Raw genomic sequence first — 54,727 nt, 5'->3', positions numbered from 1 at the left:
TCGAGCGGATCGCCGATGCGAAGGACGTCACCCTCATTCTCGTTCTGTCTGACATCAACATGCCGGGCATGAGTGGTCTTGAGCTACTGCCGATGGCGCGCAGTATACGGCCGGATGTGCCGGTGATCATGATCACCGCCTATGGCGATCCACAGACGAGACAAGAAGCCCTAGATGGCGGCGCCGAAGCATTGCTGACCAAGCCGATCGACTTCGCGGCACTTAGAGAAGAAATCGACATGCGCATTGGGCGGCTCACATGAGCATCAGCATTCTCGTTGTGGACGATGAGCCCGACCTGGAGATCCTTCTCGTCCAGAAGTTTCGGCGAAGCATTCGCGACGGCGCATTGCGTTTTCTGTTTGCCCGCGATGGCGTGGAGGCGTTGACGATACTTGCTGACCACGAAGAGGTGGACGTCGTGCTGAGCGACATCAATATGCCGCGCATGGACGGCCTGTCGCTGCTGGCAAGGCTACGGGAGAGAGGCGAGACCCTCTCGACGATCATCGTCTCCGCCTACAGTGACATGGCAAACATCCGGACTGCGATGAACCGCGGCGCCTATGATTTCGTGACAAAGCCAATCGATTTCTGCGATCTCGAAGCAACAATCGACAAGACAATTCGCCACGTCGAGAACATGCGAGAGGTGCAGCGCCGGCAGGCGTTGGCGGAGCAAGCTCGTGCGTCGCTGTCGCGTTACTTCTCACCCAATCTCGCCGATCGTCTTGCAAGTAGTGCCAATGCCCTTGACCTCGGTGGAGCGCGAAGAGAGGTAGTCTCGCTCTTTACCGACTTGACAGGCTTCACCTCGCTCGTGGAGGCGATCGAACCAAACGTGCTCGGACCCCTCCTTAACGACTACATCGTAGGAATGACTGACATCGTGTTTGCCCACGAGGGGACCGTAGCAAAGATAATCGGCGATGCACTCCACGTTCTTTTTGGAGCTCCGGCGGATCAACCAGACCATGCGGACCGCGCCATCGCCTGTTCGCTGGAACTCGACGGCTTCGCGTGCTCCTTCCGCGAACACTGGAGCAAGAAGGGAATACCGCTCGGCCATACCCGAATCGGCGCGCATGCCGGAAGCGCCGTCGTCGGTAATTTCGGGGGAGGAAGGTTTTTCGACTACAGCGCCTACGGCGACACGATCAATGTTGCCGCGCGCTTGCAAGCGGCCAACAAGACGTTAGGGACCCGTATCTGCGTGAGCGCCACCATCGCCGCCAACGCCCAAGGCTTCTGCGGCCGCCCTGTAGGTGATCTCCTCCTTCGGGGCCGGACCGAGCCTGTCCGCGCTTTCGAGCCGCTTGATGCCGTAAGATGTGGCAGCGCAGAAACGCACGCGTACTTGGTGGCTTTCGAGCAGTTGGAGGCCGGCGATAGTCATGCGGTTGCTTCATTTGCTGCCCTGGTTGGCCGTGACGCGGAAGACCGGCTCGCCAGTTTTCACCTGAAGCGCCTGCTAAATGGCGAAACGAGCGCGATGATCACACTGTGAACTATCGGTCGGAGATTCTGCCGGTCGGTTCATCGTCGCATCCGTTGATCTACGGACCGGACGGATCACGGGCGAAGAAGAGTTGGGCCTTCGGCACCATTCTCTATCCCGACGCCAATATCGAGATCGGCCGGACGACGCCGGGTACGGATATCTACACGCTTTATCCGCATCCCGACGCCAAGATCGTCATCACCAAGGGCAGCACCACACAGGACAAGTTCTTCCTGCACCGCGATCATCTGGCCTCGGTGCGGCAGGTGACCAACGAAAGCGGCACCCAAGTCGAGCAGACCCGTTATGCCGCCTATGGCGAAGCCACCAACAGCAGCTTCCAGACCAAGAAGAGCTATATCGGCGAACGCTTCGATCCGGAATGCAGAGCGCCAGTTCTCGATTGACTATGTGAACAGATTGAGGGGGCAATAGGAAAATGAACGCCACGTCCGAGCAGCATGCAATCTCCTTGGCAAAGGCCTTCGCGACCGAAAAAGGGCTTCGCTTCGAGGAACCCATCTCCGCTCGTCATCTTGCTGTCGACCAGTATCTTGTGACGTTCGCTGTTGAGGGAGCATCTGATCCAAATACCGTGATCGACCCACCAGAATTTATTGTTCAGGTCGATCTTGGGCGAAATGAAGTTACGCTGCTGCCAGCTATGTAATTGCGGCGGTGAGCGCAATTCGCCAAGGGGCGGCCGCCATCCGGCTTCCTCGGCGCCGAACGTGCGCCGCGCAATTCCATAAATAGGCGTTATGCCGTGAATTTCGGTTTATCAGGCGCCTAGTTTATCTGAGTTAACGCACCGCAGGTTCAGATCCCTTCAACTGCATGATTGTGGAATGGCTGATCCGCGCGATGACACTGAGACGAGGGTAACCGCTTAGCTCGGCTTTAGTGCGCGAGGTCGCCTCAGATCAACCCATTAAACTCGCCGAACAGGATTGCGCCATAGTCCGTCGCGCCGTGCAGGACATGGATGATGATCACCTTCGCGTTCTCCACGCGGTAGAAGATCAGATAGTTGCCATGAACGCGTCGACGGATACCATGGTGCTCGTAGCGGGGAACGAGGGCGAAACCGTTGGGGTTGTCGGCGAGGTCTTTGCACTTGCTGCGGAGCTCCCGGACGAATGAAAGGGCACGGCGTGGGTTGTCCCACGCGATGTAATCGGCGATCTGCTCAAGATCGTTCTCCGCCTCGTCGGAAAATTCAAGGATCATGCCGATTTTTCGGCCTGATCAACCATCACACTGTACTTTGCCTCCAGCCGGTCGAAGACATCGCTCGCCGGCTTAGTCCGGCCCGCCTCGGCATCGGCAATGCCGCGCATTATGGAAGCATCCAGTGCGGCAAGCCGGGTCTCCCTGTCCTGAACCAGTCGAACACCTTCGCGGAGAACTTCGCTTTTCGAGCCATAGCGACCTGTGTCGACAAGTTGCTGGATATAGGTTTCGAGCTGCTTTCCCAGATCGGCACTAATCATTCTGCTCTCCATCGGTTTTGACGGAGACAAGATATGCCGTTTATCAACTATTATCAAGCGTGATCGGTTCTCTCTCTCACTCTCTCTAGCTGTTCCGCGCCGGCCATTGCTACCCAGCAATCTGGCTGAAGACATCTTCACGATCATCTTGGCCACTCCCGCACGCAACTCCCTTCGATACCTGCTGGGCACCAGGGTGCTGGCAGAAAAAGGTCCAAGGGGCTCCAAAATTATATGGCACCCCGGCCAGAACCGACAGCATGACGCGCTTAGCGCCGTTTGGACCATCGAGATCCGCTTCCATCGTCCGAGTCGTTGTTGACGCCGCGTCTCGGGGCGTCGACAACTGCATGAGATACACAGGAGATAAGCATTGCCGACGAGACTGATACTGCAACCAGTGCCGATGTGCCGACCGTTGTCGAAACGCCCATTGTGCCGAAGAAACAGCGCAAACCCCGCGCCAAGAAAGCGGCGGCACTCGAGACCGCGTCAGCTGACGCTACGGCAGAGCCAGCGGCTGCTCTGGCCGGCGCCGGTGGCGTGAAGAGGAGAGGGCGCAAGACAAAGGTGATCGAAGGTGCGGTGAGCGCCAGGCGCGCACCTATGCGCCGTGCTCCGAGGCCGTGCAGACAGCCTCGGCCGCGCCGACGACAGCGATCGATGAAATGGCGGATCTCCTGCAGTTGGAAGAGGAGAATCAACGGCTGCGCAAGCTTCTGGCCGAGAAACTTCGCGCTGAAAATGCCGATCTGCGCAAACGGCTGAAGCTCGATTGATAAAGCCGGTCAACCGTCGGCCGCGGATGTCACATCTTTTCCCATTGCGGAAAGCCTTTGTCGCGACGGGATACCATTCATCTTTGACTGGCTACGATCGAGAAATAATCCCGCCGCGGTTCAAAAGCGTCCCGCATTACCTGAAACCGTTCGTCGGACGGGACGCGCCAAAAGCCCTGGCGCTTGCAATTGCGCCATCTCACTAAAGTCGATCAGCGAGCATGTCGCGCAGATCAACCAGAGCATGCAAGTAATCGCGACCTCAGCGCGCGAACAATCCACAGGGCTCGCCGAAATTAACACCGCTGTCAATCTGATGGATCAGGCAACTCAACAGAACGCAGCGATGGTCGAGCAGTCCACTGCCGCCGCCGCATCGTTGTCCTCCGAGGCCGGCCGATTGAGAGAACTGGTGAATCAGTTTCAGCTTGAAAGTGACGCGCGCAGGGCAGGTGGGCATCCGCGGGATGATCGAGACAACAGACCAGTGGATTTGGCTGCGCGCCGAGCGATGCACAGATGAACACAGCAACCACCCGCTCTTGAAGTCTGCACACGAGGTCAATCAATGGCCATGGCTGCATGACATGGCGCGTCTGGCGAACAGCTTCTACCCGGAATCCGGCTCTCGTCCGTCACCCAGGGCAGACGCAGGGTATTCCAGTTCGGGCACATCGATTGGCTTCACCGAGCCTTTGATCGTCCGCGCCAGCGGACGGACCAAGGTTCGGCAGCGGCGGGCTGCAAAGAGAACTACGTCTTCGCTAACGCGCTTAAACGGAATCTTTCTGACGGGTGCCGTCGCCACAAACATTGTGTTGCTATGCTGCTTGACGGCTTAGTTCGCTAGGACTTTAGCAATCTCTGGCGGCAAGGCCATCGCCATGTTTTGATCTCCATTCATATGACTATTTACTAATTTAGATTCTGGTATACCGTCGGTGTGCGATCGGCACCTATGCCACACGTCGCTTTGCGACGGCCCTGGAGGGCGCGCGCATGCGGCCGGCCGCAAGTCGCGAATGGGCCCTCGCAAACGCGGCCCTTGGGAGGAGATTATGAAACAGCTGAAACGGAAAAATGCTGCCTTGTTCTTCGCTGCGTTGATGTTGAGTGGGGCATCGGCGGCTGCATCCCATGCCGCCGACAAGCCGACACTCGCATTCGTCGTCAATGGAGCGTCTGACTTCTGGAAAGCCGCCGAGGCCGGCGTGAAGAAGGCGCAGGCCGAAATGCCAGACTACAACATGGAACTGAAATATCCTGAGCAGGCGGCTGTGGCCATTCAGCAGCGTCTCATGGAAGATCTCGTCAGCGCCGGCGTCAAGGGGATCATGGTCTCCGCCGTCGATCCTAAGACCCAGACGGAGGGCCTTAACAAGATCGGCTCGCAGACGGCTCTGTTCACCACCGATAGCGACGCGCCGAAGACCAACCGGGTTGCTTATATCGGTTCTTCGAACGTCGACGCCGGCAAGCAGGCCGCTGAGATCGCCAAGAAGGCGATGCCCGACGGCGGCAAGTGCATGGGCTTCGTCGGTCTGCTGGGGGCCGATAATGCCCGGGAACGCATCGAAGGCATGAAAGAAGGGCTAAAAGGTACCAAAATCGAGCTTGTCGACGTTCGCGGTGACGACATCGATCAGACGCGCGCCAAGAAGAACGTCGAGGATGCGTTGGTGGCCAGCCCCGACCTGACATGCATGGTCGGCTTCTACTCCTACAACACGCCGCGCATCTATGAGGCGCTGCGCGACGCAGGCAAACTCGGCCAGATCACCGTCGTCGGCTTTGATGACGATCCGATCACGCTCGGTGGGGTCAAAGAAGGCACGATCGCGGCAACCGTCGTACAGCAGCCGTTCGAATGGGCCTATCAGGGCATGAAATTGATGGCCGCCTACCTCAAAGGCGACAAATCAGGCATTCCCACCGATGGGTTGATCATCATCCCGACGGTGATCATCGGCAAGGATGACGTTGACAAGTATGCCGCCAGCCTGAAGGCCATGGCCGGAAAATGACCTCCTTTGCGGCGGCGGCACGTACCGCCGCCGCAAAAGGCGTCTCATACCGACAGATCAACAGCCAAGGACAGCCGATGAATCATAGTTCCAACATGCCGTCGCCGGGTGTGCCCGGAAAGCCAATCCTTTCGCTTTCCGGCGTTGGCAAGACCTATCCAGGCGTCATTGCGCTCGACGGCCTGTCAATGGACATCATGCCAGGCGAGGTTATCGGACTTGTCGGCGAGAACGGGGCCGGGAAATCGACGCTGATGAAGATTCTCGGCGGTGTGATCGCACCCGATCGCGGCACGATCCTGCTCGACGCCGCAGAGCTTCGTTTCCTCACCGTGGAATCGAGCATCTCCGCCGGCATCGCCTTCGTGCATCAGGAACTCAATCTCTTTGAGAATCTCGACGTCGCTGCCAATATCTTCTTGGGGCGCGAACCGCTGAAAGCAGGACCTCTCAAGCTCGTCGATCGCGATCGACTAAGGGACATGGTGAAGCCGCTCTTGAGGCGCGTGGGCGCGCATTTTTCCGCCGACACACCGGTGGCATCGCTTTCGCTGGCCGAGCAGCAAATGGTCGAGATCGCCAAGGCGCTGTCTATTAATGCGAGACTCGTCATCTTTGACGAACCCACTTCCAGCCTGCCGATGGCTGAAACGGAGCGGCTGCTAAGCATCATCAAATCGCTGAAGGCAGATGGCATCAGCGTTATTTTCATCTCGCATCGGCTCCACGAGGTTGAGCGCGTTGCCGACCGGGTCATCGTACTGCGTGATGGCGCGCTTGTGGGAACTCTCGCCAAGAAAGACATCGGCCACGACCAGATGGTCAAGCTGATGATTGGCCGGGTGCTTGCCGCCCGTACCGCAAAGCCGCAACGTTCACCTGGCTCAGTCGCGCTGAAGGTAAGTGCCGTGCGCACTGCGGCTTATCCCGGCCGACCCGTTGATTTGGAAATCAGGTATGGAGAAATCCTCGGACTTGCGGGCCTCGTCGGGTCCGGCCGCACCGAGCTTGCCAGGGTGATCTTCGGCATTGATCGCAGTTACGGCGGAGTAATCCTGCAGGACGGGCAGCAAATTGCAATCCGTTCTGCGCGGGAAGCCGTTGCTCGCGGAATTTTCCTGGTGCCAGAGGATCGAAAGCGCAACGGCATTCTTCTTGATTTCCCCATCGCCCAGAATATAACCCTTGCCGATCTCACCATGCTCGCCAGCCGCTTCATGCTTTCCGCCGAGCGGGAGACGGCGGCCGCCGAAAAGCAGCGCGTACGCCTCGGCATCAAGGCGCCGTCTGTTTCAAGCCGAACGGGCACTCTGTCCGGCGGCAATCAGCAGAAGGTCGTGCTTGCCAAATGGTTGTCGATGAGCCCGAAGGTGATGATCTTCGACGAGCCGACACGCGGCATCGATATCGGCGCTAAAAACGAGATCTATGGCCTGATGCGCGCTCTTGCAGATGCCGGTGTCGCGATCCTGATGATCTCCAGCGACATGGAAGAGGTGATTGGCGTTTCGGACCGCATTGCGGTCATGCATAGGGGCCAGATCGCGGGCATTCTCGATGAGGACGAATTCAGCCAGGAAAGCGTCCTTTTGCTCGCTGTCGGCAAAGGCCGAAAAGCAGGCCCCGCCGGCGATATGTTAGATATCGGGGGAATGGATCTCAAATGATCAAAAAAGATCTTGGACTGCTGCTTTTGATTGTCGTCGTGGGCATTGTCGTCGCGATCATCAATCCGCGCTTTCTGCTGCCGATCAACCTGGCGAATACCGCCAACCTGATTGGCCTGTTCGGCATCCTGTCGATTGGCCAAGCCTACGTCATTATTACAGGTGGGATCGAACTTTCCGTTGGTTCGCTCGTAGCGCTTCTTGGTGTGCTGTTTATCGATTTCGTCGCCGTCCAAGAAATGCCATGGATGCTGGCGCTGCCAGTCATTCTAGTGCTAGGCGCGGTTATAGGTGCCATTCACGGTTGGCTGATCACTCGGCTGAACCTGCAACCCTTCGTCGTCACCCTCTGCGGGCTCCTTATCTATCGAGGCGCGGCGCGCTTCTATACGGCCGACGGCACGGCCGGTTTTGCGTTCGGCCAAAATTTCCAGTACCTCGAGTTCTTGACCGCCGGGCGGTTGTATGGCGTTCCCAACACCTTCATAGCGCTCGTCATCATTTCCGTGGTCATGTGGGTGGTGCTGCATCGCTCTGTCTTCGGGCGATATCTTTATGCGATTGGCAAGAACGAGGAGGCAGCCCGCTATTCCGGTATCCGGACCGACCGGATGGTGATGTCGGCCTATGTCATCTGCGGACTGCTTACTGCCCTCGCGGCAATTTATTTCGCCATGTACACGCGCTCGATCTCGCCGGCCAGCCACGGCCAGTTCTATGAACTTTACGCGATTGCAGCTGCCGTACTCGGCGGGTTCTCGCTCCGCGGCGGGGAGGGATCGATCATCGGCGTCGTGCTCGGGACCGTCCTGCTTCAAGAGTTGCAGAACCTCGTGAACCTGCTTGGCATCCCCTCCTCGTTGAACTTCGCCGTCATGGGTGGCGTGATCCTCATCGGCGTGCTGATCGACCAACAATGGAACGCAATCCGCGCACAGCGCCGATTGCACTCAGCTGCCCGAAAGACCGAAGCCCGAGTTGCGGACGATGGCAACTTGCCGGTTGTCGTCCATCAGGACCGGCTCGTGGATGAGAACAGCTCATCAGGCCGCCGCTAGCGCGAAGAGGCTGCGTCGTTAGTGTATCAAACGGTTCTAACGACGCGCCGGATCGCAGCGTGAAGAGGACCATTCCTAGGAAAAACGACACTTTTCGACCGCACTGATTACCCGATGCCGTTTGATGGAGGCAAAGAGTGCGTGCAGTTTCTTGAGGGTGCCAGTCCGGACAACGCCTGAGACGGCGTGCACCAAAGACTAACCCGCCAGGACGTACATAGCCAACTGCGCTGATCAGAAAGGCTCCCTTGCTTCCAGCTGGAAATATTTCCCAGGAGAGACACCGAAGGCTGACCTGAACACCGCAATGAAGGCGCTGGGGCCTGAGTAGCCGAGCGAGAAGGCGATATCGCCGACGCTTCGGCCGGCCGCGAGCCACTCCACCGCTTTGAGGAGTTTCGCCTGCTGACGCCAGGCGCGGAACCTCATGCCTGTCTCAGATTGGAAATGGCGTTGGAACTGCGCGGGGACATGGCCGCACGTGACGCAAGTCCATCGAGTGGCCAATCTCGACGAGACGATCCTGACGTTCGACCGCCTCCGAATCGCATAGGTGCGTCGACGAGTACGATGTGGTAAACCAGAACTTCTCATCTCATCACATCTGGTTCCGGGTCCCACATCCCCCATGCATATCCCTCCAAGGCTCGGGCTAAAGCTCGGACCGCGCGGCGGTTATGCCTGTCTTGTTCGAGGACCGCCTGGTACGAATCTTGCGCGCGGGCGTCACCAATGATGCCGGTGCATCGGCGAGTGCCTCGCGGGCCGCTGAGGTCAAGGTGGTGGCAACGAAATCCGCCTCCCGAAGCGCGGGCTCTTGCCTTTCCTTCTCGCTTTCCACCCAAAAAACTGCGCCGACGCGAATGGCCGGGTATATGCGCTTGAACCGACGAATAAGTACGCTGGCGTGCCTTGCCGAGTCTTCGTTGAGGAAGCAAACCACGATGGCGTTCGATTGTTTCGGAACGAGGCTCATGGCGCCGCGACTCGAAATGTGTGTTTCGGCGTGCAAATTTGACCCCCTTGGCGGGGTAATCGGCGTCCAATTTTGACCCCCCTCAGATTTCATCTGACCATCCGGCTTTTGGCGGCGGATGGAGTGGGAGTTGAAGCGAGTGGATACTATTGCGCGTGTTCGACGGGCCTTCCATGTGCAGGGCTGGTCGGTGAAGAAGATCGTCCGGGAACTGCATGTTTCGCGCAACACGGTCCGCAAGATTTTGCGTTCCGACGAGACCGATTTTACCTATGAACGAGAGCGACAACCGCTGCCGAGGATCGGAGCGTGGAAGGCCGAGATCGAGCGGTTCCTGACGACCAACGAGGGCAAGCCATCGCGCGAACGGTTGACGCTGATCCGGATTTACGAGGAGGTTCGGGCACTCGGCTACGACGGCAGTTATGACGCGATCCGGCGATACGCCAAGACCTGGGCGAAGAACCGGGGAGCCATGACGGCGGAAGCCTACGTGCCGCTCTATTACGCGCCGGGTGAGGCCTACCAGTTCGACTGGAGCCACGAGATCATTCTGATCAACGGCGTGACGACGACCGTCAAGGTTGCTCACGTCCGGCTCTGCCACAGCCGGATGATGTTCGTCAGGGCCTATATGCGCGAAAGCCAGGAGATGGTGTTCGATGCGCACGACAAGGCCTTCGCCTTCTTCCGTGGCACCTGCACGCGCGGCATCTACGACAACATGAAGACGGCGGTCGAGGCCGTATTCGTCGGCAAGGAGCGGCAATACAATCGCCGTTTCCTGCAGATGTGCAGCCATTATCTCGTTCATCCCGTGGCCTGCACGCCCGCATCAGGCTGGGAGAAGGGGCAGGTCGAGAACCAGGTTGGCCTCGTGCGCGAACGCTTCTTCACTCCACGCCTTCGCGTCAAAAGCCTGGAAGAGCTGAACGTATGGCTGCTCGACAAGTGCATCGCCTACGCCAAGGCGCACCGCCATCCCGAGCAGACCGAGCGGATGATCTGGCAAATGTTCGAGGAGGAGCGCGGCAGCCTCGTCCATTACGTCGGGCCGTTCGACGGATTCCACTGCGTCCCGACCTCGGTGTCGAAGACCTGCACGGTCCGCTTCGACAACAACAAATACTCCGTCCTCTCAACTGCGGTCGGCCGGCCGGTCGAGGTTCACGCCTATGCCGAGAAGATCGTCATCAGGCAGGACGGTGTGAACGTCGGTGAGCATCCTCGTTGCTTTGGCCGTGGCGAGACGATCTACGATCCCTGGCATTATGTCCCTGTTCTGGCACGCAAACCCGGTGCTTTGCGCAATGGTGCGCCGTTCCGTGAATGGGTCCTACCCACAGCGATGGAGAAAGTGCGCCGGCGGCTGAAGAGTGTCCATGATGGTGATCGGCAAATGGTCACCATTCTCGGATGCGTTCCCGCCGACGGTCTGGCGGCCGTCGATGCTGCCTGCCAGGAGGCTTTGGATCACGGCGTCTGCTCGGCCTCGGTGATCATCAACATTCTGGCCCGGAGCCGTGATCCGGCCCCGGCCGCAACCCTGCAAACCCCGGATGCGCTGCGGCTTACCCATGAACCGGTCGCCGACTGCGCACGGTATGACAGCCTCAGGAGGGCAAGCTGATGGAACGCACACAGGTTCTCGAACTGATGAGCACGCTGAAGCTCTATGGAATGCGCGGCGCTTACGACGAGGTCATGGGCAACGGCATCAAGCGGCAGCACGAACCGCCGCGCATCGTCGGCGATCTCTTGCAGTCGGAGATCGCCGAGAAGCAGGCCCGCTCCATTCGCTACCAGCTCAGCATTGCCAAGCTGCCGCTCGCCAAGGACATCGACGACTTCGACTTCGCCGATACGCCCGTCAATGAACCCCTGGTGCGGGAGCTGTCGACCGGCACCTTCGTCGCCGATCAGCGCAATGTTGTCCTCGTCGGCGGCACGGGAACCGGGAAGAGCCATCTGGCCATCGCGATTGCCCGCGCACTGATCCGCAACGGAACACGCGGGCGCTTCTTCAATGTCGTCGATCTGGTCAATCGCTTGGAAACGGAAACGCGCAGCGGCAAGCAGGGGCGGACGGCCGACTACCTCAACCGTCTCGACTTCATCATCCTTGACGAACTCGGCTACCTGCCGTTCGCCCAGGCCGGCGGCCAACTCCTGTTCCATCTGATCAGCAGGCTCTACGAGCGGACTTCGATCATCGTCACCACGAACCTGGCCTTTGGAGAATGGCCGACGGTGTTCGGTGACGCCAAGATGACGACCGCGCTTCTGGACCGTCTCACCCACCACTGCGAGATCGTCGAAACCGGAAACGAATCCTGGCGCTTCAAGAACCGCTCTCAAAGCTAAAGCCGAAGACGATCATCACGCGCACTTGGCCTACCCTCTGCAACCCCGGCCAGCGCCGGGCAGGCCAAGCGCTGATCTACAGCATATGGGGGGTCAAAATTGGACGCCGATAAGGGGTGAACTTTGGACGCCGATTGACACCATGACAGCAAGAGTGCTGAAGTTGTCAACGATCTTCTGGGGAGCAGCCTTGGGGGGGTACTCGATAGGTTGATCTCAGAAACTAGCCTAAATCGGGTAGTGCTGTCGGGAGGAGACACTTCGAGCCATGCTGCTCTGAGGCTGAAGATCGACGCCCTGACCAGTGTTGCAAAGCTGGCCCCAGGCGGTCCTTTGTGCCGCGCTCACTCCCAAGAGCGATCTAGGAATGGGATCGAGATCGCAATGAAGGGCGGGCAGGTGGGAGCTGTCGATTACTTCGTCACCGCTAGGGATGGACAGTGAAGCTTCGCACACTCTGCCTTGTAAAGGCTGAAGTGTGTCAGGAAAGTATGGCGTTAGGGAGGAAACAACATGCCACACGAGGATCGAACGAGAATTGCGCTTGTGACTGGGGCTGCGATGGGGATCGGCTTTTCGATCGCGCATCATCTCGCTTCAGACGGCTTCGCGGTTATCGTTGCTGATATAAACAAGGAGGCAGCAGAGAAGGCTGCGGACGAACTCAAGGCCGTAGGTTTGAGAGCGGCGTACGTGCCTATGGATGTCGGACGCCCCGACTCTATCGCTGAGGCGTTTAGTACGGTTGAAAAAGAACACGGCCGCTGCGACGTGCTTGTCAACAATGCCGGCATCGCGAAGACGTTTCCCTTTATCGACTTTCCCTACGACAACTGGGTTGCAACGATCAACATTAATGTCACGGGATCAATGTTGTGCAGCCAACACGCCGCGCGGCTCATGCGCCAGTCTGGTTGGGGCAGAATCATCAATATCGCGTCTGTCGCAGGCGAGCGTGCCGTGGGCCATGGCCGGACCGCCTACGGTGTGTCAAAGGCAGCCGTCATCGGGCTCACCAGGCAAATGGCTGCGGAGCTGGCGGCCTACGGCATCACCAGCAATGCCGTGGCTCCTGGTCCAGTAGACACGCCACTAACGGAAGCCCTGCATAGTGCGGAGTTCAGAGCGACATACACGGCAGCAATTCCGGCGCGACGTTATGGCAAGCCAGGTGAGATTGCAGCGACCGTATCTTTTCTGGCGTCCGAGGGCGCGAGTTATGTGAACGGTGCAGTCATTCCGGTAGATGGCGGCTTTCTCGCAGCCGGGGCGCTCCCGGCTTAAGCCCGGATCGCTGCGGTAAGTCAGCGGCTCTTTAATGGGCGTTGATAGGGCGTGGCCGCTTGGGGAACAAGCTCAGGTGCTGGCACATCCACTCGACGCAAGATTTTAGTTGAAATTCAAGGTTCGACAAAACGTCGTCAATACCTGGGAGGTATGGCGCGCAACAGGGGTGTGCCTCATGGAAAAAATTCAATTCAGGCAAGGTTCATCGTCAATTCCGTTCTTCAAGACGATGCAAAAGGTCCCGGCGGGTATGATGTTAATCCCACTCGTACTTGGCGTTCTCATCAACTCGTTTGCGCCGGATGCGCTGAGGATTGGCGGCTTTACTCAAGCATTGTTCAAAGACGGTGCTCTAGCTCTGATCGGGCTGCTGATCTTTGCGACCGGTGCGCAAATCACTGGAAGCCACAGCGGCAAGGCAGCGGCCGCTACCACTGTTGTGGTGCTACTTTGTAAGACCCTCATCCCTGCGACAATTGCCGTTATTCTGGGCCTTATATTTGGGCTCGAAGGTTTCTGGGGGATATCGATCCTGGCGCTCCTCGCGATTATGGGCAACAGCAACGGAGCCTTGTGGTTGGCTTTCGCCGGCGAGTACGGAGACGAACGCGACACAGGTGCCTATGTCGCCAGCGCCTTCGATGACGGCCCTTTCCTTGCCATGATCTTTCTGGGCGCTTCCGGCCTCGGGCAGATCCCTTTCGTTGCGCTGGTCGCAGCGATTGTCCCATTCGCCCTGGGTCTGTTTGTCGGTGCCGTTGATCGTGAGTGGACCCGTGTTCTCGATAGCGTGCCGAGCATTACCATCCCCTTCATGTCCTTCGCAGTAGGCACTGGCATTAGTCTGGGTACTGTGCTGACTGGTGGACTGCAGGGACTGTTCCTTGGTGTCGGCGTCGTCGTTTTCACCGGCGGACTTACTTACCTTGGCTATCGGTTCTTGTTGCGGCGCGGTCCGAAAAGCGGCATTGGTTTCGCTGCAGGTACAACTGCCGGCAACGCTGTGGCGGTCCCCATGGCGGTCGCCGTCGCCGACCCCCGCTTCCTACCCTTCGTCGAATCGGCCACAGCGCAGACTGCGACAGCGGTTTTGGTCACCGCCATCTTGGCACCGATCGTGGCATCTTGGGCTCTAAAGCGCTCCGGCGGGCTCACTGTGGCCGATCCAGTAGCCAGCGTGGCGTAGGCCTCCGTTAGCCCTCTAAACTGCATTCGAAACCGTCTTGCGCACTGGTTCAACGGCGGCTGAGGCGCGTCGACTTGACATGACACAGAGCACGGTGAGCCGCCGTGTGCAGTATCTCGAGCAGAAGCTTGGCCAGCCAAGCCCACTTAGATCCTGGGTGCCGCCGTCGAGGCATCGTCAGAAACGGCTTCGCGGGCACACGCATCGAGGACGTCGCCGACAGGGGCGGCGTCACCAAGGGCACTGTCTCTGCTTTGAACCAGGGAGAATCCTGTTCGAAGCCATGATCAACTCGGTCCCTGATCCCCGCCCTGAGTTACGGAGGCAGCTGCTCTCCATGAAGGTCGCGGAATAACGTGAATTAGCGAACAGTGCGACACGGCTCTCTACCGCAGCTTTTCAAGAAACTTTCCTCAAGCCCCACAGTCGCATCAGCTCCAGGGGTAGGGAGATGCCGGAGGGGATGACAAACGAATCGCGCGTCTCAGCCGGTTGCCGCCTGCCGACCGGAAGTCCGTGGCCAAGGTCTTGGATGGAGTAAAGCGACACCGTTTCTCCTTTAGGCGCCTTCCATGTCTGCAGTCTTCCCCACACCCTTGGTTCGTTCTTACCGCCGTCTCTTGAAATGCGCAGCACCGCCAGCCATTGATCTATGCAAGCCTGTGCGTTCAACGGATTTACCGTCCGGTCTTTGTCACCATGCCAGATCGTGATCGCCGGCCACCCTGTGGCATCACCAGAAATCTCCGCCACTGGTCGTCTCCAGCCGCCGGCTGGCTCACGAGCTCCCGACTTCATAGCACGTACCGCCGACATCGCATCGCGAGATGACCCGAACGGCAGATGGGAAGTCACGATCTGCTCGTGGCGATCGGGTGCAAGGCAGAATTGCCCCTTGTAACCGCTGCCGCTGACAGCTTGCGATCGAATGTCGCCAGCTGGCCACCACGCGCCTTGGCTAGCGCAAGCAGGTAGGTGTCAGTTACCTGTCCCGGTGTTAGGATTTTCGTGGGAGCGATATCGCCTGACCCGACAAGGCTGACATCGTCCGGCCAAAAACTGTGACCGGGGAGTGACCGCAATTTGCGGACGATCTCCATCACGAGTGCCGGTGAACCGGGAGAGTTGGGATATTTGGGATTGCCGACAATCCGGAGGACACCATTTTCGGTAATGGGGCAGGTAGCCCACGCGGTCTGACCGATCGCAGCGAACCATTCGTGCGCATCATCATGAGCTACATGGCCCGGATCGATTAAGGCAATCAGCACATTGACGTCGAGCAGGAAAGTCACGGCCGTTCGTCACGCAAGGCGTTGACGATTTCGAGCGTCACTGGCGGCGCTTCCGGCCGAGCTGACAGGAGAGGAATGCCGTTGCGCTCACCGCTGCTGGGCGGTCGGCGCAGAGAACGTCTCGCCAGCTCAGAAATGACCTCGCCGACGCTCCGGTGCTGCTGGGTTGCCATCGCTTTTGCGGCGATCAGGACATCGTCGTCGATTGCCAAGGTCGTTCTCATATCCGCCTCATTGCGCATCAATCATCACGCATCATATAGAGCAAGTGGTCGACCTTCTCAAGGTGGATACTGAAAAGCACGCATGATTTCAGCCGTTTTCACCGGTGAATAGACTGGTGCAATGGTTTCGGATCCGGTCAGGACGGATCTGCTTGTTCGTCAGTAGGCTTCTGCACGATTACTCGCTAAAAATAGCTATTTTAGACCGACGCTCGGCTTTCATTAAAGGAGCTCAGCTTCTCCAACAGCCCTTCCGAAATCTCGAACTTGCGTGCCGTTCCACGGCCCATCGAGTTTTTCACAATCGTCTCGTTCAGCATTCCTCGCTTCACCAAAAGATCGACCGTCTCCTTGACGCCTGTGCGTGTCAAAGCCGTAACTTCCATTATGCTGGAAAGGGTTAGCTTCTGGTGAGCCTGGTTCATGCTGTAAATGATGGTCATCATGCCGACTTGCTTCAGCCGGGCCTGTGGGGTCTCATCTTCAAGCGGGTGGTCCAGGATCTCATGCAGAATGAGGCCTGAAAAGGCGAGGCTATGCCATTGCGTCTTCATTGCTCTTGCCATGTCATTTAACTATGTTATATAAGTCAGTAAGTTCACACGCTTGCCGGGCAAAATGTCCAGTGTGCGCTCGTCCATTGTGATGTCCGAGGGTCTGTCCCATGAAAAACCTTCTGCTGAATGGTCTGCTTGCGATTTGCTGCATGTTACCACCCTATCTCATTTCGGACAGCAACGCGCGAGCGGATGATTGGGGATGCCAAGTTCTTCTCTGCCTTTCGAATCCCGGCGGGGCGACCGAATATGTCGAGTGCCGGCCACCGGTCCAGAAACTATGGCGGGAGATGGCAGAGGGCCATTCGTTCCCGACGTGCAGCGGCGCCGGCTTTCAAAGTTCGCGACCCGGCTACGAACCCTACTATTGCAACGCAGGATACATGCTGGAAGGCAGCTATGGCGCGCGTGGAGAACAAGTGACCTGCATCTCGACATCGTTGCAGCGGGTCAGCGAGGCTTTCTGCCACAGCGGGCGGGACGGCCATTATGCCGAAGAGAGCTCGGTTCAATCGCCGCGATGGCAGCGTGAGGACGGCCGCTTCCGTTGCATCGGCTATCCGGTCGTCCGTCCCAATGTCCGGTCGCAGCCGCACTATGTCGACGTGACTATCGATGGCGCCGGCACGCAGCGGGTCTGGTACTGACCGATGGCGGCCTTCGTCGATATCGCGCAAAGCTGCGCGCCGATGGTTCAGGTGGAGATGCTCGCCGGCGTCGTCAGCCTCGAGAGCCGGTTCCGACCTTACGCTGTTCGCATCAATAGCGGCGCCTTTGCAACACAGCCAACGACCAAGGCGGAAGCGATCGAGGTCGCTACGTCCCTCGTTGCCGACCGCCAAGACATTCAGCTCGGCCTGGGTGGGCTTGGTCTCGAGGAGCTTCGAAAACTGAAGCTGTCGATATCGGATGCCTTCGATCCCTGCCTTAATCTCAAGGCCACCGCACAGCTTCTCGACGGCTACTACCGCCTCGCGCTGCGCGAAGGTGCGAGTGCGGTGCAGGCCGAAAACGTGATGCTGCAGTCCTATTACGGTCGCGACGATCCTTCCGTCGGCGCGATGTTCAGATACGACGCCCGGGTGCGCGAGGAAGCAAAGCGGCTGTTGCCCGGGCTTGCCTCGCTGACCATCGCTGTCGCACCCGGTCAGGCCGACCCAGGTGCACAGCGGGAAGAGCAGGGCGCACGCCCGCTTCAAACGCAAAATTCCACAACCGCCGAAGCTTTGTCTTGGGACGTTTTCAGCGCCGGCCGGCGCGCCTCGGTTCTCGTTTTTCAAAATGATCGATCGGAGCCTAACGAATGATATCCAAAACCCAATTGCGCCCGATGGCCGCCTCCGCTCTCATGGCGATCGCGATTGTCGCTTGCCTGGTCGAGCCGGCCTTCGCCCAAGCCGCCGGCGTCGAAACCGTGTTGCAGAACATCGTCACCATGCTGACCGGCAACATCGCTCGCCTGCTGGCGGTGATCGCGGTGATCATCATCTGCATTGCCTGGATTCTTGGCTTTCAGCGTGACGCCGAAAGCGCCAAGTTCGGCAGGTTCACGACTGCCTGCAGCTTTGCGGATGTCGACCATCAGAAAATTGCCGAAGCCTGCGGCTGCCCGGCAGTCCGTATTTTCGATCCCGCCGACCTTCCCAGATACCTCGAGCGCGGTCTCTCTGGAGAGGGGCCGCTGCTGATCGAGGTCATGACAGACCCTGGCGCCCATCCACCGCTATCGCTGTTTGCTGCAATGGATCAAGCGGCATGAGCGCCGACGGCAGTCCACACGTTGCAGTCATCAGCGGCGGCACGACCGGGATCGGTCTTGCCACCGCGTTTCGCCTGCTCAAAGCGGGCCATCGGGTTGCCGTTTTCAGCCATGGCCGGGAAAGCGTCGTGGCCGCCGGCGCAGCACTTGCCGAGGCTTTTGGACCAGAACGCTCGATTGCGAGACAGGTCGATCTCCGTGAGCCGGTGGCCGTCGAACAGTTTTTCGGCGAAGTCGCCGATGTCTGGGGTCCACCTGAGATCCTTGTCTGCAACGCGGGGATATCGCCGAAAGGCCCCGATGGTCCCGTATATGTCTCCGACCTTGCTCTTGAAGAATGGAACGACGTGCTCACGGTCAACCTGACGGGGACAATGTTGTGTTGCCGAGCCGTTCTGCTCGCCATGAAAGAAAAGGGTTATGGACGGATCATATTGGTCGGATCTCTTGCTGGGCGGACGAGACCACGGATCGCCGGCCCGAGCTATGTGGCGTCAAAAGCCGCACTTTCAGGCTTCTCCCGTGTGCTGGTCGCTCAATATGGCCCCTGTGGCATAACATCAAATGTTGTGGCGCCGGGGCGTATCCTCACACCACTGACTGGATCCCCAGAAAACAAGACAAACATCGAGGCGCTCGCTCGCATTCCGGCCGGTCGGCTCGGCTCTCCGGATGATGTCGCCGCCGTGATCGCATTCCTGGCGTCGGAAGATGCTGGGTTCGTCAACGGAGCCATCATCGATGTCAACGGCGGCGAGTTTGCGCCGAGTTGAGGGCGGCGCTCTTTCGAACGACAAAGGGGCAATCGACGTGACCCCTGTGATTCTGGTTTGCTCGCAGGACGCCGAGCTTTATCTTTTGCTTGCGCATATTCTGCACGGCGAAGGCTTCGAGGCCCGTCTTGCTGTAAGTGACGACGATGTCGTTGGCGCCTGCACGGCGGCAGAAATTGCCGCAGTCCTCTTAGATTGTGCAGGGTGGCCGAGTGATGTTGCGCCGCTATGTGCACTGTTGAAGAACTCCGGAGTTTCCGTAGGTGCGCTGATCAGCGAGGGTATGCGTGCACAGCACCTGCAGTTAATCAAGGCGGGGCTCGACGAAGGCATCATGCGTCCTTTGTCGCCGTCAAAGCTTCTTGTTTTTTTGCACGCAGCAAAGCGGCGGCTGAAAGCCGTGACTCTGCCAAGCGCCGCTGTTCTCGCTGAGTTCGTGTTCGAGCCGCACGCTGTCGTCGTTTCAGGCAAGAGAGTGGCCCTTACGCCTTTGGAGATTCGAATCCTGAGGTTCCTGCTAGAGCGACATGGGGAGATCAGCACGCGGATGCAAGTCATCGAGGCCGCTTGGCTCGATCCGCACGCAGTGGAGACTCGAACGGTCGACGTGCACATTGGTCGGCTGCGAAAAGCATTTACAGGACGCAGCAATCTGCGGATTCGTACCGTATATGGTGCAGGTTATATTCTCGAATGACGATGTCACGCCGGTCGTAGATCCATCGCAGTTCCTGCAGGCAATCGTCGCCGTGCTTACGCGGCAGGTGGTCGAGCGCATTGCGCACGAATTTTAGCAGCGCTGCCAGGCGGCTTCCGGAATGACTTCGCCGATCGCCGCGACGAGGCCGGCATGATCGTCGGAGACGACGAATTCGATACCCTTGAGGCCGCGGGCTTTCAGCCCCAGGAGGCGCGAAAACACTGGCGTCCGAGCGTCCGACCGGTGCGCTGTTCGTTCATATCCACCAGGTCAATACCCTCCAGATGAATGGCGACAACTATCGTCTCCCGCAAAGTCGCGCGCGAAAGACCGGCTGAAACCCACTCGAAAATCGCCGCGCCCAGACCCCCGGGCTACGCCGTCCGGAGTCTCCTCGGAGCAAACTGTAGCCGCCTATTTCTCCTTGGGCGTGGCCGGATTTTTGCTCCGACGTTGAAATCCACGCCTGGATCAATCAACGCCAGTGCCGTTCAGTCACTTGGGCTTAATGGCCATCAGATTGCCCAACTCCATCGGGAAGGGAAATAAAATTGTCGAAGTCTTCTCGCTGGCGATGACGTTCAAAGTGCTCAAGTAACGAAGTTGCATCGCCTCCGGCTGCTTAGCCAGAATTTCGGCCGCTTCCAGTAGCTTCGCTGCAGCTTGCTGTTCGCCTTCGGCATTGATAACCTTTGCGCGGCGTTCCCGTTCGGCTTCCGCTTGGCGGGCAATCGCACGAATCATCGACTCGTTGATATCCACATGTTTGATCTCGACAGTGGCTACTTTAATTCCCCAAGCATCCGTCTGAGTGTCAAGGATTTCCTGAATATCCGAGTTCAGCCTGTCACGTTCTGCCAGCATTTCATCGAGGTCGTGCTTACCGAGCACGGAGCGCAACGTCGTCTGGGCAAGCTGGCTTGTTGCCATCATAAAATCCTCGACCTGTATTGTCGACCTCTCGGGGTCAATAACCCTGAAATAGATCACCGCACTGACACGAACCGAGACATTGTCATGTGAGATGACGTCCTGGCTAGGGACGTCGAGTACGCGCGTGCGCAGGTCGACTCTGATCATCTGCTGGACATAGGGGATTAGCAGAATCAAGCCGGGTCCCTTGACTCCGGTAAAGCGGCCAAGTGTGAACACGACGCCGCGCTCATATTCCCTCAGGATCTTAACCGCGGATGCGAGGATGGCGACCAAAATGACAATGACCACCAAATAGAAGGCAAGATCTGCAAACATTTCCATGACTCCTCCTCCTGCTTCCTGAGCGCCGTTAAGCGTCCTTTGGACGGCTGGCGACCTCGAGCGCCAGCCCATTGCGGCCGGTCACGCGAACAGGGTCACCAGCAACAAGGGGTTCGGCGGAAACCGCCTTCCAGCGTTCGCCATGTGCAATGACGTACCCCGTGAGCCCCGTCCAACTCTCGACTTTACCGGAAATGCCGATCATCTCCTCTGCACCGGTGGCAACCTCGCGCAACCGCGAGGTGAATGCCAGGCGAGCAACGACAAGGCTAAAGGCTAGAATCGCAAATGCAATTGCGCCCAGTAGGGGGCGTGACACTTCCAGGCCGGGTATATCGGGATCAAACAAAATGGTTGCTCCCAGGATCACGGCTACCCCGCCGCCGATGCCCAAAGCGCCGAAGCTTGGCGAATGCGCCTCAGCCACAGTCAATCCGACGCCGAGGAAAATAAGCCCAAGGGCGGCAAAACTCACCGGCAGCAATGCCAGGGCATAGAGACCAAGCAAAAGGCAAATGCCGCCGATCGTGCCAGGAAGCATTGTCCCAGGTGCGAGAAATTCGAAGATCAGGCCATAGATGCCGACCATCATCAGGATGATTGCGATGTTCGGATCGGTAATGACGGAGAGCAGGCGTGTGCGCCAGTCAGGCTCGAATTCCTGCACGGCCAAACCGGCGGTATCGAGTCGGACCTCCGTTTGACCGACCCGCACCACGTGCCCTTGCGCCTTTGCAAGGAGATCGGTGACATCAACTGCCGTGAAATCGATGGCATGTTCGCGCGCTGCCGCAGTGGATGAAAGGCTCGCAGCTTCACGGACAGCACGCTCTGCCCAGTCGGCGTTGCGATTGCGCAATTCCGCTAGCCCGCGAATGTAAGCGACTGCGTCGTTAACGGCTTTTGCTTCGTGGGCATCGCCTGGAGTTTCTGCCTGCTTGCCAGGCTCGCCCGGCTTCTTTTCGGGTTCCGTATCGCCGAAAGGCTTTACGCCGAGCGCGATTGGTGTCGCCGCACCTAAATTGGTCCCGGGCGCCATGACCGCAATGTGGCTTGCGTAGAGAATATAGGTGCCGGCGCTGGCAGCCCGTGCCCCGCTTGGCGCGACGAAGCTCGCGACAGGCACCGGCGAGGCAAGGATTGCGCGAATGATTTCCCGCATGGAGCTGTCAAGGCCACCTGGTGTGTCCATTTGCAGAATGATCAACACCGCCCCACGTTCGCCAGCACGCTGAATGCCTCGTTTTACGTAGTCAGCTATCGCGGGCCCAATGGCGCCGTTCACCTTGAGAACGACAGACGCGCGGTCAGACGCCGACGGTGCGACGAAGCCCCATGCTGAGAGCAGCAAAAACAACAAAGTGAAGATTGGCGGTTGCCATCGCCAACACCTTAATCCCCGCGTGACAATCTGCGGAACGTACATGATATTTAATGTATGTCGGAATTTACAAAGAAAAAGAATGAGGCGTCTCATGTTTACGGACAAGCGAGAACGCCGAGACTCTACCGATTATTATTGAGCAGGGGCGGTTCGACCCTTTACTATCACGCGGACATTGTGCGCTTGATGATTCTTAAATGACAGCAGATGCAGGCCAAGAAGACGGATATAAAAAGGAAGGTCCCGAGCGGTGAGTAGGATAGCGGCAGGAACGACCAGTCGCCTCGCTGAAGCTGAGGGATCGCGAAGTCGGAAAGACCGGCTTGCGCAACTGCTGCCCGCCCCAAGGTCAGACCGGTCGCGATCAGCGCTATATGGGCATGGATGAATCCTGACCGGTGGTGTCGTTGCGGCTGCAACGCAATTCGAATCCCGAAAATCGATGCAAGCATCAACAGGACCATAGCGCTCCAAACCCCAATGCCGGGTACCGCCAAAAGCAGATAGATCGGCTCGCGCATGACAGGAAGAATTGTCATATGCAGCCACCAGGCGGAGGCACTCGAGGGGTAGCTTTCCAAGAGCAGCATGCTGAGGATGAAGATCGATGCTATCGCGTAGGCCAGTGATGGCCCAAGTCGCAGCGTGAAAATAGCGATCCGCATAGGCGTCCCATCCTTTGACCTGACGAACAGGGTAGGCGACGTTGATTAATTTTCTACTCTGAGAATCACCGGACGCATGATACCAACTCTGAATGGTTGGCGTTTATCATCTTGGCGCGTTCCGGCGAAGAGGGCATCTGTCGTTTTTTTGCGACTGTTTGCTCAAATTCTTGAGTTGTTAGCTTTTTTTTACGATGATTTTCGGTGAACGCATCCGAATCTCAGGTAAGAATGTCTGATGGGGGATTGAATTGCCAATGTTGCAGATTAAAGCTGGGACTAAATGCATTGCGTTTTTGATAGCGGCCGGCGCGATTCTAGCCGGGTGCCAGTCATCCGGCGTTGATGGTCTCGCTGCTTATGGCGATAGTGCAAAGACCCTTGAGGATGACTCGGCCGTCGCCTTCTATAAGAACGACGAATTGATCACCAACGGCAAACTGCAGTTTCAGGAAAAGAACTACGGAAAATCCTACGCCATTTATAAGCGAGCGGTTGACGTTTTTCCGCAAGATCCTGCAGCCTGGCTAGGCCTAGCAGCCTCGGCCGACATGGTTGCCCGCTTTGATACCTCCGACCGCGCCTACCAGCAGCTCTCGCGAATGATCGGCAATACCCCTGTTTACTACAACAATGTCGGATATTCTCACCTGTTACGCGGTGACTTGCGCAATGCCAGACGCTATTTCCTGAAAGCCTATGAGCTCGATCCCGGAAACGAAGTCACCGCCCGCAATCTCGAATTGATGAAGAACAGCGTGAATCACCCTCAGCGGGGATAGGCCTTTCGACGATTTAACAACTGCGTCGAGATAAGAGCGCTCTTGCCGAATTGTCCGCATCGAGGCGTCGCTTGGCCGAGCCTCGCCATCGCTTTGGTGATTTCGCTGAAGTCGTTGTTTACCGAGCCTTCCGAAGGATGAGCTGGCCTTCTGGCGACAGTGTGCGTTCGTAACGCGGCAGGCTATTGATCGCAATGCCGCCAGCTTCAATGGACGCAAGAGTGCTATCCGGAGTTTGAGTGTCTGCGGCACGGGGTGCAAAAAACTGTGCGGGTTCCTTGCCGGGCGCGCTCAGGACCAAAGCTGAACCCATGCGTGTACCGCTTATGTCGTCTCGCATCCGTTCATTCGTCGAAAGTATCGCCTTTTGCAGGCTTTCCATTTCCTGACGGATAGCGGCGAGTTCGTCGGCCTTGGCGTTGCTCGCGATCTTGTCAGACTGCTTTTCCATTTGTCCCCTCAGGCCATCAATGGACCTTTTGAGGGCGGCGATGGTCTCGCGGCTCTCGCGCACATCCGCTGAGTTTTTCGCCGTATAGATGAGAACGCCAGCATTCACAGGCAAGAGCATGAGGAGCAGACCGACGAGCAGCGGGTTTCTGGAGGTTCTCGGCTCAATTGCTCGTGTATTGCTCGGTCTCGCGCCGCCTGCTTCGCCTTCGATGCTCGGGATGCTGGTCATTCGTTTACTCCCCCGTAAGTCGTTAACTGGATAGATTCACGACGCCGCGCTCGGCGCAAGGTCCGCAATCATTCCGACGTAAATACACCTTCCCACGCCCGTTCGAGCATTTCGAGCGATGCGATTCTCACTATGCCGTTGAATTCACAGTAAGAACCGACGAAATCCAGAAGATATTTCGGATGATAGCAAGACGCTAGCACATCGCCTTTGTACTTGCGATCATAAAACAGGTTCAGGTCTGGATCACGGACAGCCAATCCGGTGCTGCTCGCATACGATCTGAAAATTCTGATGTATTCGTCGCGCGACGGAGTGTTGACAAAGATCTTGTATTTGAGGCGCCGCAAGCCCGCCTCGTCGGAAAGGTCCTTCGGCGCGATATTCGTCGAAAATACGACCAGCTCGTCAAAGGGAACCTTGAATTTCTTGCCGGTGTGCAGCGTCAGGAAGTCGTATCCGCGCTCGAGCGGCACGATCCAGCGATTGATGAGCGCCTGCGGCGCCACTTGTTGGCGCCCGAAGTCGTCGATGATGAAAACGCCGCCGGACGCCTTTAAGTGTATGGGCGCCTCATAGACATTTGGCCCTGCGTTGAAGGTGAGATCGAGCTGGTCGAGGGTCAATTCCCCACCTGTCTTGATCACCGGACGGCGGCATTCGATCCATCGTTGATCGCCTTTCGGACGGGATTCTGTGCCAGCCTCCGATACGGGGTGATGCACTGCCTCATCATAGAAACTGATGACATGGCCGCCGACCTCGATGGCATAGGGCACCCAGATGGTTTGGCGAAACAGTTGCGACGTCCGCTCGGCAATGCTTGTCTTTCCGTTTCCGGGCGGCCCGTAAAGCAGGATAGAGCGACCGGAGTTCAGGGCCGGGCCGAGCTTTTCGACCAAGGCGTCTGCAAGCACCAGCCCATCAAGGCTCTCGGTCAGGCGCTCAGGGGTGACGCGCTCGTCATGGATGGACTGCAAACCTAATTGCCGGCAGAACATATCTAGCGACACCGGCGCCGGCCCGACATATTGGCATTGACGCGACGCCGCGTGGGCATATTCGAACCCCTTCATTGACAGGGCATATCGAACATCGGATCGCACATCCTCACCAGCCAAGCCGCGAGCCTCGAGATAGGCGAGTTTCACCAGTTCCTTGATCAGGATATTGATGATCACTTTCGGCAATTTCATCCGGTCGGCCAGATGAGATGCCGTGGTGGTGTCCTGCTCGGCCGCACATTTTGACGCCAGCCGAAGCAGGAACGACGGATCCAGTCCCGCTTGTTCGATGCTTGCCGGTGCCACCGGCATACGCGGATCGAGGGACGTGATGCCATCGTTACGATGCTGTTCGAGCGAATACTGCATACGACCTCGCTTGGCTCAACCGCCGGGTTTCAAGCCGATTAGAAGACTGACGACACGGATAACAATGGGAACGAGAACGATGATGAGGCTTACCGGAAAAAGGAATGCGCCGAGCGGCAGCAGCATTTTGACCGGCAGGGCGTTTGCCTTTTCCTCCGCGCGAACAATGCGCAAGTCACGCATTTCCTTGCTGTAGACCCGCAGTGTCTGGGTTACGCTCGTCCCGAGCTCCTCCGATTGGCGGAACAGAACGGCAAGGGCCCGGGCCTCGTCAATCCTCAGGCGGGTGGCAAGGTTGGCGAGCGCCTCGCGCAATCGCCGGCCGCCCCGCACTTCCAGCATCATGATCGACAGATGCAGGCCGAAGTCCTGCTGCTTGTCGACGAATTCCCGGGCAACACGGTTCGCCGCCGCCTCGATACTCATCCCCGCATCGAGGCAGACGATCAGCATATCCATGAAATCGGGAAAGAGGCGGCGGTATTCCCGCTCCTTGGCGGCGCCACGCCGGTCGATATAGATGTTGACTAGAATGAAGGTCATGCCCGCAGCAAACATGGCAACGATCAGGGTCGACATCTGCGACATATCAGGCGCGATCCGGTTTAAGGCCCAGACCGCCGCGACGAGCACGCTGATACAGGCCACCGCCCTGATCACCTGGAAGGTGGTCACGGCGCCGGCAGCGAAATACCCTGCCCGAATTAGCCGGTTCTGGGTCGAGTTCGCATTGGTGTCACGTCGCGTAATTTCGAAATAACGGCGGATCAGGCGGTTTTCCGCCTCGCCGAGATCGGCAATCGTCGTGTCGCCAATGTGGAATTCCTCGCCGGCCTTCGACGAGCTCTTCGACACCCGAACCGAGACCTCGCGCTGTCGAAAAAACAGTTCCGATGCTGCTGCAGAAAGGATCAGCACTGCAAAGAAGACGATGAGGTAGATTCCATACTCACTCGACATGACCGCCTCAGTACTCGAAGTTGACCATCTTGTAGAGAATGACATTCCCGACCGCCATGACGGCCAGCAATGCGCACACCACGGTCGTTCCGTGGCCGCTGTCCCAGACAGGATCGAAGTAAGTCGGCGACAACGCCTTGATCATCGCGTAGAGCAGAAACGGATAGACCGACATGAAGATCGCGGTGATGCGTCCTTCCGAGGAAATTGCCCTGACCTTTGCCCTGAGCATTGTCCGGTCCCGCAGCGTCTTCGAAAGGTTCTGCAAGATCTCCACCAGATTTCCGCCGGTTCCCGCCTGTACGCTCAGCGATATCGCAAGCAGGTCCAGATCCTCGACGCCGACCCGGTCCGCCAGGTTGACAAGGGCATCGTCCAGCGTCACGCCGTAGGTGAGTTCATCCGAGAGGAGGCCGAACTCGGTGCCGATGGGATCAGGCATCTCGCGTCCCACCAAAGAAATCGCCGCCGGCAGCGGGTGGCCGGCGGCCAGGCTGCGATTGGCGACATCGAGGGCTTCGGGAAGCTTCAGTTCGAATTTCTTCATGCGGCGCGCCCGGGCGCGCCAGACGAAGACTGCAGGGATGAGGAGGCCGATCAGGAGAAAGACGGGTATTCTAAGCAGAGTGCTCGGCACGAGGAACTGCACGACCAGCCACGTCAAGAGCGCGCCCGCGATTGCGAAAAGAGCAAATCGCCTGGCATCGAACTTGATGCCCGATTGGGCGTAGAACTGCAGCAGCCGCTGCATCATGGCGACTTGCCGCCAACTGCCGGCGACACCGCGCTCCTTGAGCATATCGCTATAGGTCTTGCGATGATCCTCGCTGACCTCCAGCAAGCTCAGCCGATGGTTCACAGCGCGGTGACGTTCGGATGTCTTGAAGTAGCCGCGCACGATCGCTTCGACAGCGACAAGGGCGGCGGTGAAAATAGCTGCGTAAACGAGAGTAAGGGTCATTGAACTGGTCCCGTTTGCAGCGGTTTACCGGGATCAAAAATCGCTACGGGAATCTCGATCCCGAGTTCGGCAAATTCCTCGACGAACCGCGGCCGAATGCCGGTGGCGCGGAATTCTCCATGGATCCGCCCGCCTTCATCCGTGCCGATTTTCTTGAATTTCATGATCTCCTGCATCTGCACGACTTCGCCCTCCATGCCGGTGATCTCGGAGATCGAGACAACTTTGCGGCTGCCGTCGCTCAGGCGCTGGACCTGCACGATAACGGTGATGGCGGACGAGATCTGCGAACGAATGCTCAACTGTGACATCGGCATCCCGGCCATGCCGACCATCTGCTCGAGCCGACCGACAGCGTCGCGGGGCGTGTTGGCGTGGATCGTCGTCATCGACCCCTCGTGACCGGTATTCATCGCCTGCAGCATGTCGAACGCCTCGTCGCCGCGGACTTCGCCGACGATGATGCGGTCGGGACGCATGCGCAGGGCGTTTTTCAAAAGCTCGCGTTGCCGGATCTCGTTGCGTCCGTCGAGCGTCGGCGGTCGGGTTTCCAAACGTCCGACATGTGGCTGCTGCAGTTGAAGCTCGGCCGCATCCTCGATGGTGATCAGCCGCTCCTTTGGAGAAATCTGCGACGAGAGGGCGTTGAGCAAGGTCGTCTTGCCAGAACCGGTGCCGCCGGAAATTACCATGGACACCTTGCCCTTGACCGCGGCGCTGAGAAGAATGCGCATCGCATCGGCCATGGCGCCATATTGCACAAGGCGCTCCATTGTCAGCGGCTTGCGCGTGAATTTACGAATGGAAACGAGCGGTCCATCGACCGAGATCGGCCTGATGGCGACGTTGACACGTGAGCCATCCTTGAGGCGCGCGTCAACCATCGGCGTTGACTCGTCGACGCGGCGGCCAACCGCCGAGACGATCTTGTTGATCACCCGAAGCAGATGGTCCTCGTCCTTGAACCGCACGGCGGTGCCCTCGAGCTTGCCGCTCCGCTCGACATAGACGCTATTGTAGCCGTTGATCAGAATATCTGCGATGGTGTCGTCGGCCAGCAGCGGCTCGATCGGTCCCAACCCGAGCATCTCGTCCGTGATATCGCGGATCAGGTCATTGATTTCCTTGGCATTCAGCGGAAAGTTGTTATTCCGGATATAGTCCTTGACCAATGGCCGGATTTCGGTCGCGATCTCCTCGTTGTCGAGCGTGTCGAGGATCCCGAGGTTGATGCGATCGAGCAGGTAGCGGTGCAGATTGACCCGCTCGGAAACCATGTCGGCCCCGAGCGAAGCCTCTTCGCCACTCGCCGTGGGGCTGTCAGGGGCCGGTTGGGCAGGCATGTTCTGAACAGCGTCGACCAGAGCCAGTTCGGCCGCCTCCTGACGTTTCGGGCTTTCAGGCTCCTGCTGCTTGTAGAACCGCCCTATGATGCCGTTCGCCATGCTTCCCACTCCTGTACTATTTTACAATAACCGTGGAACCGACTTTCACCCTCTCATAGAGATCGATGACGTCGGCATTGCTCATGCGAAAACAGCCCGATGACGCGAAACCGCCGACCGTCGACTGCTCGTTCGTTCCATGAATGCGGTAGAGCGTGTCGGTCCTGTCCTTGTAGAGATAGATCCCGCGAGCGCCCAATGGATTGAGCGGCCCGGCAGGCACCAGGTCCGGAAGTCCGGCTGAGCGCGCTTTCATCTCGGCAGGGGGGCGCCAGTCAGGCCACTCAGCCTTGCGTCCAACCTTGACGGTACCACTCCAGCGAAATCCGTCTCGTCCGACGCCGATTTTGTAGCGGATCGCGCGTCCTTGGGAGATGACGAGATCCAGCGTGCGGTTGGCGGTGACGATGACGATTGTCCCAGCCGCATAGTTCATTTCGATCGCCACCACGGCACTTGTCGTCGGCCCAAGGCTTCGTGGCACAAGCCCGGTTGACGCGGCATCCCCGGCGGCGGCCAGAATTGCCAAAACCACAAGGCTGGCATGGGCGGCGCGGGACCTTATGCGCCCACTGGGGACCGCCTTCATCGCACCAGTGCTCCGAGTTTACCGACTGCGGCGCAGAAGCGCGCCCGCGAATTCACTTGAAATGGCAGCACGCCGCGATTAGCCGCTTCGCTCAAGGTGTCCCAGTCATCGCCAATGACATGCGTCGGGATATCCTTGAAAATCTTCTCCGTTTGTTGTCGGCGCACGCCGAGGCCGAAGAGCTTGGCGCGGTATTTGTTGATGACGATGAATATCTGATCCGAACTGCCTCGCAGGCGTACCAGATTGGCAAACAAGTCCTTGGCTTGAGAGAGCGCGGGAACCGTCATCTCGGTGACGATGCAGATGCTGTTGACCGAAGTGAGCACATCGTATTTCCACGGCGTGTCATAATAGGGAATGTCGATGACCGTGTGGTCGCTCTCGAAGGCGGCCACGTCGAGCATACGCAGCACGAGTTCACCGCCCTTCGGCGCCAGAAGGACGGATGGCTGCTTGAAGGACAGCAGTGAAAAGCCCCCCGAATGACGCTTTCTGACCAGATCGATGAATTCCAGATCGACCCGGGAAGGATTGGCAATGACGGGTTTCAAGTCGTAGTCGTTGACAAGGTTGAGATAATAGCCAAGCGTCCCGGCGCAAAAGTCCGTGTCGAACAAGTCTACACGCGGCGTGGAGTTTTTGGTCGGCTGGGCCAGCACATGCGCGAGCGATGAGGCGATCATGCTGGCCCCGGCGCCGCCGACGGCTGAGACCACGGCATGCACCCGGCTGTCGCTCGCCCCAGTGCCTGGCGCATGGGTCGAAATCATGTCGATCAGTGCGCGGCGCTCGAGCGGCTTCTTCAGCCAGTCATTGCCGTTCAGGCGGAAGAGCAGCCGCAGCATGTCGTCCGGCAGATCTTCGGAAACCACGACGAGGGGGATATCCCGGTAGCTGGTGCGAAACGCGAAGAGCTCCGGACGCTGCAGCAATTCGCCCCTGTCGACGTCGAGAACGATCAGGTCGAACTGCGCCGGATCGAACTTGCCCTTTTCACCGAGGGCCTTCAATGCCAGATGGCGGACATCGTAACGCGAAAGCGACCCGAACGTATCGAGCATGAAGCTCGCTGCAGCCGCGTCGTCGGAGAGAACCAGGATCTTGGTGGATGCGGCAATGTTCATGTGAGCTGTCATTTCGCTTTCCTACGCGTAACAAAGGGATCAGCAGGTTGAGCAGGTCTTTAGATCTTCCGTCGTGATCGTCACCGGATGGGCTGGGATGGTGATGTCGTTCAGTCCCAACAGCCCGCCGAGGATCGGCAGATCGAAGGTGATGTCCCGCACCTCCAGCCGCATCGTCAGCACGGGCCCGTCCGGCCGTCCCCAGTAGCCGAGCCCAGATCGCTGATAGGTGACCATCAGGTTCTGCGGCTGGATGCGCCAGTTGAGATCGCAAATGCCGGGGTAAGGATCAGTTCCTGCTTGGCAGAGACCATCGCTTCCCCGAACAATCCGATTCAACGCCGCCGTGCAGTTGGCAAGAGCCGGTCCGCAGGTCGAGGATATTGTTGCGTCGTTCGGCGCCGCTTTGCCGTTGTTGAGCGGATCGGCAGCTTCGATCGGGAAAACGGCATCGAAATTCGTTGTCAGCGGATCGGATACCGCGGCCAAACGGGCACCATATTGCAGTGCCTTCACCGTCTGGTTCCACTGCGACATGGCATAGCCGAATTCGATAAAGGCGGCGAATACCAGCATGACAATCGGAAAGGTCAGCAGGGCTTCGACGAGGCTGGCACCACTGCTATCCTGCCAGAATGACTTGATTGCCCTAGAGATCACCATCCGATGTATCTCTCTTCATGGAAGGAACTGATGGTGATGGCATCAATTCCGAGAAAGCCGAACACCGGGGAGCTCTTGTAGAGATGAGCAGTCGAAAGGGTGATGTTGCCGTCCGCATCCGGTGCAGTGATGGTGATGTCGGCAGCGTCCTTCCAGTCTGGGACACGGGGTTTAGCGTCTGCCGCTGGTGTTTGTGTTCCGTAAAAGGCGATCGTTTTCGCGGTCGCCTGATTGCATGTCGGCACATAGGTTCCCGACGCCGGTCGGCATCGCGAGAGGTAACGCCCGGCATCGCGCAAGCCTGCGTCGATCTGCATGCGCTGCCAGAAGATGCTGCCAAACTCCAGTATCCCCGCCGCAAAGAGCGTCACAAAGGGGATTGCGAGCAGCGCTTCGGCAAGCACTGCGCCTTCCTCCCGCCGCCAGAAGCCGAGGCAAAGCCGACGCCGGATAAAATTGCGGAGCGCCATCATCTGACCAGCTCCGCTTCTTCCCGGAGGAATTCATCCAGCGTACCGCGGCCACCCTTGCCGGTGATGTCGATCATCTCCAGGGAAAGGTATCGTTCGCCGGCCGCCTTTATCGCCGGCTTGGTCAGGAACATGCGCGCGAAGGCCACGGCGCGCGTGGCCTTGTGACCGTTCAGGTGGCCGACCGAGGCTTCATAGCCGCAATTGACAATGGCTGAGAAGATCTCGCGGCGGTCACCAAATTCGGCCGCCGTATAGTTCGAAAGATCCGGGCCGCTATAGCACTGGCCACCCGTTGCCGGTGTTCCGGTCTCTCCATTGGCCGAGGCATGGCTGATGAGTGACGGGGTTGCAAGCTCGTAACGATAGACATCGTAAGCGGAGGGTTGGCTCGGTGTACCGGTCGCCTGCGGGGGATAACTGGAGTAGTTGCTGAGAACCGTGCTCACCGAGGGCACAGCCGTTCCCTGCGCGACATTCCAATAGGTGTTGTACTGCCAATTGTTGCCGCTGCTGATCTTGCCGCCACCAAGCGAGGTCATGGACGCTCCGTAGCCCAGCGGCAAAGCCTTGGTCGCATCGCCGACAACATCTCCGACCATGACAGGATCATAGCCATCGCAGCTGTTCTTTCCCTTGCCGCTGATCGATTGAGCCGAACGTATGTTTTGGGCAGGCCGGTAGCGATAATCGCCGTTCGCCTTGTTGAACGATGAGGAGTAAAAGCCGAAACGCGTATTCACGCCGTCCTCGACAGGCCCCGCCTTTGCGCCGGTCTCCGTATCGAGACTGTCCTGTGTATAGCAGGTACCGGGATTGCCGGTGGCAAGAGCCTCCGCCAGCACGGACGCGCCATTGCCCAAGGGGGTCCGCAGGAACCCGAAATTGCCGGGACCTGGATTGGACGCCGCGGTGCTGTGAAGCTCGATCTGTCGCCCATAGAGATTGCCGGCTGCAAAATTGGTGTGCAAGGCCGTCGCTGCATCCTCGCTGGCGCTTTCACTCGTGTTCCCCGCCGGCTCGAACGGATTGCAGATGAAGATCGGCGTCACGTCGCAGGCACTGGCATGGTAGACCGCCACGGCATCGGCAGCGATGTTGATCGTATCGCGGGTGAAGCCAACAGGGATCGGAAAGATCGTCTGCATCGCCTGCGGCTTGGCGATGACCCAGGCATAGGAAGCTTCGCTGGCCACGGTCGTTTCCATCGAAGACGGGATGGGCGTGTCGTCGTTGGCCGGGATGTCCTTCAGAAAAAGCACTGTGACCGTGCTCCCGGCATCGTTTCCGGCGTCATAGGTCACTGATATATGCGAGCCGAGCGACATGCCGGTTCCGCCCGCTGAGAAAGCCGCGCTATTGGAGATTTTCTCGATCGCCGTCTGCGCCCGGGTAATGGCATCATCGCGACCATCAAGCTCACGGGCTCCGGCCAGCGCCATCGCATCGACGGCGTTCTGGAGATCGGTATGCAAGTTGCTGCTCCGGCCGACATCGATGATCAGCAGCGAAAAGCCGAGAAGCATTGGCATGGCGATGAGCGTCAAGGCGATGACATAGCCACGATGATCGTTCCAGAACCGTCTGACAATCCTGCTCAGCATTGGCACACCCCCATCACGGCGCTATTGCCGTGACGACCCCGTTTCGTGCATTTTCCCCTTCGGCGCGCTGCCGCCGGTCACGCCTTTCGCCAGCTACTGCCTGGCGGTCGCCCCGTTGGACACCCCATTAGCCCCCGTGGCCGGCGACGGCTGAACAACGCCAAGCCCGCCGTTCTGATACTGAGTGACCACCCTGCGGATCAGCTTGCCGTCGCTTGCGATTCGGGTTCGCTGGGCTTCCGGCGGGAACGGGTCCTCGATATGGATGGCCTTGTTTGCTTCCATGGCATTGCCGGCCCCGAAAGTGATCGTGTCGCGATTGTTCATGTAGTCGGCGCAGCCGGAAGCAAGGCCGGCAATGGAAAGGACGAGAAGGACCCGTTTAGCGTTTTGTAACAACGACTTTGCCTCCCTGGTTCAGGTCGAGACGATGACCGTAAGGCCCAGTCACACCTACGCCATTGCGAAAGCGCCGGAGCATGTCCTTGTCGACCTCCATAACACCGAGCGCGAAAAGCTCGACGTCGTTCGACGAACGCGTCTGATCGAGCGGACTGTAGAGGTCCTCACCCGGGCGGGCTGGTCGCACAATGTGCGGGGTGACGACGATAACGAGGTCGGATTCCTTCTTCTGGAAACTCGTCGAACGGAATAGTGCGCCGAGGACCGGTATCTGCCCGAGGCCCGGCAACTGCTGGATGTCCTTGGCATTGATCGACTGCAGCAGGCCCGCCATGGCAAAGCTCTGGCCGTCGCGAAGCGCGACCGTGGTGCTGGCAGCGCGCGAGATGAAACCCGGATTGCCGTTGACATTGATCGCCGGATCAAGCTCGGAAACCTCAGGCTCGATCTCCAGATTGATAACGCCGTCGTCAAGCACGACCGGCTTGAAGGTCAGCCGCACACCGAAGGGGCGATAGTCCGTCTCGGTGGCGACTGTGGTGCCGTTATTCGTCGTCTTCAGGATCGGCACTTCACCACCGGCATGGAAACTCGCGGTCGAGCCGCTCATGGCGATGAGGTTTGGCTGAGCCAGGCGGCGCACCAATCCCTTCTGCTCGAGCGCGTTGATGACCACGTCGATGTTGCCGCCCGAGATTTGCAGCACCTTGGCGATCAACTGGCCGAAGGGCAGCATACCCGTTGCCGCACCCTTGGGGTCAAGGAGGGTACGGGCTAGGTTGCCATCATCGTTCACGGTGATACCCTGGCTGGTCGTTGCCTTGCCGATGCCGTTGCTGCCTTGCCCGGACCAACCGATCCCGAGGTCACGACCCGTCTGGCGCGAGGCTTCGATAATACGAACCTCGAGCATCACCTGCTGGCTGTCACTGACGCGCAACTGGTTCAGTACCGGCTGCTCGGAATAGGACTGGGCGATTTCCAGCACCCGCTGCAGTTCGATGCCGTCCCGGACCACGCCTACCAGGCGAATGCGATCGTTGGAGTTGACCACCCTGACCCGGGCCGAAGGCGCGGCAGAGCGAATGGCGGAGGCGACTTCGGAGAAATCACTGGCGACGCGGATGTCGATGACGCCGAGAAGCGACTTGTCGTCGCCATAGACCGAGATATTGGTGGCGCCGATCTTCTTGCCGCGGACGAACAGCGACCGGTCGGAAAGCGGCACCACATCGATCATGTCGGCACTGCCGATGACGAGATCGCCGAAGGGCTGGCCGGTATTGAGCGTCAGCGTCTCGTTCGGCGGCAACGTCACATGCTGGACCGATTTGCCGAGCGTGACGGACTTTTCCTGTGCGCTGGCGAAGCCCGCAAATCCAGGCCCTAAACACACACAGGCCGAAAACACTGCCGCTAGTGCCGCAAGGCTTTTCGTCCTTGCGATTCTTCTCTTGCCGTTCGCCATGCCTGCTTTAGCCCCCTCATTCGACTAGCCGCACTTGCGGTTGTCGCCTAAATATCACTGGATCAGGCCGACTCGGTGCTCCTCGCGTTTGGTCGTGTTCCAGACACCCACTGTCGCCCACTTCGGCTCGACCGGCAACACCGGCTCGACCTTTTGCTCCACAATCTGCACTTGTTTTACCGGTTCTGGCAACTTATTCTTTTCCAAGTCCTTGCCTAATTCCGTCGCCATCGCTCCGCCACCGAGGTCGGCGACGGTGATCGGCCGGGTTTGCTCGACAGAGGAGGAGGCAATATTGCGAAGCGCCAGCGAGAGCGTGCCGATGCTGGAGCCGAGAGTGAGGCGCTGGGCCTCGTCGGTCGTGACCTCAAAGGTCACGGTCTTGACGACGGACGGCTCGTCCTTGCGCTCGTCTGCCGTCTGGTCCACTGCAAGCACTTTGACGCCTTGCAGCAGCACGTCGACGAAGGTCTGATCGTTGCCTGCCGGTCCGCGCACGACCCGCGTCAGAAGCACGTCGACCCGATCGGAAGGTCTTACGAAGCCGGCAACGCCGAGCACGTCGTTGACACGGATGGAGACTGCCTTCATGCCCTGGTCGAGCGCCGCCGACAGCGTGGCGCGTTCGCCGGCACCCGTGATCTTCGAGGATAGCACCGGCTCGCCAGGGTCGATCGCCGCCATGGCATAACGCGGCTGGGCATCATTGCCAACGACCGCCTCGATGCTGACGAATGAGCCTGCGGGTGTTTCATTGGAGGGCCACGGAATGGCTTTCAGACTTTCGGATCGGATCCGGTCGCCGAAGCGCATCGGCTTGGCGGCTACGACGAGGGTCCGTTCCTCGGCCTTTACGCCGTTCATCGCCAGCAGCCGTGCCTTCTGATCGGAGAGGTAAGCGCGCATGCCGAAAACTGCTGCTGCGGCGAGCACAAACGCAATGACGAGGCTTAAAATCGTTGAAGAACGCATCACGGTTACTCACTACACTGAACGGAATACATCCATTCATTGATGCTAATTTAGAAGAGAGGGGTTAACAAAACCCCTCGCTTCTGCTCAAAAACGCTGCTCAGGAAGCAGCTGAGGCGCGTCAACCCGGCGCAGTCAGGTCTTGTGCTTGGAACCAAGTGGCCCACGTTCCCCATGCCGTGTTGAGTTCACCGCCGATCGTGAGAACTGATGCAACAACTCCGCCGACCAACAAACCAAGCAGAATAAGATATTCAGTCAGTGCGACCCCATCTTCTTCCCGCGCGAAAGCGCGTACGCTGTTTACAAATGCTTTCATCGAGAATTACCTCCCAGGTAAGTTGTGCGCCGTAAATCCCCCGGCCGCCTTGTCGTTGAGACCGCCTCTTCGACTGGGAATATTAATAGTCTGTTAATTCTAATTTAGTCAAATGTTTTATACCAGCACGAATTGAGATTTATACTTATGGTTAAGACGAAAGCCCGAAGACGTGCGGTAAAAACAGGCTGACTCGCTGGAATTGCGTGAAAAATCGCAGTTACGTGCTAGATAACCGTAGCCCAAAAGGTAGATTCCTATGTCGCAACTGGCCGTTTTTATTAACTCACTATCAGTATTACTTTTTCTCTACGCGGCCTGGACCGATTTCCGCACCTGGAAAATCCCCAACACGATCGTGCTTGCGCTCGTGACACTTTATGCACTGCGCGCGGTGGCCGTGATGCTTGGCTCCGAGGATGTCGGCGCGGCACTCTTTGCTTCGAGCGGAATTGGCGGCGACGTCGGGGCCGGTCTGCTGATGTTTATGCTTGGAGTGGTGCTGTGGGTGTTCCGGCTGTTTGGCGCAGGAGACGCCAAGCTTTTCCTGCCGATCGGCCTTTTTGTGGGATGGCACGGAATGCTGCCGTTTTCGTTTTTGCTCCTCGTCCTCGGCATCGTGACCCTGCTGGTCCTGCGGCTGCCAGTCCCGCTGCGCGTCGCACATTTCGCCTTTTTCATGCGCATCGAGGAAATCCGGGCAAGCCGGAAGATACCTTACGGCGTCCTCATGGTTTTCGCCGCGCTCCTCACGTTGGCTTTACAGCCACGGTGACCGGCGTGGACATGGCTTCCTCGCAAGAGAAGCTTGGGTGCTCCGGTAGTCAGCCGGCGGTCGTGGAAAAAGTTGTATCAGCGTGATGGCAGGCGGTCAGCAGTCCCGGCGCTGCCGTCCGGTTCTTCAAGGCCGGCTCCTGTTCCGCGCAGATCGATGTCGCCTTCCAGCAGCGCGTTCGAAACCGGCATCCGCTCGGCGGATCGACGGGGCTTGGCAGGTCGCCTTTCAAAACGATGCGGCTGCGTTGTCCGCGAAGCCGCGGATCCGGTGTCGGGACCGCCGACATCAGGGCCTGGGTGTAGGGATGGGCCGGCGCGCTGAAGATCGAATGTTTCGGTCCTGTTTCAATGATTTTGCCGAGATACATGACCATCACCCGGTCCGAGACATGCCGCACGACCGCAAGATCATGGGCGACGAACAGCATCGCCAGATTGCGCTCGCGCCTCAGCCTGGCGAGCAGATTGACGACCTGAGCCTGGACCGAGACGTCGAGGGCCGAGACCGGCTCGTCGCAGACGAGGAGCGTCGGATCAAGCGTCAGGGCGCGCGCAATGCCGAGCCGCTGCCGCTGGCCCCCCGAAAACTCGGAGGGATAGCGCTCCGCATGTTCGGCTCGCAATCCGACGGATTCGAGCAGCCTGACCGTCTCCTCCCGCCACCGGGACTTCGGCAGGACGCCGGGATGCAGCGCCCACGGTTCGGCGATCAACCGGTCGACCCGAAGGCGCGGATTGAGCGACTGGTAGGGGTCCTGGAAGACGACCTGCATCTTTCGGCGCAGATCGTGCAACTGGCGGCCGCTTGCCCCGGTGACCTCGACGCCGTCGAGCAGGACGCTGCCGCTCGTTGCCGGCCCGAGCTTCAGGAGCGTGCGTACCAGCGAGGTCTTGCCGCATCCGCTTTCGCCGACGAGGCCGAGCGTTTCTCCATGGGCGATGTCGAAGCTGACGTCATCGACGGCGCGTACAGCCGTTGCGCCACTGCCGAAATGCCGGCAGAGATTTTGCACTTTGAGAAGACGCTCGCTCATGCTGGCGCTACCGAGAAGTGGCAGGCGGCCTGGCGGCCTGGCCCGACGGTTTCAAGACGAGGCGCCAGCTCGGCGCAGACGCCCTCGGCGCGCGGACAGCGTGTCCTGAAGGCACAGCCGGACGGCAGGGCGACAGGATTGGGGGCCGAGCCGGGGATCGGGATCAGTTCGTCCTCGTCGGTGTCGATACGCGGTTGTGAAGCAAGCAGCCCGACGCTGTAAGGATGCCGGGCATCCGCGAAGAGTTCGAAAACATTTGCGGTTTCGACGATGCGGCCGGCATACATGACCGCGACACGGTCTGCGAGCTCGGCCACCACGCCGAGATCGTGGGTGATGAAGATCATGCCGGCATTGCTGCGTTCGCGAATTGTGCGGAGCAGCTCGACCACCTGCGCCTGAATCGTAACGTCGAGCGCCGTTGTCGGCTCGTCGGCAATGATGATATCAGGTTCGAGCGCCACGGCCATGGCGATCATGATGCGCTGGCGCATGCCGCCCGAAAACTCGTGCGGATATTGCCTGGCGCGCCGTTCGGGGTCGGGAATGCCGATCGCCGTCAGCAGGTCGATCACCGCATTTTCCACACCGCCTTCCGGCTTGCGCCCATGGATGCGGAACATCTCGGCGATCTGCCAGCCGACTGGATAGACCGGATTGAGCGACGCCAGCGCGTCCTGAAAGATCAGGGCGATGCGGTCGCCGCAGAGATCACGCCGCGCATTCCGCGGAAGTTGCAGCAACTCGGTGCCCTCGAAGCGGATGGAGCCGCGGTCGATCGCGCCGGGCGGGTTGGGAATGAGGTCCATGATGGCCGAGGCGGTCACCGACTTTCCCGAGCCGCTTTCTCCCAGGAGCGCCAGAACCTCGCCGCGCTCAAGCGAGAAGGAAACGCCGTTGAGGGCGAGGATACGGCCGGCAGCCGTATCGAAGCTGACCTGAAGATCCCTGACGTCGAGAAGGGCCATCAGCGCCTCCGGCTGACAAGCCGCCAGTGCTGCGACGGATCGTTGACGATCCGGAACCAGTTGGCGAGAAGGTTGAAGGACATAGTGGTGAACATGACGGCGAGGCCGGGGAAGAAGCTGAGCCACCAGGCGGAGGACAGGTAGCCCTGGCCCTGCGCGACCATCAGGCCCCAGCTTACCGAAGGCGGCTGGATGCCAAGTCCGAGATAGCTGAGCCCCGATTCGAACAGCATGACCATGGCAAGATTGACGGAGGCGAGCGTCAGCATTGTCGGCGCGACGCTCGGGAGAATGTGCGTGCGCAGGATCCAGGCTGGTCCACCGCCGAAGACGCGCGCCGCATCGACGAAAAGCCTCTCCCGGACCTCCAGCGTTTCGGCTCTTGCAACGCGGATATAGGCCGGCATGCGGGTCACGGCGAGCACGATCACGAGATTGCTGACGCTCGGGCCGAATAGATAGAGGCCGAACAAGGCCACCAGCAGCGTCGGGAAGCCGAGGATAATGTCGCAGATCCGCATGATAAGGCTGCCGACGAAGCCGCCGAAATAGCCGGCGACGACGCCGAGCAGCGTCCCACCGGCGAGGCTCGTCAATACCGTGACGAGAGCGATCCCGATCGTCGTCGATGCCGCCTCGATGAGACGGACGAGGAGAGGGCGCCCGAGCGCATCGGCGCCCAGCCACAAGGTCCAGGATTGGCCGAAGCTGAAGGGCGGCAGGTTGCGTGCCTTGAGCGAGATGCGGTTCTCGCCGAGGAGTGAAAGGCTGTCGGCGGCAATGGCAAGGATGACAATCAACAGCCAGATGGTTGCCGCCACCGCCATCGGGTCACCCGAAAGCGCCCGCATGAGCCACAGGATGCGCCTGCCGCGGCGCTCTCGGGCGGGGAGAAACTCGGCGGATGTGTCGGTCATTCGACCCTCACGCGCGGATCGATCGAGGCATAAAGCATGTCGATCAGGATATTGATGACGAAGATCACGACGGCGACGGCAAAGATCGATGCCTGAACGATCGCGAAATCGCGTTTCAGGATGCCGTCGATCAGAAGTTTGCCGATGCCCGGAAAGCCGAAGACCACTTCGACAACACCGCCGCCGCCAGCGAACTGGGCGGCGAGATCGCCCGTCACCGTGACCGCCGGAAGGAGCGCATTGCGGAGCGCGTGCACGAAGGTGACGCGTCCGCCACGGGCACCCTTGGCGCGGGCCGTGCGGACGAAGGTCGCGTTCAGAGCTTCGATCATCGAGCCGCGGACGATCTGCACCAGAGTTCCGAACGGCCGAGCAAACAGGCAGGCGACTGGCAATACCCAGTAGACGGGACCACCAAAGCCTGAGGTCGGCAGAATTCGGAACGTGACTGCAAACAGAAGCACGCCCATCAGGCCGAGCCAGAAGTCAGGTACGCTGGCGGCGGACTGCGACAGGAGATTGATGCCCCGGTCGATCCAGCTACCGGCATTGACCGCCGCAATCGAGCCGACGACGATCGCGGCAGTAAAGGCGAGCGCCAAGGCAATGGCGCCGAGCGCCAATGTGTTCGGCAAGGCTTCCAGCACGACGTCCATCGCGGGGCGATGGTGCCAGAGAGACATGCCGAAATCGAGGCTGAGCATATCCCAGGCCCAATCGAAGAACTGCGCGAGAAGGGAACGATCGAGCCCAAGGCGGACGCGCATGGCTTCGCGCGCCGCATCCGAAGCGTCGACAGGCAGATAGAGATTGACGGGATCACCCGTCAGCCGCACGAGGAAGAAAGCTGCTGTCATCAGGGCCGCAAGCGCGAGCGCTGCGAAGGCGGCGCGTCTCAGGAAATAGGTGAGGGACATCCGCTCTCCTCAGGCGACAGTGGTTGAGGCTCATCGATCAGCGATAGCTGATCGCCTTCAGCTTGATCTCGTTGCCAGCCTGCACATCGGGGGTGTAGTTCACGTCCTTTGCGACGCGGGCAATCGAGACCATGTGGAAGAGCGGCGCGATATTGACCGCATCGACCGCGATGTATCGGAATGCTTCCTGGAACAGCTTCTTGCGCTCGTCGCCGGTTGCCTTCGAGCCCTCAGCGATCAGCTTGTCGAGCTTGGCGTCTGCAATCGTCGACTGATTGCCGTCGGTGGTGAAGCGGTTGGGCAGGGTAAATACGGCGTCCCCTTCGGCATTGTCGATCTGGGTCTGCAGGATTGACGGCTGGCGATCCTTGTCCCACGGCTTCAAGAGCCGTTTCAGCCAAGGGCTGGTCTCGAGCATTTCTAGCCGCGCGTTGAAACCGGCATCCGCCAGCATCGCCTGAATGGCCTCCAGGCTTTCGGAGGAGTTGGGATAGATGCCGATGCGGCCGTAGATGACGATCTCCTTGTCGACCGGCACGCCATCGGCCTTGGCCGCGGCAAGCAGCGACTTCGCCTTTTCCGGATCATAGGTCCAGACGGGAATGTCGGGATTGAAGCCGAACACTGAAGGCGACACGACCTGCATCGCCTTCTGGGCGTCCCCATGGAAAATGGTTCCGACGAGGCCGTCCCGGTCGATGGCGAGATTGAGCGCTTCGCGCACGCGTTTGTCGTCGAGCGGCGCCACCTGGGCATCGATCCTCAACAGCGAAGTTTCAGCGTTCGGAAAGGCCTGGTCCTGTTCGGTCGTGCCGTCCTGCGGCGCGATCTCATAGGCGATCTGCGCTTCGCCGGTCTCCACCATTGCCGCACGAACGGCGGATTCGGCACGCCAAATGATCATCGCATGTTTGATTGCCGGCTTGTCGCCCCAATAGCCGTCATAGGCCGTCAGCGCGACGGACTGGCCTGGGGTCCACGCTTCCAGCTTGTAAGGCCCCGTTCCGGCCGGGCTGCGGGTCTTTCCGTCATTCGGGGTCGCCGGCGAACCGATGTCAACGGCAGACATCTTGTTCGGCAGGATCGGTTCGACGACGTCGGTTTTGATGAGGACGGTCGTCGGATCGGCGGCCTGTGCGTTGAGCTTGACGCCCTTCAAGGTGGCCAGTCCGACTTCGCACGCCAATGCCGGGTCTTGAGCCCGCTTGACGGCGGCGACGACTGCGTTGGCATCGAACGGCTTGCCGTCATGGAAGGTCACGCCCTCGCGCAGCTTGAACTCCCAGGTCAGGCCATCGACCTGGCGCCAGCTGGTGGCAAGGCTTGGAACGACCGATCCGTCCTTCGGGCTGAGGTTGACCAGCGCTTCGGTGATATTGTTGTGCAGGATGCGGGAATTTCCCGACAAATCGGTGTCGCAGGGATCCAGCGACTTCGGCTCGTCCGTCACCACAACCGTCAGCTTGTCCCCGGCGGCGTAGGTAGGCATTCCGATGCCCGCAGCCAGGGAGATCGCAAGCCCGATGCGTAATGCGTGAATATTCCTTGTCGTCATGAAATCCTCCTCCCGTTGCAGCCGCGCGCGCCGGCATCCGCTTCGCGGCAGCCGTTTGGCTGCGCAGGATCTCTTTAGCGCTCTATCGGCTTTACTTCCTCCCGCAAGCGCGTAGTGTCAAATACGACACTTGCGGTGGACAAGATGGTTGGCGACGGCGGGCAAGTCAAGAAGATAAATTCTCTAATGGAATACGAATTTCATGAATGAACCAAAGCATGGTTCTCCGGTGGTGGAAAAGACGGCGCATCTGCTCGAGGCGGTGGCTGACGCGAAAACGGGCATCTCGCTTGGCGCTTTGGTCGATCAGTTGCGCGTGCCACGTTCGACGGTCTATCGCATTCTGAATTCGCTCACCGCGCACGGTCTGGTCGCACGGGTCAATGGCGGCGCTTCCTACGAGCTCGGGCCGAAATTCGTCGAGCTTGCCCGACGGATCTCGCCCGGTGCCGATCGCGTGACGCTGATTGAGGCGGCAAGGCCAATTCTGGCGGCGGCGGCGGAGCGGGTCATGGAATCCTTCAAGCTGGCCGTGCCTGAGGGACGTGAGATGATGACGATATTTGCCGCTTCCAGTCCTGGTGATTATGCGTTGTTTATCAAGGTTGGAGGGCGCTCGCGCAAACATGTCGGGGCAGCCGGCAAGCTCGCTCTGGCTTATGCGGATTACGGTGAAGCCGAAGCCTACTGCGCCGGCGGGCTGGAGGCCAAGACCCCCTATACGATCACGGATCCGGAGGCACTGAAAGAGGCCCTCGTTGAGATTCGCCGCAACGGATATGCTGAGGACAATCAGGAATCCAATCTCGGCTTGCGTGCTTTCGCCGCGCCGGTATTCGATGATCGAGGCGCTCTGATCGCCACCGTCAGCGTCCCTTTCATTGGAGAGGCAACACCGGATCGGGCTCGGTCGATCAGGCGCGAGGTCCTGGAGGCGGCTGCTAAGCTGACGAAAACCATCAATGGGCTTCATCCGCTGTCCAAATAAGAAACTATAAATCCACTATTGAACAATTGTTTTGATATGGTAGATCTTCCGCCGAACAAGGGGAGGGATCTCATGACCGCTTTGGACGCATCGGTTTACGCCAAACTTTTGCAGACGAATTCGGCGAGTCTCAGCAGTTTGCTGCTGAAGCGGGGGCTGAGGAACACCGCTGTTCGCGGCGTGCGGCCGCTCGCTGCGGCCGAAAAACCGATGGTCGGTCCGGCCGTCACCGTCCGTTATATTCCAGCGCGTGAGGATATCGACGGCTCGACCTACAGTTCCGATCCGTCCAACCAGCAGCGCAAGGCGATCGATACGATCCCGGAGGGCCACGTCCTGGTGTTCGACTGCCGCTCGATAGCCGAGATCGCAGGCATCGGCGCGGTGCTGGCTCGTCGGCTTGTCTATCGCGGATGCGCCGGTCTCGTGCTCGACGGAGGCGTTCGCGACACCGCCGATATCGCCCAGCTCGGGCTTCCCACCTATTGCCTCGGTCCTGCGGCGCCCGCCAATCTGGTCGCGCACCATGCATCGGATATGAACCAGCCGATTGCCTGCGGCGGCGTTGCCGTCTATCCGGATGACATCGTTTTCGGAGACAGCGAAGCCGTCATCATCATTCCTCGGGAATATGTGAGCGAAATCGCCGACGAGGCCGTCGCGATGGAGGAGCAGGAGGAGTTCCTGAAGCTTGAGATCGAATCCGGCAAGCCGACACTCGGCGTCTACCCACCCAATCAGGACACCCTGGAGCGCTACGAGGCATGGCGCAAGGCTCGCGTTGACCTCGTCTGAGGCGCTTGCAAAGGCAGCGCTCTCGGCGCCTTGGCTCGATGCTATCGCTCGAAAGGCTCGCCGAGCGAGGCGATGCCATTGAGCTTGAGCAGGCGGCGATCCGCCGAAATGATGCCGAGCACGATGATCGTCACCAGATAGGGCAGGCATGCGAGTAGCTGCGAGGGGACGTCGAGCCCGGTCGCCTGGGCGGCGAGCCCCATCAGCGATACGGCCCCGAACAGGCACGCCCCGAGAAAGATGCGGCCGGTCAGCCAGGTTCCGAAGACGACGAGCGCGATCGCAATCCAGCCGCGGCCGGCAATCATCCCATCTGCCCATAGCGGCGTGTAGATCGTCGCCGCATAGGCGCCCGCGAAGCCTGCCATCATGCCGCCGAATGCGACCGCGGCGAAGCGGATCGCGATGACCGGGTAGCCGATGGCATGCGCCGCTTTCGGGTTTTCCCCTACGGCGCGGATAATCAGACCGGCCTTGCTATAGGCAAACATCGCCCAGATCGCGATGGTTGATGCCAGCGAAAGCCAGACGACGATATCCTGGACAAACAGGCCGCCGATGACGGGAAGATCGGAAAGGCTGGGAATGGCGATCTTCGGCAGAGCCCTGACAGTCAGGCTCTCGTAGGTCTTGCCGAACAGCGCCGACAGGCCTTGCCCGAGAATCCCGATGGCAAGCCCTGTCGCGACCTGGTTTGCGTTGAAGCCGAGCACGATGACCGCAAAGATCAGCGACAGGAGGGCCGCGCCGAGGCCGCCGGCGAGGAAAGCCAGAAAATGGCCGCCGCCGTGGTAGACGATGATGAAGGCGATGACGGCGCCGAATGCCATCAGCCCCTCAACGCCAAGATTGAGAACCCCGGCGCGTTCGGCGACCAGTTCCCCGAGGGCTGCCAGCAGAAATGGCGTCGCAGCCGCCAGCATTCCGGCGAGGATAAACTCGATGGCGTTCACGTGGCGCTCCTGGTTGCCGCCGGTCGCCAGGCAAGGCGGTAGCGCGTGAAGGCAATGGCGACCAGATAGGCGAGAAGCAGGCTGCCCTGGAAAACCCGGACGGCGGCAACCGGGAGATTGGCCGAAACCATGGCGTTGTCACCGCCGATATAGAGCGCCGCCATGACGATGGCAGAGATGATGATGCCAATCGGATGAAGGCCGCCGAGATAGGCGACGATGATTGCCGCATAGCCGTAGCCGGTGGAAATGGAGCGCTGCAACTGACCGAGAGGGCCGGCGACCTCGGCCGCACCGGCAAGACCGGCTGCCGCTCCGCCGATCAGCAGGGAAAGCCAGATTGCCCGGCTTTCCCTGAATCCGGCGTAGCTCGCCGCCCGCGGCGCCAATCCGCCGACCTGCAATTTGTAGCCGATGAAGCTCTTCAGCATGAAGACCCAGGCGGCAATCGACAGGAGGAGGGCGAGAATGAGCGAGACATTGACGCGCGTTCCCTCGATCAGGATCGGCACCATCGCGTCATATTGGAACATGACGGATTGCGGGAAGTTGAAGCCGTTCGGATCCTTCCAGGGGCCGAGCAGCAGATAATTGAGGAGCTGCACGGCAACGAAGCTCAGCATCAGTGAAACGAGGATCTCATTGGCATTGAGCCTGACACGCCAGAAAGCGGTGAATGACGCCCAGAATGCACCGCCTATCGTGCCGAGCAGCAGCATTGCCGGCCAGATCCATTGTCCTGTTGCGTCAGGCCACCAGATCGGAATGGCGGAGGCGAATATCGCACCGAGGACGAATTGTCCTTCGGCCCCGATATTGAACACCTTGGCGCGAAAGCCGATGGCAAGCCCCTGCGCGATGAGGAGCAATGGCCCGGTCTTCAGGAGCACCTCGGAGAACGACGCCCAAGAGAAAAAGGGCTCGATCAGCATCGCATAGACGACCGCAGCCGGATCGCGGCCCATGACGACGTAAAGTCCGAGATTGAGAATGACGGTGACGATGAGAGCTATGGGCGGTGCGAGAAGGGTGGCAACCAGCGATGCCCGCTCCCGGCGGACCAGCTTGGGCAGGGCGAGGAAGGTTCTCGTCATGCGGGGGCTTTCTCGCGATGCGGCTGGGCTCCGATCATATAACGGCCGATCGCTTCGGGCTCGGTGTCGCGCGTGACCAGCGGCGGGCTCAGTGTGCCGTGGTGCAGGACCTGGATTAAGTCGCAGAGTTCGAACAATTCCTCGAGCTCCTCGGAAATGATGAGGATCGCCATGCCTTCGTTGCGAAGGCTGATGAGCCGCTTGCGGATTGCCGCGGCTGCACCGATATCGACGCCCCAGGTTGGCTGGGCCAGGAAAAGAAGCTTCGGCGCCAGCATGATTTCTCGTCCGACGATGAATTTCTGCAGGTTGCCGCCAGAAAGCGACCCGGCTTCCATATCGGGACCGGGGGTGCGCACGTCATAGTCGCGGATGCATTCATTGGTGAAGCTCTTCGCCCGCGCCCTGTCGAGCAGGCCATGCCTGACAAGGTCGAGCGGATGGGCGGTCAGCAGGCTATTGAGGGCGAGCGACATTTCGGGAACCGCGCCGCGGCCGAGCCGGTCCTCCGGGACGAAGGCGAAGCCGAGCCGCCGGCGGGCGGCGGCGTCGAGACCGCCGACATCTCGGCCCATCATGAAGATTTGGTCCCGCTGATCCCGCGGCAGGACGGTCTCGCCCGAAATCAGCGCTGCGAGCTCGCTTTGGCCGTTTCCGGAAATTCCGGCAATGCCGAGGATTTCGCCGGCGCGCACCGCCAGGCTGACGTTGGAGAGCGGCACCGCAAAAGGATCCACCCGGTAGTCGAGGCCGATCAGTTCCAGGCGCTTTTCGCCCTCGGCCAAAGGCAGAGCAGGCATGGGTTCCGGCATGTCGCGGCCGATCATCATGCGCGCAAGCTCGTGGGCGTCATGCGCGCGCGGATCGACATGACCGGTCACGCGACCGCCGCGCAGGATCGTCGCCCGATCGCAGAGCGATTGGATCTCTTCCAGCTTGTGGGAGATGAAAAGGATGGATACGCCGCCGTCGCGCAGCCGGCGCAATGTTTCGAAGAGTTTTTCCACCGCCTGCGGCGGCAGCACCGACGTCGGCTCGTCGAGGATCAGCAGTTTCGGATCGGTCATCAGGCAGCGAATGATTTCCACCCGCTGCCTTTCGCCGACGGAAAGCGAATGCACATGGGCGAAAGGATCGACCTCGAGACTGAACTCACGCCCGAGCTTGCGAACCCGCTCGGCAAGTTCGCTCTTCTTGCCGGACACGATCAGGCGGATATTCTCGACGACCGTCAGGCTCTCGAACAGCGAGAAATGCTGGAAAACCATGCCGATGCCGGCGCGCCTTGCCTCCGCGGGAGAGGTAAGGCTGAGGGACTGTCCATTCCATGAGACCGTGCCGCTGTCCGGCTGCTCGACGCCATAGATCAGCTTCATCAGAGTCGATTTGCCAGCCCCGTTTTCTCCGAGGATGGCATGGATCGAGCCGGCCGCGACGTCGAGATCGATCTGCCGATTGGCATGGACCTGACCGTAGCTTTTGGAAATGCCGCGCAGCGACAGAAGCGGGTTTACCATGGCTTACTTCGGCAACGGCGTCGTCACACCCTTGACGTGCCAATTCATGGCTACGATCTCAGCGTCCGTCAGCGTGGCACCGGAAGCGACGCCTTCACTGCCGTCAGCCTTGGTAATCGGGCCGGTAAACGGCGAGAAGCTGCCATCGGCGATCTTAGCCTCGATTTCCTTGATCTTGGTCATCGTATCGGCCGGAATCGCCGGGTTCCAGTCGACGACCTCGACCACCTTGTCGGCAACGCCGAGGAAGGTATTGGCGCCCTTGAAGGTGCCGGCAAGATGCGCATCGACCGACGCCTTGAAAAACGGCGACCAGTCAGTGGCGACGCAGCCGAGATAGGTCTTCTCGGCATATTTCTTCATTGAAGAATTGAGATTGAAGGCATAGATGCCGGCGTCCTCGCAGGCCGAGATCACCGAAGGCGTATCCTGCGCGTTCGAGAAGATCACGTCGCAGCCTTGCGAGATCAGCGCCTTGGCGGCTTCCTGCTCCTTGGCGGGATCGAACCAGGAATTGACCCAGACGACAGACACTTCGATATCCGGCTTGACGGCCTGTGCGCCGAGCGTGAAGGCATTGACGGAGGTGATCAGCTCGGGAATCGCGAAGGCCGAAACCGAGCCTAGCTTGCCGGTCTTGGAAACGGCCGCCGCCGCCATTCCGAGCAGATAAGTTCCCTGGAAATATTTGGCGGCGAAGGGCGAGAAATTTGGCGCGACCTGGAAGCCTGAAGCATGCAGGACGGTCACCTTGGGATTACGACGGGCAATTTGCAGCGCGCCGTTCTGATAACCGAAGGAGCCGGCGATCAGGAAATGATTTCCGTCGGCGACGGTCTTGTTCATGATGCGGTCCGCATCCGGGCCTTCGGCGATGTTTTCGATGATCGTGACCTTCACCTTGTCGCCGTAAGCGGCCTTGATCGGGTCGATGCCGGCGGCAAGTGCATGGCCCCAGCCGACGTCGCCAACCGGCGAGGGAACGACGAGGGCAATGCCGAGCGGTTCGTCGGCGGCAGCCACGGAGCGGCCGGCAAAAGCCGTAGCGAGACCGGCAGCCGCCGCGCTCTTCATGAGTGTTCTGCGGGTGAGATCGTTGGACATGTCAGTTCCCTCTTTTGGTTTTTAAAATTTCACTGTCTCGAGCGCCGCTTCCGCGGCGGCGAAAAGCTTGGCCTCATCGAGCCCGATAAATTCTCCGGCCTGCCAGACGATGCGCCCGTTGATCATGGTCAGATCGGTCGGCATGCCGACCCCCACCTTGGCAATCAGGCTCAACGGATCATGGCGCGTGCCGACATAATCCATCCGCCTCGTGTCGATTGCGAAGAGGTCGGCGGCCATGCCGGGAGCAAGCCGGCCGATATCGCTGCGGCCTAGCAGACTTGCGCCGCCCGTGGTCGCATAATTCAGGAAATCCACTGGCGCGGGAACCGGATGGGCCCGCGTCGATGCCGCCAGGCATTGCAGCATATAGGCAGAGTGGATGCAGTGCATGAGGTTGGAGTTGTCGTTCGAAGCCGCGCCGTCACAACCAAGACCGATGCGCAGGCCGAAATCCGCCATCGCAGGAATGTCCGTCACTTCGGCGCCGACCAGATAGACCGGCTCGGGGCAATGCGAGACACCCGTGCCGCTTGCCGCCAGCTTACGCAATTCGTCGTGTGTCAGCTCCCAGCAGTGAGCATAGTAGGTGTCTGGCCCGGCAAAGCCGAGTTCGGCGCAATAGTCGACCGTACGCATGCCGTACCGCGCTTCGATGACGGGGCTTTCGCCTTCACCGACATGCGTGTGCAATTGGACGCCGCGATCACGGGCGAGCGCCACCGACTCGACGAAGGTCTCGCGATAGCAATTGACCGGCTGGCAGGGGGCGACGACCACCTGCCGCATGCTGAAGGCATCGGCATCGTGATAGCTGTCGATCAGCCGGGCGCAATCGCCGATGAATTCATCCGTCGTTTCCAACATGGCGTCCGGGATCGTCGAGCCCTCGGACTTCGGCAGCGTGTTGCCACCGCGTCCTGCGTGGAAACGCATACCGAGAAGTTCGGCCGCCTCGAACTGGCGATCGATCAGGCGCTTTCCGGCGTGCCGGGGGAAGCAATATTGATGATCGAAGGCCGTGGTGCAGCCATGTTTGATCATCTCGGCCATCGCCGTGACCGACGAATGATAGAAGCAATCCTCGTTCAGCCGCGAGAAGATCGGATAGATCCGGTCGAGCCATTCGATGACGGAGAGCTTCGTCCAGTCGAGATCGGCCCGGTTGCGCACGAAGCATTGGAAGAAGTGGTGATGAGTATTGACGAGGCCCGGATAGACAAACCAGCCGGATGCATCCTGGATGATCGTACCGGCCGGCAGCGCCTCTTGCGGCAGGTTCGCACCGATCGCCTGGATTGCCGGACCATTTGTCAGCAGATCCGCATTGCGGCGCACGGTTGGCCCATTGCCTTCGTCGACAATGATGGCTGCGCAGTTCTTCAGGAGGTAACCGGCCATCTCACTTCTCCAAACCGGCCGGATGAGGATCGGGCTTCAACTCGTGCAGGCGGTGGATGCCGGGCATTTCGATGAAACCCTCAAGGCTGCGGATGGCCCGAAGCCAGAGCCGGATGTTCGGATAAGGGTCGAGCGATATGCCGCCATCAGGCGCCAGCGCCACATAGGGGAAGCAGGCAATGTCAGCGATCGTGGCGCGCTCCGATACCAGGAACCGCATGCCGCGGAGCCGCTGCTCGAAAATTCCCGCTTCCAACTCGCGCAGCGCAGCGATCCCCTGTGACTGCAGGGACTCGATATTACCGGGGCGCAGAAGCATCTGATGCAGCCGTGCGCCGCCAAGATTGGCCGTCAGCCGGTGCGAAAAAGAAAGCCATTGCTGCAGGCGCGCCGTTTCCTGCGGCGCGCTCGCACCCAACCATTCCGGCCCGCTCAGAGCGGCGAGATAAGCAAGGATGGCGGAAGATTCCGTCAGGACAAGGTCGCCATCCTCAAGGATCGGGATGGAGCCTGCCGGATTGAGGGCCAGAAGTTCAGGGCCGCGATGCTCGGCGCCGGGATGGAAGTCGACCGGCCGGATGTCCAGCTTGACGCCGAGGATCGCAGCCGTCAGGCGGATCTTGTAGCAACTCGGCGAGAGGATGTAGTCGTAGAGCTTCATTGTGCGACCAGCTGCGCGCCATAGAGATAGTTATGGCGCTTTAGCCAGCGCCGGTAAGCGATCGATGTCATGTCGGCCCGGGTCGGAATTTCCATGCCGGGATCGAGCGGCAGAAGCGCCGGGATCTGGTTTTCGAGGATCGACCGATCCTGCAGGAAAATCATCTGCTGAAAATGGATGAGGTCTGTCATTGGCGTGACATCGTCGAAGAGGGCCATCCACGGCCACACGTCGCAAATATCTTCCGCAAGCGGCTGGACGAACAGGGTAATGACATCCCATTCCTTCGGGCGGGGAGGGCAGGTCTTGTAGAGCACCGAGCAGGTCGGAGCCGGCACGCGGTACATATATTCGGTGGTTATCCCGCCGGTCGCCGATTTTGCCGCCTGCGGCTGGTAGAATTTCACCTGCGTCGCCCAGACTTCATCCTCCTTCTCGCGGATCTCGACCTTGTAATTTTCGACTTCCGTGTGCGGTTCGGCGCCGAGTATATCCGTATGGACGAAGGGAAAATGCGCGATGTCGAGGAAGTTCTCGACCGCTCTCAGAGGCGAACAGCGGACCCGCACGACGCCGACATCGACGAAGCGGCGGCCGGGCTGATCCGCCTCGGGAATAGCAAACAGCTCCTTGGAGGGGTTGCCGAGAGAAGACCAGACATGGCCGTAGCGGACGCGGACGGGCAGGGCGCGTCCACCGCTCGATCTAACCCGAGCCGCGCCATCAGGCGTGCGCGTCACCTCTATGGGCTCGCCCATCAAAGCGGTTTTGCTTCCCGCCTCGGTGAGCTGACTGAAGAGGCCGACCGGGTACCATTCATCGATCATCGCGCCGGCCCCTGTCATGCGACATCCTTTCGGACTGTTTCGGCGCGGCGGCGCAAGGCCTCAGCGACGCGCGACGCCATGAGCCGGTCGGCGACATTGCGACCCTGCTCGACAAGGACTTGAACGAGCGTGCGCCCGATCTGTGTCGTCGGCAGCAGCCGCACCCACGGACAATCGGCAATACCGATCAGCCCGTTCACATCGGATTTTCCGCCGGCTGCCGCCTCGATCGCTGCAATATCGGCCTCCAGCGTCAGCGAACGAAGCGGAACGAGATGGTCAAGGCGCGGCGGCGGGGCCGCCGGTTCGCCGACTGCCACCCAGATGATGCCATTCCATTCTGCGACCTGCTGAACGGCGACGCGGATCGTCTCCGGCGGCACGAGATCAGGATGAGCCGGAATACGAATGCATCCTCCCTCCGGAGAGTAGCTCCAGCCGTGATAAATACAGGAGAGCGCCTCGCCACGCACGAAGCCATGAGACAACCGCATCCCGCGGTGCGGACAGCGGTCGGATGATGCCGATATACGCCCGGACTGACTGCGCCAGAGAGCAATCGCCCCTGCTGGGGTCCAGGCTGGTATGACGGTTGCCGGCGGCAGATCGGCGGAAAGCGCGACAGGCGTCCATGAGCCGGTCGTATCAGAGAACATGGCCTTTACTTCCTCAATTTTACAATGCTTTAGCGCCGCTGACCATACATTGTTGCCGAGGTTGCAGTCTTAGTTTTCAGAAGCTTGCATAAAAGATTCGCATTGGCAACAATGATTAAATTAAGTGCATGCGATCAATGCTGAGCAGGTTGCAGCGTCTCGGCGGGATCTACAATTTTGCGCTGAATCTCGTCGACCCAGACATCGATCGGTCCAAGCGAGCAGCCCATTTCCAGCATGTCGATCAGCTCCACGGGCCCCGCCACCTCAAGCTCGATTCGGTCGGCGCCGGCGTAAAAGAAGTGCTGAGAAAGGCCGAGCTTGTCGGCATGGCGGCGAATCCACGGGACGAATGAGGCCGCATTGACGTCACCAACGATCGTGATCCGCTCCCGCAACTCGCTCTGGCGTGATGGCCTCATGGACTTCACTCGTTTCCTCTCATGATGACAGCATAGCGCGTCGATGCCATTGTGAAAGGGGCATGAGCGGGCGAGCGGTCTTGGCGCTTCCGGCGGACATCAGGACGGCACGCCAGTCAGTTTACCGGCGGCGTTGCATCTGTAGATAGATTCCGGCGAAAACGGCGTTTTCTCGGGGGAGCTGATAATGTGACACCTCTATCCTGGCACCGCGATCTTGTTCTCAGCGATCGCCATTTCCGGTGCCAGTCTGCTTCGTCCGTGTCGGCAGCGCCATGTTTGATCCGTAGGACGTCGAAGTGCAGGCGGCTGGGATCTGCTCGGGACATAGGGCATGATGAATTGGACATCCTTCTCGCGCGCCCGGCAATCGTGCTGTGCGCCTCAAAAGCTGATGGCAAGTTCATTGGCTTGTAGCGCGCTTGCAGAATGTGCGCGAACTGTGACGTACTAAAGATGCAGATAAATTCTCATCGACGCGTTCGCCCGTTGAGGTTTAGACGTTGCCAGCTGGTAGGGGGAGCGGAACTGGCCGATGAGCGGCAGGACGTTCCATTAAAGGAACGGCGGCTACTGGAGTTGACGCGAAACGCCTTTTTGACGATACGGCGCGGTGGGGCGTATGGCGAAATCCCCATGAGGCGAGGGAACAAGTGCGGAGCATGGGTTTGAAACGGGCGGTCGATTTTCTTCTGGCTGTGGTCGCGTCGGCCATCCTGCTGGTTCCTATACTAGTCGTCGCTCTCTGTGTCCGGCTGACCTCGACGGGGCCAATCCTCTACTGGTCAAAACGTGTCGGCCGCTTCAATCAGATTTTCCTGATGCCGAAATTTCGCAGCATGCGCGTCGATACGCCGACGGTTGCCACACATCTGCTCGAGAATCCCGATCGGTTTCTGACGCCCATCGGTTCGTTTCTACGCAAATCGAGCCTCGACGAATTGCCGCAGCTCTGGTGCATTCTGAAGGGCAAAATGAGTTTTGTCGGGCCTCGGCCGGCGCTCTACAATCAGTATGATCTGATCGAATTGCGGACCGCCCTGGGCGTCGATAAACTCCTGCCCGGATTGACCGGTTGGGCGCAGATCAACGGCCGCGACGAGTTGCCGATTCCGGAGAAGGTGAAATTCGACGTCGAATATCTTCAGCGGCGCTCGCTCGGTTTCGATATGCGCATTCTGTTTCTGACCGCCGGCAAGGTGATCGGACGCAAGGGAATAAGGCATTAAGGTACCAACTTCCGATAGATAAGCGGTGCGGAAGGCCTTGATTTCCGATTATTTCAGTTGCGCTCGTTGTAGAAAATGACAAGAAGGTGATTGTCTGATTGATCTACGAGACGCTGGGAAGCAATGCCTGAAAATACCCCCACTGA

General features: G+C 59.5%; 58 protein-coding genes and 8 pseudogenes (1 of these 66 cut by a window edge). 26 read left to right on the top strand and 40 right to left on the bottom strand.

Annotated features, from left to right (window positions below; translation table 11 throughout):
• The 4 genes in view from EFR00_RS00325 to EFR00_RS00310 are tightly spaced (at most 32 nt apart) and all read left to right on the top strand, a layout consistent with a single transcriptional unit that may run on beyond the window.
• On the top strand, positions 1 to 263 hold the 3' portion of the coding sequence (locus EFR00_RS00325) for a response regulator (protein WP_009995274.1). Its footprint begins 127 nt before the window's first position; only the last 263 of its 390 coding nucleotides appear in the window; its start codon lies beyond the left edge, outside the window; its stop codon occupies positions 261 to 263.
• Positions 260 to 1,507, top strand: a complete 1,248-nt coding sequence (locus EFR00_RS00320) for an adenylate/guanylate cyclase domain-containing protein (RefSeq protein WP_040112722.1) — start codon at positions 260 to 262, stop codon at positions 1,505 to 1,507. Before EFR00_RS00325 ends, EFR00_RS00320 begins: the two co-directional genes overlap by 4 nt.
• On the top strand, positions 1,504 to 1,908 hold the full coding sequence (locus EFR00_RS00315) for a hypothetical protein (protein ID WP_009983201.1): 405 nt from the start codon (positions 1,504 to 1,506) through the stop codon (positions 1,906 to 1,908). The genes EFR00_RS00320 and EFR00_RS00315 overlap by 4 nt, the downstream gene beginning before the upstream one ends.
• Before the next feature lie 32 nt (positions 1,909 to 1,940).
• Positions 1,941 to 2,171, top strand: coding sequence for a hypothetical protein (locus EFR00_RS00310; RefSeq protein WP_040112724.1), 231 nt, complete (start codon positions 1,941 to 1,943; stop codon positions 2,169 to 2,171).
• Between the two features lie 248 nt (positions 2,172 to 2,419).
• Here EFR00_RS00310 and EFR00_RS00305 read toward each other — a convergent pair whose 3' ends face one another.
• Positions 2,420 to 2,731 carry a type II toxin-antitoxin system RelE/ParE family toxin gene (locus EFR00_RS00305; protein WP_077994574.1) on the bottom strand — a complete coding sequence of 104 codons (312 nt, stop codon included), beginning with the start codon at positions 2,729 to 2,731 and terminating at the stop codon, positions 2,420 to 2,422.
• The gene (locus EFR00_RS00300; protein ID WP_077994576.1) at positions 2,728 to 2,994 is read right to left on the bottom strand and encodes a type II toxin-antitoxin system ParD family antitoxin; all 267 of its coding nucleotides are present in this window, start codon (positions 2,992 to 2,994) and stop codon (positions 2,728 to 2,730) included. Before EFR00_RS00300 ends, EFR00_RS00305 begins: the two co-directional genes overlap by 4 nt.
• A 306-nt stretch (positions 2,995 to 3,300) precedes the next feature.
• Between EFR00_RS00300 and EFR00_RS00295 the strand changes: the two are divergent.
• The 5 genes and pseudogenes from EFR00_RS00295 to EFR00_RS00275 all read left to right on the top strand — a co-directional run.
• Positions 3,301 to 3,773, top strand: a pseudogene (locus EFR00_RS00295) (transcriptional regulator); the annotation flags it as partial.
• A gap of 199 nt (positions 3,774 to 3,972) precedes the next feature.
• A pseudogene (locus tag EFR00_RS00290) lies at positions 3,973 to 4,296 on the top strand (methyl-accepting chemotaxis protein); the annotation flags it as partial.
• A 535-nt stretch (positions 4,297 to 4,831) separates the two neighbouring features.
• Entirely contained in the window at positions 4,832 to 5,797 is a 966-nt protein-coding gene (locus EFR00_RS00285; protein WP_077994577.1) for a sugar-binding protein, read from the top strand.
• Positions 5,798 to 5,874: 77 nt separating this feature from the next.
• Positions 5,875 to 7,464 carry a sugar ABC transporter ATP-binding protein gene (locus EFR00_RS00280; RefSeq protein WP_077994672.1) on the top strand — a complete coding sequence of 530 codons (1,590 nt, stop codon included), beginning with the start codon at positions 5,875 to 5,877 and terminating at the stop codon, positions 7,462 to 7,464.
• Positions 7,461 to 8,522: an ABC transporter permease gene (locus EFR00_RS00275; RefSeq protein ID WP_077994579.1), complete on the top strand. Its 1,062-nt coding sequence runs from the start codon at positions 7,461 to 7,463 to the stop codon at positions 8,520 to 8,522. The genes EFR00_RS00280 and EFR00_RS00275 overlap by 4 nt, the downstream gene beginning before the upstream one ends.
• Positions 8,523 to 8,756: 234 nt before the next feature.
• Here the strand turns inward: EFR00_RS00275 and EFR00_RS00270 are convergent.
• Both EFR00_RS00270 and EFR00_RS00265 read right to left on the bottom strand, forming a co-directional pair.
• Positions 8,757 to 9,031 (bottom strand): annotated as a pseudogene (locus EFR00_RS00270) (helix-turn-helix transcriptional regulator); the annotation flags it as partial.
• A 143-nt stretch (positions 9,032 to 9,174) separates the two neighbouring features.
• Positions 9,175 to 9,510: pseudogene (locus tag EFR00_RS00265) on the bottom strand (AI-2E family transporter); the annotation flags it as partial.
• A 118-nt stretch (positions 9,511 to 9,628) separates the two neighbouring features.
• Between EFR00_RS00265 and istA the strand changes: the two are divergent.
• The 7 genes and pseudogenes from istA to EFR00_RS34140 all read left to right on the top strand — a co-directional run.
• Positions 9,629 to 11,122, top strand: a pseudogene (gene istA / locus EFR00_RS00260) (IS21 family transposase); the annotation flags it as partial.
• A gap of 5 nt (positions 11,123 to 11,127) precedes the next feature.
• Positions 11,128 to 11,862: an IS21-like element helper ATPase IstB gene (gene istB, locus EFR00_RS00255; RefSeq protein WP_064818141.1), complete on the top strand. Its 735-nt coding sequence runs from the start codon at positions 11,128 to 11,130 to the stop codon at positions 11,860 to 11,862.
• A gap of 177 nt (positions 11,863 to 12,039) precedes the next feature.
• Positions 12,040 to 12,306, top strand: coding sequence for a nucleotide-binding domain containing protein (locus EFR00_RS00250; RefSeq protein ID WP_281040095.1), 267 nt, complete (start codon positions 12,040 to 12,042; stop codon positions 12,304 to 12,306).
• A 69-nt stretch (positions 12,307 to 12,375) separates the two neighbouring features.
• Positions 12,376 to 13,146: an SDR family NAD(P)-dependent oxidoreductase gene (locus tag EFR00_RS00245; protein ID WP_077994581.1), complete on the top strand. Its 771-nt coding sequence runs from the start codon at positions 12,376 to 12,378 to the stop codon at positions 13,144 to 13,146.
• A gap of 109 nt (positions 13,147 to 13,255) precedes the next feature.
• Complete coding sequence (locus tag EFR00_RS00240) at positions 13,256 to 14,335, top strand: 2-keto-3-deoxygluconate permease (protein ID WP_208655926.1); 1,080 nt, start codon at positions 13,256 to 13,258, stop codon at positions 14,333 to 14,335.
• A 34-nt stretch (positions 14,336 to 14,369) separates the two neighbouring features.
• Positions 14,370 to 14,462 (top strand): annotated as a pseudogene (locus EFR00_RS33370) (LysR family transcriptional regulator); the annotation flags it as partial.
• 49 nt (positions 14,463 to 14,511) lie between these two features.
• Positions 14,512 to 14,654: pseudogene (locus EFR00_RS34140) on the top strand (TetR family transcriptional regulator); the annotation flags it as partial.
• Positions 14,655 to 14,734: 80 nt separating this feature from the next.
• On the opposite strand, the gene EFR00_RS00230 reads toward EFR00_RS34140, so the two are convergent.
• From EFR00_RS00230 to EFR00_RS00215, 4 genes are all read right to left on the bottom strand, one after another.
• Positions 14,735 to 15,088, bottom strand: a complete 354-nt coding sequence (locus EFR00_RS00230; RefSeq protein ID WP_406550317.1) for an alpha/beta hydrolase family protein — start codon at positions 15,086 to 15,088, stop codon at positions 14,735 to 14,737.
• A 98-nt stretch (positions 15,089 to 15,186) separates the two neighbouring features.
• Positions 15,187 to 15,630, bottom strand: a complete 444-nt coding sequence (locus tag EFR00_RS00225; RefSeq protein ID WP_077994590.1) for a TA system VapC family ribonuclease toxin — start codon at positions 15,628 to 15,630, stop codon at positions 15,187 to 15,189.
• A complete protein-coding gene (locus EFR00_RS00220) occupies positions 15,627 to 15,854 on the bottom strand; it encodes a CopG family transcriptional regulator (RefSeq protein WP_183758872.1) in 228 nt (75 codons plus the stop codon). Before EFR00_RS00220 ends, EFR00_RS00225 begins: the two co-directional genes overlap by 4 nt.
• Positions 15,855 to 16,054: 200 nt before the next feature.
• The gene (locus tag EFR00_RS00215) at positions 16,055 to 16,420 is read right to left on the bottom strand and encodes a MarR family transcriptional regulator (protein WP_077994592.1); all 366 of its coding nucleotides are present in this window, start codon (positions 16,418 to 16,420) and stop codon (positions 16,055 to 16,057) included.
• Between the two features lie 98 nt (positions 16,421 to 16,518).
• Between EFR00_RS00215 and EFR00_RS00210 the strand changes: the two genes are divergently transcribed.
• From EFR00_RS00210 to EFR00_RS00190, 5 genes are read left to right on the top strand one after another with little or no spacing between them, the layout of a single operon-like run.
• The gene (locus tag EFR00_RS00210) at positions 16,519 to 17,058 is read left to right on the top strand and encodes a hypothetical protein (protein ID WP_077994595.1); all 540 of its coding nucleotides are present in this window, start codon (positions 16,519 to 16,521) and stop codon (positions 17,056 to 17,058) included.
• Between the two features lie 3 nt (positions 17,059 to 17,061).
• Positions 17,062 to 17,718: a lysozyme family protein gene (locus tag EFR00_RS00205; RefSeq protein WP_077994597.1), complete on the top strand. Its 657-nt coding sequence runs from the start codon at positions 17,062 to 17,064 to the stop codon at positions 17,716 to 17,718.
• Positions 17,715 to 18,170, top strand: a complete 456-nt coding sequence (locus EFR00_RS00200) for a TrbC/VirB2 family protein (RefSeq protein WP_077994599.1) — start codon at positions 17,715 to 17,717, stop codon at positions 18,168 to 18,170. Before EFR00_RS00205 ends, EFR00_RS00200 begins: the two co-directional genes overlap by 4 nt.
• Positions 18,167 to 18,943: a 3-oxoacyl-ACP reductase FabG gene (gene fabG, locus EFR00_RS00195; RefSeq protein ID WP_040112791.1), complete on the top strand. Its 777-nt coding sequence runs from the start codon at positions 18,167 to 18,169 to the stop codon at positions 18,941 to 18,943. The genes EFR00_RS00200 and fabG overlap by 4 nt, the downstream gene beginning before the upstream one ends.
• A 37-nt stretch (positions 18,944 to 18,980) precedes the next feature.
• A complete protein-coding gene (locus EFR00_RS00190) occupies positions 18,981 to 19,640 on the top strand; it encodes a winged helix-turn-helix transcriptional regulator (protein ID WP_040143302.1) in 660 nt (219 codons plus the stop codon).
• A gap of 1 nt (position 19,641) precedes the next feature.
• On the opposite strand, the pseudogene EFR00_RS00185 reads toward EFR00_RS00190, so the two are convergent.
• From EFR00_RS00185 to EFR00_RS00170, 4 genes and pseudogenes are all read right to left on the bottom strand, one after another.
• Positions 19,642 to 19,853 (bottom strand): annotated as a pseudogene (locus tag EFR00_RS00185) (transposase); the annotation flags it as partial.
• A 285-nt stretch (positions 19,854 to 20,138) separates the two neighbouring features.
• On the bottom strand, positions 20,139 to 20,900 hold the full coding sequence (locus tag EFR00_RS00180; protein WP_009995477.1) for a slipin family protein: 762 nt from the start codon (positions 20,898 to 20,900) through the stop codon (positions 20,139 to 20,141).
• A 28-nt stretch (positions 20,901 to 20,928) separates the two neighbouring features.
• Positions 20,929 to 22,326 carry an NfeD family protein gene (locus EFR00_RS00175; protein WP_077994601.1) on the bottom strand — a complete coding sequence of 466 codons (1,398 nt, stop codon included), beginning with the start codon at positions 22,324 to 22,326 and terminating at the stop codon, positions 20,929 to 20,931.
• A gap of 122 nt (positions 22,327 to 22,448) precedes the next feature.
• Positions 22,449 to 22,949 carry a hypothetical protein gene (locus tag EFR00_RS00170; protein WP_009993722.1) on the bottom strand — a complete coding sequence of 167 codons (501 nt, stop codon included), beginning with the start codon at positions 22,947 to 22,949 and terminating at the stop codon, positions 22,449 to 22,451.
• 257 nt (positions 22,950 to 23,206) lie between these two features.
• Here EFR00_RS00170 and EFR00_RS00165 point away from each other — a divergent pair, with 257 nt between their 5' ends.
• Positions 23,207 to 23,731, top strand: a complete 525-nt coding sequence (locus tag EFR00_RS00165; RefSeq protein WP_040112795.1) for a tetratricopeptide repeat protein — start codon at positions 23,207 to 23,209, stop codon at positions 23,729 to 23,731.
• 118 nt (positions 23,732 to 23,849) lie between these two features.
• On the opposite strand, the gene EFR00_RS00160 is transcribed toward EFR00_RS00165, so the two are convergent.
• The 14 genes from EFR00_RS00160 to EFR00_RS00095 form a co-directional block, all read right to left on the bottom strand.
• Positions 23,850 to 24,413: a hypothetical protein gene (locus EFR00_RS00160; protein WP_009993719.1), complete on the bottom strand. Its 564-nt coding sequence runs from the start codon at positions 24,411 to 24,413 to the stop codon at positions 23,850 to 23,852.
• Between the two features lie 68 nt (positions 24,414 to 24,481).
• Entirely contained in the window at positions 24,482 to 25,786 is a 1,305-nt protein-coding gene (locus EFR00_RS00155; RefSeq protein WP_077994602.1) for an ATP-binding protein, read from the bottom strand.
• A 15-nt stretch (positions 25,787 to 25,801) separates the two neighbouring features.
• The gene (locus EFR00_RS00150; RefSeq protein WP_040142831.1) at positions 25,802 to 26,746 is read right to left on the bottom strand and encodes a type II secretion system F family protein; all 945 of its coding nucleotides are present in this window, start codon (positions 26,744 to 26,746) and stop codon (positions 25,802 to 25,804) included.
• A gap of 7 nt (positions 26,747 to 26,753) precedes the next feature.
• A complete protein-coding gene (locus tag EFR00_RS00145) occupies positions 26,754 to 27,707 on the bottom strand; it encodes a type II secretion system F family protein (RefSeq protein ID WP_010058953.1) in 954 nt (317 codons plus the stop codon).
• Positions 27,704 to 29,152: a TadA family conjugal transfer-associated ATPase gene (locus EFR00_RS00140; RefSeq protein WP_040142833.1), complete on the bottom strand. Its 1,449-nt coding sequence runs from the start codon at positions 29,150 to 29,152 to the stop codon at positions 27,704 to 27,706. Before EFR00_RS00140 ends, EFR00_RS00145 begins: the two co-directional genes overlap by 4 nt.
• A 16-nt stretch (positions 29,153 to 29,168) precedes the next feature.
• Positions 29,169 to 29,741, bottom strand: a complete 573-nt coding sequence (locus tag EFR00_RS00135; RefSeq protein ID WP_040142835.1) for a L,D-transpeptidase — start codon at positions 29,739 to 29,741, stop codon at positions 29,169 to 29,171.
• Positions 29,738 to 30,880, bottom strand: coding sequence for a pilus assembly protein (locus EFR00_RS00130; RefSeq protein WP_040142837.1), 1,143 nt, complete (start codon positions 30,878 to 30,880; stop codon positions 29,738 to 29,740). The genes EFR00_RS00135 and EFR00_RS00130 overlap by 4 nt, the downstream gene beginning before the upstream one ends.
• 27 nt (positions 30,881 to 30,907) lie before the next feature.
• Positions 30,908 to 31,531 (bottom strand): TadE/TadG family type IV pilus assembly protein, encoded by a 624-nt coding sequence (locus EFR00_RS00125; RefSeq protein ID WP_009993425.1) that lies wholly within the window; start codon positions 31,529 to 31,531, stop codon positions 30,908 to 30,910.
• The gene (locus EFR00_RS00120; protein WP_009993423.1) at positions 31,525 to 32,004 is read right to left on the bottom strand and encodes a TadE/TadG family type IV pilus assembly protein; all 480 of its coding nucleotides are present in this window, start codon (positions 32,002 to 32,004) and stop codon (positions 31,525 to 31,527) included. The genes EFR00_RS00125 and EFR00_RS00120 overlap by 7 nt, the downstream gene beginning before the upstream one ends.
• Complete coding sequence (locus tag EFR00_RS00115; protein ID WP_077994606.1) at positions 32,001 to 33,605, bottom strand: TadE/TadG family type IV pilus assembly protein; 1,605 nt, start codon at positions 33,603 to 33,605, stop codon at positions 32,001 to 32,003. Before EFR00_RS00115 ends, EFR00_RS00120 begins: the two co-directional genes overlap by 4 nt.
• A 93-nt stretch (positions 33,606 to 33,698) precedes the next feature.
• The gene (locus EFR00_RS00110) at positions 33,699 to 34,004 is read right to left on the bottom strand and encodes a hypothetical protein (RefSeq protein ID WP_040142843.1); all 306 of its coding nucleotides are present in this window, start codon (positions 34,002 to 34,004) and stop codon (positions 33,699 to 33,701) included.
• A complete protein-coding gene (locus EFR00_RS00105) occupies positions 33,988 to 35,475 on the bottom strand; it encodes a type II and III secretion system protein family protein (RefSeq protein WP_077994609.1) in 1,488 nt (495 codons plus the stop codon). The genes EFR00_RS00110 and EFR00_RS00105 overlap by 17 nt, the downstream gene beginning before the upstream one ends.
• A gap of 54 nt (positions 35,476 to 35,529) precedes the next feature.
• On the bottom strand, positions 35,530 to 36,447 hold the full coding sequence (gene cpaB / locus EFR00_RS00100) for a Flp pilus assembly protein CpaB (RefSeq protein WP_040142847.1): 918 nt from the start codon (positions 36,445 to 36,447) through the stop codon (positions 35,530 to 35,532).
• A gap of 121 nt (positions 36,448 to 36,568) precedes the next feature.
• Positions 36,569 to 36,766, bottom strand: a complete 198-nt coding sequence (locus EFR00_RS00095) for a hypothetical protein (RefSeq protein ID WP_077994612.1) — start codon at positions 36,764 to 36,766, stop codon at positions 36,569 to 36,571.
• A gap of 259 nt (positions 36,767 to 37,025) precedes the next feature.
• Between EFR00_RS00095 and EFR00_RS00090 the strand changes: the two genes are divergently transcribed.
• Positions 37,026 to 37,541, top strand: a complete 516-nt coding sequence (locus tag EFR00_RS00090) for an A24 family peptidase (RefSeq protein ID WP_010050481.1) — start codon at positions 37,026 to 37,028, stop codon at positions 37,539 to 37,541.
• Positions 37,542 to 37,590: 49 nt separating this feature from the next.
• On the opposite strand, the gene EFR00_RS00085 is transcribed toward EFR00_RS00090, so the two are convergent.
• From EFR00_RS00085 to EFR00_RS00065, 5 genes are read right to left on the bottom strand one after another with little or no spacing between them, the layout of a single operon-like run.
• Positions 37,591 to 38,577 carry an ABC transporter ATP-binding protein gene (locus EFR00_RS00085; protein WP_040142849.1) on the bottom strand — a complete coding sequence of 329 codons (987 nt, stop codon included), beginning with the start codon at positions 38,575 to 38,577 and terminating at the stop codon, positions 37,591 to 37,593.
• A complete protein-coding gene (locus EFR00_RS00080; protein ID WP_040142851.1) occupies positions 38,574 to 39,545 on the bottom strand; it encodes an ABC transporter ATP-binding protein in 972 nt (323 codons plus the stop codon). Before EFR00_RS00080 ends, EFR00_RS00085 begins: the two co-directional genes overlap by 4 nt.
• On the bottom strand, positions 39,545 to 40,462 hold the full coding sequence (locus EFR00_RS00075) for an ABC transporter permease (protein ID WP_040142853.1): 918 nt from the start codon (positions 40,460 to 40,462) through the stop codon (positions 39,545 to 39,547). The genes EFR00_RS00080 and EFR00_RS00075 overlap by 1 nt, the downstream gene beginning before the upstream one ends.
• Positions 40,459 to 41,379 (bottom strand): ABC transporter permease, encoded by a 921-nt coding sequence (locus EFR00_RS00070; protein WP_040142855.1) that lies wholly within the window; start codon positions 41,377 to 41,379, stop codon positions 40,459 to 40,461. The genes EFR00_RS00075 and EFR00_RS00070 overlap by 4 nt, the downstream gene beginning before the upstream one ends.
• Before the next feature lie 37 nt (positions 41,380 to 41,416).
• Positions 41,417 to 42,934, bottom strand: a complete 1,518-nt coding sequence (locus tag EFR00_RS00065; RefSeq protein WP_040142857.1) for an ABC transporter substrate-binding protein — start codon at positions 42,932 to 42,934, stop codon at positions 41,417 to 41,419.
• A gap of 202 nt (positions 42,935 to 43,136) precedes the next feature.
• Here EFR00_RS00065 and EFR00_RS00060 point away from each other — a divergent pair, with 202 nt between their 5' ends.
• Together EFR00_RS00060 and EFR00_RS00055 are read left to right on the top strand one after the other, a co-directional pair.
• A complete protein-coding gene (locus EFR00_RS00060) occupies positions 43,137 to 43,922 on the top strand; it encodes an IclR family transcriptional regulator (protein WP_009993025.1) in 786 nt (261 codons plus the stop codon).
• Positions 43,923 to 43,994: 72 nt separating this feature from the next.
• Complete coding sequence (locus EFR00_RS00055; protein ID WP_040142859.1) at positions 43,995 to 44,717, top strand: RraA family protein; 723 nt, start codon at positions 43,995 to 43,997, stop codon at positions 44,715 to 44,717.
• A gap of 41 nt (positions 44,718 to 44,758) precedes the next feature.
• Here EFR00_RS00055 and EFR00_RS00050 read toward each other — a convergent pair whose 3' ends face one another.
• The 9 genes from EFR00_RS00050 to EFR00_RS00010 form a co-directional block, all read right to left on the bottom strand.
• A complete protein-coding gene (locus tag EFR00_RS00050) occupies positions 44,759 to 45,670 on the bottom strand; it encodes an ABC transporter permease (protein WP_077994613.1) in 912 nt (303 codons plus the stop codon).
• The gene (locus tag EFR00_RS00045) at positions 45,667 to 46,764 is read right to left on the bottom strand and encodes an ABC transporter permease (RefSeq protein WP_077994614.1); all 1,098 of its coding nucleotides are present in this window, start codon (positions 46,762 to 46,764) and stop codon (positions 45,667 to 45,669) included. Before EFR00_RS00045 ends, EFR00_RS00050 begins: the two co-directional genes overlap by 4 nt.
• On the bottom strand, positions 46,761 to 48,281 hold the full coding sequence (locus tag EFR00_RS00040; RefSeq protein ID WP_077994615.1) for an ABC transporter ATP-binding protein: 1,521 nt from the start codon (positions 48,279 to 48,281) through the stop codon (positions 46,761 to 46,763). The genes EFR00_RS00045 and EFR00_RS00040 overlap by 4 nt, the downstream gene beginning before the upstream one ends.
• 3 nt (positions 48,282 to 48,284) lie before the next feature.
• Complete coding sequence (locus EFR00_RS00035) at positions 48,285 to 49,385, bottom strand: BMP family ABC transporter substrate-binding protein (protein ID WP_016736829.1); 1,101 nt, start codon at positions 49,383 to 49,385, stop codon at positions 48,285 to 48,287.
• Between the two features lie 21 nt (positions 49,386 to 49,406).
• Positions 49,407 to 50,786, bottom strand: a complete 1,380-nt coding sequence (locus EFR00_RS00030; protein ID WP_077994616.1) for an amidohydrolase — start codon at positions 50,784 to 50,786, stop codon at positions 49,407 to 49,409.
• Between the two features lies 1 nt (position 50,787).
• Positions 50,788 to 51,447, bottom strand: a complete 660-nt coding sequence (locus EFR00_RS00025; protein ID WP_077994617.1) for a glutathione S-transferase family protein — start codon at positions 51,445 to 51,447, stop codon at positions 50,788 to 50,790.
• A complete protein-coding gene (locus tag EFR00_RS00020; protein ID WP_077994618.1) occupies positions 51,444 to 52,292 on the bottom strand; it encodes an aromatic ring-hydroxylating oxygenase subunit alpha in 849 nt (282 codons plus the stop codon). Before EFR00_RS00020 ends, EFR00_RS00025 begins: the two co-directional genes overlap by 4 nt.
• A complete protein-coding gene (locus tag EFR00_RS00015; RefSeq protein ID WP_077994620.1) occupies positions 52,289 to 52,930 on the bottom strand; it encodes a Rieske (2Fe-2S) protein in 642 nt (213 codons plus the stop codon). The genes EFR00_RS00020 and EFR00_RS00015 overlap by 4 nt, the downstream gene beginning before the upstream one ends.
• A 134-nt stretch (positions 52,931 to 53,064) precedes the next feature.
• Positions 53,065 to 53,352 carry an acylphosphatase gene (locus EFR00_RS00010; RefSeq protein WP_009996675.1) on the bottom strand — a complete coding sequence of 96 codons (288 nt, stop codon included), beginning with the start codon at positions 53,350 to 53,352 and terminating at the stop codon, positions 53,065 to 53,067.
• A gap of 662 nt (positions 53,353 to 54,014) precedes the next feature.
• Here EFR00_RS00010 and EFR00_RS00005 point away from each other — a divergent pair.
• On the top strand, positions 54,015 to 54,581 hold the full coding sequence (locus EFR00_RS00005; protein ID WP_040112826.1) for a sugar transferase: 567 nt from the start codon (positions 54,015 to 54,017) through the stop codon (positions 54,579 to 54,581).
• The last annotated feature ends 146 nt before the right edge of the window (positions 54,582 to 54,727 follow it).

The sequence above is a fragment of the Rhizobium sophoriradicis genome (assembly GCF_003939025.1).
Lineage (GTDB): Bacteria > Pseudomonadota > Alphaproteobacteria > Rhizobiales > Rhizobiaceae > Rhizobium > Rhizobium sophoriradicis.
The sequence above is the reverse complement of the archived record's forward strand: the minus strand, read 5'-3'. Positions and strand labels throughout refer to the sequence as shown.

Excerpts from the sequence above, each read along its gene's own strand:
- EFR00_RS00125 (WP_009993425.1), bottom strand. The coding sequence starts at position 31,531 with ATGGTGATCTCTAGGGCAATCAAGTCATTCTGGCAGGATAGCAGTGGT.
- EFR00_RS00285 (WP_077994577.1), top strand. The coding sequence starts at position 4,832 with ATGAAACAGCTGAAACGGAAAAATGCTGCCTTGTTCTTCGCTGCGTTG.
- EFR00_RS00160 (WP_009993719.1), bottom strand. The coding sequence starts at position 24,413 with ATGACCAGCATCCCGAGCATCGAAGGCGAAGCAGGCGGCGCGAGACCG.
- EFR00_RS00085 (WP_040142849.1), bottom strand. The coding sequence starts at position 38,577 with ATGAGCGAGCGTCTTCTCAAAGTGCAAAATCTCTGCCGGCATTTCGGC.
- EFR00_RS00055 (WP_040142859.1), top strand. The coding sequence starts at position 43,995 with ATGACCGCTTTGGACGCATCGGTTTACGCCAAACTTTTGCAGACGAAT.
- EFR00_RS00280 (WP_077994672.1), top strand. The coding sequence starts at position 5,875 with ATGAATCATAGTTCCAACATGCCGTCGCCGGGTGTGCCCGGAAAGCCA.
- fabG (WP_040112791.1), top strand. The coding sequence starts at position 18,167 with ATGAGCGCCGACGGCAGTCCACACGTTGCAGTCATCAGCGGCGGCACG.
- EFR00_RS00105 (WP_077994609.1), bottom strand. The coding sequence starts at position 35,475 with ATGGCGAACGGCAAGAGAAGAATCGCAAGGACGAAAAGCCTTGCGGCA.
- cpaB (WP_040142847.1), bottom strand. The coding sequence starts at position 36,447 with ATGCGTTCTTCAACGATTTTAAGCCTCGTCATTGCGTTTGTGCTCGCC.
- EFR00_RS00075 (WP_040142853.1), bottom strand. The coding sequence starts at position 40,462 with ATGACCGACACATCCGCCGAGTTTCTCCCCGCCCGAGAGCGCCGCGGC.
- EFR00_RS00070 (WP_040142855.1), bottom strand. The coding sequence starts at position 41,379 with ATGTCCCTCACCTATTTCCTGAGACGCGCCGCCTTCGCAGCGCTCGCG.
- EFR00_RS00170 (WP_009993722.1), bottom strand. The coding sequence starts at position 22,949 with ATGCGGATCGCTATTTTCACGCTGCGACTTGGGCCATCACTGGCCTAC.
- EFR00_RS00090 (WP_010050481.1), top strand. The coding sequence starts at position 37,026 with ATGTCGCAACTGGCCGTTTTTATTAACTCACTATCAGTATTACTTTTT.
- EFR00_RS00005 (WP_040112826.1), top strand. The coding sequence starts at position 54,015 with ATGGGTTTGAAACGGGCGGTCGATTTTCTTCTGGCTGTGGTCGCGTCG.
- EFR00_RS00175 (WP_077994601.1), bottom strand. The coding sequence starts at position 22,326 with ATGTACGTTCCGCAGATTGTCACGCGGGGATTAAGGTGTTGGCGATGG.
- EFR00_RS00115 (WP_077994606.1), bottom strand. The coding sequence starts at position 33,605 with ATGCTGAGCAGGATTGTCAGACGGTTCTGGAACGATCATCGTGGCTAT.
- EFR00_RS00180 (WP_009995477.1), bottom strand. The coding sequence starts at position 20,900 with ATGGAAATGTTTGCAGATCTTGCCTTCTATTTGGTGGTCATTGTCATT.
- EFR00_RS00130 (WP_040142837.1), bottom strand. The coding sequence starts at position 30,880 with ATGACAGCTCACATGAACATTGCCGCATCCACCAAGATCCTGGTTCTC.
- EFR00_RS00155 (WP_077994602.1), bottom strand. The coding sequence starts at position 25,786 with ATGCAGTATTCGCTCGAACAGCATCGTAACGATGGCATCACGTCCCTC.
- EFR00_RS00135 (WP_040142835.1), bottom strand. The coding sequence starts at position 29,741 with ATGAAGGCGGTCCCCAGTGGGCGCATAAGGTCCCGCGCCGCCCATGCC.
- EFR00_RS00165 (WP_040112795.1), top strand. The coding sequence starts at position 23,207 with ATGTTGCAGATTAAAGCTGGGACTAAATGCATTGCGTTTTTGATAGCG.
- EFR00_RS00030 (WP_077994616.1), bottom strand. The coding sequence starts at position 50,786 with ATGGCCGGTTACCTCCTGAAGAACTGCGCAGCCATCATTGTCGACGAA.
- EFR00_RS00275 (WP_077994579.1), top strand. The coding sequence starts at position 7,461 with ATGATCAAAAAAGATCTTGGACTGCTGCTTTTGATTGTCGTCGTGGGC.
- istB (WP_064818141.1), top strand. The coding sequence starts at position 11,128 with ATGGAACGCACACAGGTTCTCGAACTGATGAGCACGCTGAAGCTCTAT.
- EFR00_RS00120 (WP_009993423.1), bottom strand. The coding sequence starts at position 32,004 with ATGATGGCGCTCCGCAATTTTATCCGGCGTCGGCTTTGCCTCGGCTTC.
- EFR00_RS00300 (WP_077994576.1), bottom strand. The coding sequence starts at position 2,994 with ATGATTAGTGCCGATCTGGGAAAGCAGCTCGAAACCTATATCCAGCAA.
- EFR00_RS00245 (WP_077994581.1), top strand. The coding sequence starts at position 12,376 with ATGCCACACGAGGATCGAACGAGAATTGCGCTTGTGACTGGGGCTGCG.
- EFR00_RS00205 (WP_077994597.1), top strand. The coding sequence starts at position 17,062 with ATGGCGGCCTTCGTCGATATCGCGCAAAGCTGCGCGCCGATGGTTCAG.
- EFR00_RS00020 (WP_077994618.1), bottom strand. The coding sequence starts at position 52,292 with ATGACAGGGGCCGGCGCGATGATCGATGAATGGTACCCGGTCGGCCTC.
- EFR00_RS00080 (WP_040142851.1), bottom strand. The coding sequence starts at position 39,545 with ATGGCCCTTCTCGACGTCAGGGATCTTCAGGTCAGCTTCGATACGGCT.
- EFR00_RS00320 (WP_040112722.1), top strand. The coding sequence starts at position 260 with ATGAGCATCAGCATTCTCGTTGTGGACGATGAGCCCGACCTGGAGATC.
- EFR00_RS00220 (WP_183758872.1), bottom strand. The coding sequence starts at position 15,854 with ATGAGAACGACCTTGGCAATCGACGACGATGTCCTGATCGCCGCAAAA.
- EFR00_RS00035 (WP_016736829.1), bottom strand. The coding sequence starts at position 49,385 with ATGTCCAACGATCTCACCCGCAGAACACTCATGAAGAGCGCGGCGGCT.
- EFR00_RS00140 (WP_040142833.1), bottom strand. The coding sequence starts at position 29,152 with ATGGCGAACGGCATCATAGGGCGGTTCTACAAGCAGCAGGAGCCTGAA.
- EFR00_RS00145 (WP_010058953.1), bottom strand. The coding sequence starts at position 27,707 with ATGACCCTTACTCTCGTTTACGCAGCTATTTTCACCGCCGCCCTTGTC.
- EFR00_RS00045 (WP_077994614.1), bottom strand. The coding sequence starts at position 46,764 with ATGACGAGAACCTTCCTCGCCCTGCCCAAGCTGGTCCGCCGGGAGCGG.
- EFR00_RS00150 (WP_040142831.1), bottom strand. The coding sequence starts at position 26,746 with ATGTCGAGTGAGTATGGAATCTACCTCATCGTCTTCTTTGCAGTGCTG.
- EFR00_RS00200 (WP_077994599.1), top strand. The coding sequence starts at position 17,715 with ATGATATCCAAAACCCAATTGCGCCCGATGGCCGCCTCCGCTCTCATG.
- EFR00_RS00065 (WP_040142857.1), bottom strand. The coding sequence starts at position 42,934 with ATGACGACAAGGAATATTCACGCATTACGCATCGGGCTTGCGATCTCC.
- EFR00_RS00210 (WP_077994595.1), top strand. The coding sequence starts at position 16,519 with ATGAAAAACCTTCTGCTGAATGGTCTGCTTGCGATTTGCTGCATGTTA.
- EFR00_RS00095 (WP_077994612.1), bottom strand. The coding sequence starts at position 36,766 with ATGAAAGCATTTGTAAACAGCGTACGCGCTTTCGCGCGGGAAGAAGAT.
- EFR00_RS00215 (WP_077994592.1), bottom strand. The coding sequence starts at position 16,420 with ATGGCAAGAGCAATGAAGACGCAATGGCATAGCCTCGCCTTTTCAGGC.
- EFR00_RS00305 (WP_077994574.1), bottom strand. The coding sequence starts at position 2,731 with ATGATCCTTGAATTTTCCGACGAGGCGGAGAACGATCTTGAGCAGATC.
- EFR00_RS00025 (WP_077994617.1), bottom strand. The coding sequence starts at position 51,447 with ATGAAGCTCTACGACTACATCCTCTCGCCGAGTTGCTACAAGATCCGC.
- EFR00_RS00010 (WP_009996675.1), bottom strand. The coding sequence starts at position 53,352 with ATGAGGCCATCACGCCAGAGCGAGTTGCGGGAGCGGATCACGATCGTT.
- EFR00_RS00310 (WP_040112724.1), top strand. The coding sequence starts at position 1,941 with ATGAACGCCACGTCCGAGCAGCATGCAATCTCCTTGGCAAAGGCCTTC.
- EFR00_RS00015 (WP_077994620.1), bottom strand. The coding sequence starts at position 52,930 with ATGTTCTCTGATACGACCGGCTCATGGACGCCTGTCGCGCTTTCCGCC.
- EFR00_RS00040 (WP_077994615.1), bottom strand. The coding sequence starts at position 48,281 with ATGGTAAACCCGCTTCTGTCGCTGCGCGGCATTTCCAAAAGCTACGGT.
- EFR00_RS00060 (WP_009993025.1), top strand. The coding sequence starts at position 43,137 with ATGAATGAACCAAAGCATGGTTCTCCGGTGGTGGAAAAGACGGCGCAT.